This is a genomic window from Methanosarcina mangrovi (genome assembly GCF_052057765.1).
In the GTDB taxonomy this organism is placed as follows: Archaea; Halobacteriota; Methanosarcinia; order Methanosarcinales; family Methanosarcinaceae; genus Methanosarcina.
In genome coordinates this window covers 1,266,307-1,323,977 of sequence record NZ_CP195120.1, presented here as the reverse complement: position 1 = coordinate 1,323,977, position 57,671 = coordinate 1,266,307, and the positions used below count along the sequence as shown (strand labels likewise).

The window sequence follows — 57,671 nt, the reverse complement described above, 5'->3', positions numbered from 1 at the left end:
TATCCGCTGCTAACGTTGGTACTGAAGTTTGCAACAGGATACACAGGATCTGGCACATAGACAGCTACAAGCGGGAAACGGTCTCTAACGTTATCTGTGGTAAATTCTTTAATAACACCATTCTCATCCGTAATACCGTCCCCATCTGTGTCACCGTAGATTTGAGAGTGTCCACTTCCATCAGGCTTTCCCCAGAAGTTTCCTCCAAGGTTTGGCCCGCCGGCAATACTTCTGCCTGCAGTTTTGGTTATGTACCAGGTGTTTGAAGGGTTTCTTATCCTTGCATTGTTTTTGCTATTGAAGTAGTTGTCAAAAACCAGGTTACCATTACTGGCGGCACACATACCGATACTGAAGTTAATGCACGAGGTTATGGTATTGCTTGAGATATTGTTGCTATCAGAAGAGTTCAAATAAATTCCAAAGCTGTTGTTAGAAGCCCTATTTCTTGAAACGATGTTGCTGTTGGAAAGCGAGATTGCTATCCCCTCTCTGGCAGTGTCCGAGAGCGTATTGTTAGAAATAGTGGTCCCGCTTGAACTAAGGACGTTGATGCCTTTATCACATCTCGAAACTACATTATCGAGCAGGAAATTATTGCTGGAACTCACCAGGTAGAATCCATTCATATTGTTAGAATTTACAGTGTTGCCGGTGAGTATGTTGTTACTGCCGGCGTTTTCAAGCATAATCCCACTCCCAATGTTCGAATTCGCAATATTGCCTGAAAGTGTATTTCCACTGGCAGAAGACTGTAGATATATTCCTCTGCCGTTTTGAAACACATTGTTATCGGTCAGGTTATTGTTGTTGGAATTTGCAAGCCAGATGCCATTATCAGTGTTCAACCTGACAGTATTGTTGATAAGGTTGTTGCCGCTGCCAGCGTTACTCAGAATTATGCCGCTCATTAAATTCGAATTTACCTGGTTGTCTAAAAGCTTGTTTGAGCTGGATGTATATGTCAGGTAAATGCCTCTGTTATTTTCGGAAGCATCATTGTTTGTAAGGTTATTGTTGTTTGAATACCTCATGGCGATTCCATAATCACAGTTTGAAACTGTGTTGCTCTGCAGATTATTATTGTGAGAATTATTCAGGAAAATACTATGGGTGTTCGAAATCAGGGTATCATCGGAAACTGTATTGCCTGATATTGTGTTCCCTGAAGAAAATACCAGGTTGATTCCATTGGTATTGTTGAACAGCGTATTGCTTGCCAGCGTGATATTGTTTGAACTTGACAGATAGATACCGAAAAGCAGGTTTGAATTTACTGCATTATTCTCTAAAATGCTGTCTGTTGCGCCTTCCAGAACTATACCGTGGGTTCCTCCGGAAACACTCAGCCCTTGAATTGTTACACGATCTCCATTCTGTATTTTGATTACGTGTGAAGATGAGTCGTCCGCAACAATTCTCGTGTCTGCAGTTTTCCCGGGTTCGGACCTGATTACTAGGTCATCTTTGTTTATGAAGATGTTTTCTGTATAAGTTCCGGGTTCGACGATAATTACATCGCCAGAGTGTGCACTGTTCACCGCGTTCTGTATTGAATTCGTGGAATTGGCATGAATTTCAGCCGCTGCTCCTGCAAAGGAGCTTAGTGTGAGTATAAGAGTAGTTAGTATAAAAATTCTTAATATATTTATTCGAATTCCCCCTTACAAATAGAAGAAATTTGCGATGATACTTCCTCTAATTAATTAGGATTAACGACATGTACAATATAAATGTACTGGTTCTATATAATATTTTTCAACAGTAATAGATTTTAAAAAACAAGGACAAAAAATAGCAATATTTATTAAAAATAATTTTATATGATTTTCATCAAAATTAGCCTATTCCGGTTTAATATTATACTAATTAGATCAATAGTAGCCGATAATTCATTATTTTTTGTTTTGAATAGTCAAAATTATTTCATTTAAGACTAATAACTTTTCCAGGTATTCAGGTGGCATTTTTCAAACGGTATGATCAATTTATCCTGATAATATGATTATATTGGTTTCAAAGAGGAAGATTAATATATTCATACTGTTCACAGTGTAAAAATTGATATCTTCTATAAATTATTAGTTATACACAATAATTAGAATCCTAAAAATGAAAAAGTTAAGAAACAAAATTTGAGGAATAAAACCACTGGAGGAAAAAAATACTTGAAAGATAGAGGAACTGAGGAGGCAATACACATATTAAAATGGGAGAGAAATTAAAATGGGAAAAAAGCTCCATTCTCTCCTGATTCGCAGGAAATCTTTGATCCTGAAACGGATCGTAGCTGGCCAAACATCTCAATTCCCGATATTAAGCTGACTCTTTCTCTCAATAAGCGTTTTCTTGATTTTCAATACGAGATTTCATTTTTTGTCCTCATACTGTATTCTCTATATTCATCCGCTTTTTTATCCTGAAGGTACACGTATTCGTATTCCGGATCATTGAGCCTTTTCCTGTACTCTTCTTTGGCTTCAGCCTGGCAGCGATCACAGGCATAGATGGGGACCGAAACCCCGAATATTCTGGTATCGTTTATGCTCCTGTGGGCGTGGGAGTCTATGGTCGCATAGCCCTGACAGTCAGGACACATTCGAACCGTTTCCTCCTGGAATTCCTGTATCATATCGGTATCATAGAAGATCTGTTTTTTCCGGCGGTAAAAGTCTCCGTGTTTTGCCATCTCTGTCTCTACAAGCCTGTCCCGGTTCTTCCAGTTTTCGAGCTGAGTTGCAACAACTTCTTCCAGAACCCGCCTGTCCCTTGCCGCCTGGACAAACATTCCGGGCCTGAAGTCGGGTTCCTTTACGCAGGAATAGTCCAGTCCTGCCATGGCAAGGATTATTCCCGTATTCACATAGGGCAGCGCACTCTGGATAGCATAGCCTCCTTCAAGTACTGCCATGTCAGGGGCAAGTTTCTCGTTCAATTTTGCATAGCCCTGTGCGGAAAAGCGCATGTTTGCAAGCGGGTCGGTATAATGGTTGTCCTGCCCTGCAGAATTGAGGACAAGTTCGGGCTTGAAGTCCCTGAGAATTGGCAGCACCAGGGTATCGAGCACATAGTGGATACCCTCATCCGGTGTCCCGGGCGGCAGAGGAATATTGATTGTTCTGCCGAGAGCTTTAGGGCCTCCCAGTTCGTTCATGAAACCCGATCCCGGAAATAGCGTCCTCCCGTCCTGGTGGAAGGAGATAAAAAGCACGTCAGGGTCGTTGTAAAAGATCTCCTGTGTCCCGTCCCCATGATGGACATCGGTGTCCACGATTGCTATTCTGCGGATTCCATACTTCTTTCTCAGGTACTCGACAAGGATTGCTTCATTGTTGATATTGCAAAAGCCGCGGTTTCCGTGGGATACCGTCATTGCATGGTGGCCCGGAGGGCGGACAAGTGCAAAAGCATTTTTTACTTCTCCCCGCATGAGCGCGTCAGCAAGGACCAGGCAGCTGCCTGCTGCAATCAGGTGAGGGGTTGTAGCCTGGGCTTTTATGTCAGGAACACAGAAATGTACCCTTGCAATGTCCCTGAAATCTGCAAGGCGGGGCTTGTACTCCGTGATTTGCGGGAGATCCATCAGGCCTTCTTCAAAGATCTGGTCCCGTGTATAGAGGAGGCGCTCCTCTCTTTCCGGGTGGGTTGGAGAAATTGCCCAGTCAAAAGCCGGGAAGAAAATAAGGCCTGTCTTTTTTGCTCCCGAGCGGTCTGCCGGGACCATGGGTTCATTTTCCGGTTTATTTTTCAATTCATTTTCCGATTCATCTTCAGATTTCTGCTCTGAAGTTTTTGTTTTCATTGTAACGTCCTCTACTCTATCAGGCCTATCAGGCTCGAGTTCTTCTTTCTGTTCTTTTTTCTCTATCCCGGCATTTTTTTCGGCTCCGCCTTTGAGGGCATCCTTAATTTTCCCAAGTCCGAGTTTCATGCTTTTTCCCTCCTCTTCCATTCGGGGATCAGGCCTGCCGGGATCTGCATACTCACATCAAAAAGCCTTCCTGCCGTAAACCAGCCCTCAACCACATTAAAGACTTCACTGTTCGCAATCTCGGCTTCGTCTGCATACTCTGAAATCCCAAACCTTTTTGCCCGTTCCCGGAGGAGTTCTTTTGCAAGGGCTTCAGCTTCTTCCGAGCGCATTTTATTGAAATTTCCTATATCCGTTGAATTAAGGCTTACAATCTCTCCATCTTCTGCTACCGAATAGATCTTCTGCTGTGTATCGATACGCAGGTTAAGGGTAAGGGTTGGCCTTGCAACAGCTGCCCCTATGGCATTTCCCACTTCCGAATGTTCAGGGATAATCGGTTTTGCGTTCAGCTTTTCCGCGACTGCTGAAATCATGCCTCTTGCACCGCCCCCGATCCCCACCACATTTTCAGGCCTTTCTTTTTTCTTCTGCAGGACTTCCCATATCCTGTAAGCAGGTTCCTGTTCCCATTCAAGAAACATTTCCCTGACAGCTTTCTCTATCAGCCCTGCAGTTATGTCCACTATCAGGGAAGCAGTCTCTGTCTCGGATTTTCCCAGGCTGGAGGCAACAGATGCAATTGCCTCTTTTGCACGTTCGGAGTCACCAACCTCGACAAGCCCGAGCACTCTCAGGGCATCCGTCGGGGTCGGCTCTTTTCCTCCCATACAGTAAGCAGGACCTGCCCTTTCGGGACCTATGGTTACCAGCCTGGTCTCACTGTCTGTTTCCCTGACCCTTACAATGCTGTCTCCTCCTACCGCTATCGAGCGAACGGCAAAAGCCCGGACGTGGGTCAGAAAGTTTCCGAGTTTTGCGCCTTTGGACGCAACAAGCGGTTTTCCGGAAAGGATAAGGGCAAGGTCGGTCGTGGTCCCGCCTATGTCCACCACAACAGACGTATGCCCCTCAGGCGTGAGGGCAAGAGCGCCTATCGTACTTGCCGCAGGCCCCGAAAAAATAGTTTCCACAGGGAACTCTACGGATTTTTCAATTGGCAGGGTCCCTCCGTCAGCCTTAAGGATATATACAGGAGCCCTGATCTTCCTTTCCTCAAGGGCTTTTTTGATCTCCGCAACAAACTCCTGGTAGCGTTCCCCTGTTGCAGAAGCCAGCATGGAGGTTGCAATTCTTCTCGGGAAGTTCAGTTTCCCCGAAACCTTATGTCCGAGTTCTACTTTACAACCCGGGTGCATTTCCCTGAGGATTTCTTCTATCCTGAGTTCGTGGGAAGGGTTCCTCTGCCCGAACTTGCTCACCACGGCAGCTCTGGGAAATCCCTGTTCCAGGACTCTGTTCACCGTTTCCCGGGCCTCACCTTCGTCGAGGAGCTGGATTTCCCTTCCCCTGTAATCCATAGCTCCTTTAAGGTAAAAGCTGTCCGGAAAAATATAACTTTCAGGGTTAACGCCCGGACCCGGAATAAGCAGCAGAGCCACGCGGTCAGTTTTTCCTTCAGCAATAAGATTTGTGATTACGGTTGTGCTGAAAACCACCCTTTCAAGCTCTTCCGGGGAAACTCCTCTGCTGACCTCATCAAGAGCCCTGAGAAGAGACCTCAGAAGGTTCTCCGGCTCGGTTGAAACCTTGGCTGTACTGCATACTTCTCCGTTCCGGATAAGCACCGCATCCGTGGTGGTGCCCCCTACATCAATTCCTATAAGCATTCACAATTCGCCTATCCTCACATGGATGAATTCATCTTTCAATTTATTTCGTACTCTTTCGGTATTTGTAGCTGGACTTAATTTATGTCCAGTTTCAAATGATTTCGATATAGAAATAATTGTGTGCTCTGTTTCGACTAACGCGCCGGCACTCCGCACAGCACTCCGCCCCTAGCAATCCAGTATCCACTTTTGCGCCTGCAGGACAGAATCTTATTAACCAGATGGTAATCGTTTACCAGATGGTAAAGAAGAAAAGGACTCGAAAAAGAGTGATTCTCAATACTATTTAATTCTGTCCTCTTTGTATCCGTACAGGCTTTTTCTATTGCCTTTACGCTTTACTTTTTTCCCGTCACGTGTTATTTCCGGGTATTATTTTTGGTCTTTTCTTATCATAGGCAAGACCGCTCTCCTTCGTCTCTTTATTTTACCTTTGTTTTTAAGTTTGGTCCTCTTGAGCGAAGCGAAAAGGGCAGCTTACTGCAGAGCCGCAACTCTGCCGGGACAAGCAACTCTGCCGGGACAAGCAACTCTGCCGGGACAAGCAACTCTGCCGGGACAAGCAACTCTGCCGGGACAAGCAACTCTGCCGGGACAAAAACGACCCTGTATGGCTAATAAGGTTGTAAGGCTCAGATATATCTATACTATTTAGTCTGCTTGAGCGAGCGATAGCGAGTGAAACGGACGGCGGACTCCCGAGTCGCAATTCGGGCGAGGCGCAATTCGGGCGAGGCTCAAGTCGGTAAGGATAAAGAACTCTTGACTTTCAATTATGGGTGGCACCATCAGGGCGTCCTGCATGACTTTTTAACAGCTTTTTCAGCTCTTCCCCGGAAGGACCTTATCATCGAACCTGATAATAAATTTTGTTTCTCCCCCTTTCTCAAGCTCAATCGTCCCATCGAGTTGTTCAACAAGGGCATTTACAAGTTGCAGCCCAAGGGTTTCTGGGTTTTTAAAATCAATATTTTCGGGGAAACGTCCCCCATTATCCGAATAAACCAGCGTAAAGCTGGAATACACCCCTGAGCCTGTGTTCTGGCCTCTGCAGGACGTGCTGCAGGGTTCCGGAGTTTCAGGATTTCTACTAAGAGATATCCTTATTTCCCCCTCGGCACCTTTAGGGAACGCATATTTCAGGGAGTTTGAGAAAAGTTCGTTAATTATGATTCCAAGGGGAATTGCCGTGTCGATTCCGAGGAACACGTGGTCCACATCAAGGAAAAAACGGACTTTCTCGTTTCCGACCCTGTAAGAGTAAAGGAGCTCGGAAGTCAGTTTCCTGAGATAGGCTGCAAAATCTATGCTTATTGTGTCCTCGGACTTGTGAAGCTCCTCATGGATTATGGACATGGAGATAACGCGGTTTTCACTTTCTCGGAAAGCTTCTATAACATCTTCATCTTTGAACTTATCAGCCTGGAGGCTTAGCAGGGACGAAACTATTTGCAGGTTGTTCTTGATCCGGTGGTGAATTTCCCTCATACCGATAGCTTCGACTTTTGCAAGGGTTTCCTCGGCTTTTTTCTTCTGAGTAATATCATAAGCATAGCCCTGGATAAATTCGGCTTCTCCTGACGCGTCACAGGTGTTGTGGATTAACTCGTGAACCCACCTTACGGTCCCGTCTTTCCTCCTGAGCCGGTACTCATACTCTATAATCGAATTCGGAGAAGAGCTCATTTTTTCCCGGCTGATATCGAGTATTTGTTTGTCTTCCGGGTCAATGAGCCCACTCAAACTTATTCTGCGGGTGATAAAGTCTTCTTCCGTGTACCCGGTTATTTCCTCAACAGCTCCCTCCATGAAGAGAGGGGTAAACTCCCTGTTCATCTTAAATGAGATTCCTTTGAAGTTCTGTAAGAATGAACGGTAGAGCTCTTCGCTTTCCTTCAGTTTTTCCGAGGAAAGTTTGATTTCAGTAATGTCTTTCATCACCCCGAGGACTTTGCATACGCAGCCGTCTTCATTCCTTAGATAGACCCCTTTGTTTTCCACGAAAAAATAGCTTCCATCTTTCCGCCTGAACCTGAATTCTTCATCGAACTTTTCTCCCGTGTTCCAGCACTTTTTAAATTCCTGCTGCACTCTTCTGCGTTCTTCGGGATGAATGTGATCAAGCCAGTCATAGTAAGTAAAATCCTGCATCTCGTTGTAACTGTAGCCCGTGAGTTCCGTGACTGCCCCTGCCCATTCACCATGTCCGTCCTGCAGGTCAAATTCGTATATCAGCTGTCCTGTCTGTTCGGTAGCCAGCCTGTACCTTTCTTCGCTTTTTACCAGGTTTTCTTCGGTACGTTTGCGCCCGGTTATGTCAAGCATTACTCCTACAAGCCCTTCCACAGTCCCGTTAAGGTTCCTGTATACGGCTTTATTGAAAAGAAACTGCCGGACGATCCCGTCAGAACACATGACTTTTGACTCATAAACCTGGCTCCCCCCTCTCTGAAGGAGCTGCCGGTCCACCCTTCTGTAGGCGTTTCCAAGCTCCGGGGAAATCTCTTCGGAAAGTTCATCTGTAGAGCACCCGGTTACCTTTTCCTTTGAGCTCCCGAGAATCATCCTTGCAAAGAGTTCGTTACAGCCGCGGTAGACCCCTTCTTTGTCCTTATAGAATACGGGAGCAGGAATAGTATCAAGTAGAGTTTCAAGAAAATGTATCTCATCCCGGAGGGTACCTTCTACCCTATCTCGTTCAATGGTTAACGAAATCAGGAATGCAACGTCATTCAATAAATAAGCTTCTTCTTTTGTAAATTTCTCTTTTTTTGTGCTGTGAACTGCCAGCACTCCATAGGGCCTTTCAACACTTCCGATCAGGACACTTATTCCTGCCTTGATTTTCTTATACCCCTTGAGCCCCATTCCCTCAATGGAGTCCTTTCTGTTTAATTCTTCTATCAGGAGAGGTTTTTTTGAAAGCACTGTGTACCCGGCAATTGAAGCCGTATCTCTTTTAATAACCCTGCCTATATCTTCGATCTTCCATCCAATCCCCGTTTCGAACAAAAAGTTTCCATCAGGCAAAAGTTTCAAAATCTTGCAATATTCTACGTCAAGTGTAGCAGCAATCAGGGCTAAGGAGTTGTCCATCAGGGTCCGAAGGTCCGGGGTTTTGATGGCCAGTTCGGCAATCTGGGCAAGGGCTTCGTGATGCCTGTCTATAGAATTCAATTTTTTGTCAGCCTGTTTAGAAAAAGTGGCATCCAGCGCGTGGAGAGTTACACATTTCCCGTCAGTAGAAGGGATGAAAGTGGCTGAATATGTTTTTTCACCTGCATCAAGTTCCATGAATTCCGGCTTCTTCTTGAAGGTTGCTTTCCGAACGGTTTTCTGGATTTCTACGGGAACTTTTTCTCCTACCTCGCTTTTCCATGTTTCAAGCAACAATTTTCCTGCTTTATTAGTGTAGAGAATTACTCCCTCTTTTTCTATTCTCAGGACAGGGCTGGGGCTGTTTAAAAGTAATTCTTCCATCCAGTTTTCTTCGGCTTCGCATTTTCTCTCAATAATGTTTATGCTATAACCCCCGCCTTTAAGTGCCTGGGCTTAAGTGCCTGCTCTGCTCTTTCTTAGCCGTTCCCCAATGTTTAGAGTATCCATTCAGAGTTCCGGGTTTTTAAAATTCGTTTTTATGAAATCCCTTTCGGTAGTCACATGTATGATAAGGTTATTGACATATTAATATTTTGGAAATAACTCTAAAGAAAATTAAAAAAGTTGGAGTGAGGTATGACGCCATTCACAATTTTTTTCCGAACATGAATATATAAAAGGCCTGTCATTAGGAGTACGCAATACCGGTAGAAATCTACAACATATCTCCAGAACGCATATGAAAATGCAATGACTGCCACATGAAAAAATAAATATAACTTCGCTTTTTCTTTAAGAGGATGTCTTTATGGAGGATTTTGGCCCTATGGAGGACTTTAACCAGCTCAAAAGAAAACTTGATGCGATGAGTGTACCGGAACTTTACGAGTATGTAAGAGCAAAATATCCTGATAATGAGGACCTTGCACTCGGATCTAAAAAGATAATTATCAGGAAGGTCCTGAACTTTGAAAGAAACCGTCTGAATGATCTGGAAACGGCCGGTCAGTAAGGTTTATACGTTCATTTCCAGACTTCATTTAAAAGTCCTGCGTCTTTGAACGTCACACTTAAACGTCACACTTTTTCAAACATTTCTCTCGGAGCTCCGCACCGGGGGCATTTCCAGGATTTCGGAAGCTCTTCAAATTTGGTGTAAGGAGCTATGGACTGTGAAGAATCCCCTGGGCCCGGATTGTAAAGGTATCCGCAGTTGCCACATCTGTACGTTCGAATCACCTGCCTGTTTCGCTGCGTGTATTCGTTAATACCTGTATTCGTTGTTTTCCGAACTTTTCATTTTTCCTTTCTTTTGCCGCTTCAGGCCTATTTTTCCGGGTCTCAGATCCAGCCCCTGAGCTGCATGGCTTCGACAACCCTGCCAACAGCAAGCGTATAGGCAGCCTGCCGCATACCAACGTTGTTCTTTGCCGCAAAGTCGAACACTGAATGATATGCTTCTTTCATCTTTTTTTCCAGGCGAATTTCAATTTCCTCTTCTTCCCACTGTATGCTGGACTCATTCTGCACCATTTCAAAATAGGAAACAATGACTCCTCCCCCGTTGCAAAGGATATCGGGAATTATATGGGTCCCGTTTGCACGAAGTACTTCTTCTGCTTCTCGGGTCGTGGGCCCGTTAGCCATTTCGGCGAGAATTTTCGGTCTGACCTTTTCCGCATTCTCTATATTTATTACGTTTTCAAGGGCAGCCGGGATAAGGATATCTACGTCGAGTTCCAGCAGCTCTTTATTAGTGAGATTTTTCGCTTCCGGATAGTCCAGTACAGAACCTGTGGTATGTTTGTACCCGGAAACATCTTCAGGGTCAAGCCCGCTTTTGGAATAGATAGCCCCTTTGCTGTCGCTTACGGCCACAACCCTGCAGCCGAAGAGTTTCTTTGCAAGGTATGCCGCATGATATCCAACATTTCCGAATCCCTGAACCGCGACAGTTGCGCCTTTAAGCTCCACTCCCCGTACTATTGCAGCCTCCCTTATCGCATATAAGCCGCCCTTAGCCGTTGCATCAAACCTGCCTGCAGAACCTCCGAGACTTGTGGGTTTGCCTGTGATGGCGCCAAAAACGTTTTTTCCTGCAAGTTTCGAGTACTCGTCCATCATCCAGGCCATAATCTGCGGGTTTGTATACATGTCAGGAGCAGGTATGTCCCTGTCAGGGCCTATAATCTGGTAAACCCCGCGGATGTATGCTCTGCTCAGGCGCTCCAGCTCCCTGTGTGAGAGCTCTTTCGGGAAGCAGACGACGCCTCCTTTTGCCCCGCCCAGAGGCAGTTTATGGAGAGCGCATTTCCAGGTCATCAGGGCTGCAAGAGCCCGGATCGTCTCCATTGTCTCATCCGGATGAAAACGTATCCCCCCTTTGGTAGGTCCCAGGGCTTCGTTGTACTGAACCCTGAAGCCTTTGAAAACCTTTATGGAACCGTCATCCATATGGATAGGCAGGGAAACGTAAAGTTCTCTCATAGGCATTTTCAGGAAAGCTTCCATGTCAGGAGTAAGCCTGAGGCCTGCAGAACACTTGCAAAGGTGCTGTTTTACATCATCAAGAAGTTTAGAACCGGAACTCACAGGTACCCCCTTTACTATAAGGAATTTCCGAAATTTATAGCCCTCACAGTAAAAAAACCAGAATTTCAAACCAGGACTTTGAAGTAAGATTTTAAAGCAAGACTTTAAACTAGGACTTTAAAACCAGGACTTTAAACTAGGACTTTAAAACCAGGACTTCACAATTTGAGCAAGCTGCATTGTCAGATACAAGAATTTTTCCACTAATCTTAAATCTGAAAGCTAGCCACTGAAAGTGCAAAAATCAGAAATTTTTTGTTCCTATTATTCAGAGAATTTTATGTTTGTTTCTACCCGCCTTTTGGGAAGACCGCCCTCCTTCGTCGAGCTGGACAAAAACGACTCAATATAGCGAGTAAGGTTGTATAGATCGAAGACCTGTGATTTTAGTCCTCTTGAGCGAAGCGAAAAGGACAGCGCACTGCAGAGCCGCAACTCTGCTGGCGCAACTATGCCGGCGCAACTATGCCGGCGCAACTATGCCGGCGCAACTATGCCGGCGCAACTATGCCGGGACAAGAACGGTCCTGTACGGAGAATAAGGCTGCAGAGTCAGGGATCCTGTAATCCATTTTACCCTGGAGATACGCTATACCACAAACCTTTAAAAAAGCGTCTTTAAAAATGTCCCGAAGGCTTTCATGAGCCTCAGGGAGTTTCCTGAAAACATAAGTTTCTTCATAAGGATAGATGGATGGTCCATATCCCCGTACTCCGTGATTGTATTCAGGATGGAAGGAGTGTTTAAGGAGCCTATGAGTTCGTTTAACTGGTTATCTTCCAGCTTTCCCGTATAATCATGGATTTTCATGCCTATTTCGAGCTCTCTTGCCAGGCCCTTTCGCCAGAGCCGGTCATATTCGGAAAGCCGGCGAGCGGAGTTGTCTCCCTCAAGGGCAGCCTCAGCTGCAATTTTTCCTGCAATTTTTGCTGCAAAAGCTCCTGTATAAACTCCGCCTGCGGACGTGGGTTTAGCCTGCCCTGCAGCATCCCCTGCGAGCAGGATGCCGTCAGAAAAGGTTCTTCCCTGAGGGCCGACGGGAATTCCTCCAACCACGAAATCAAGCATACCGCCCGAATACCTTGCTTTTATGTGCGGATTTGAACAAAGGAGTTTTTCGAGATAGAAAAGCGGAGAGTTTTCTCCAGGCCCGCTTTTGCCGGCAAGCCCCGGATCAAGTGCAAGCCCGATTCTAGAGACTTTTTCGTTAAGAGGGACGGTCCAGGCAAAGAAACCGGGGGCTGAAGAGCCGGGAAACAGTTCTACAAAGTCGCTGTCATCCGAGGCATAGGGAGCTTCGATCTGAATGCCGGGGAGTATGCGCGCAGGTTTTCCGAGGCCTGCATAGCTGGCTATGCGGCTTTTTACCCCGTCTGCTCCGATAACTACGGACGTGGATATTGTTTCGGGCTTTCCGTTCCTGAGCACTTTGAGCTTTACAGGAGAGCCCTTTTCTTTTTCGTTTCCTTTTGTCCCGGTTCCGGCTTCAGAGTCCTCTTTTTCAAATCCTGTAGCCCTTGTTTTTAGGGAGAGCTCAACACCTTCTTCCACGGCCATTACCGCAAGGGCGCGGTCAAAATTTTTCCGGGAAACAACATATGCCTTGGTCTTCTTTCCATCAATCGGCAGGCACTGCCCGTCAGGGGCATGCACAAAAGCCCCGCGCACGGAGTTGAACACAAATTCGTCCGAGGGCCTGAGTTCGCACTCTTCGACGGCTCTTGTGCTCAGAAGCCCTGTACAGCCGACAGGAGACCCTATAGAGGAGTGTTCTTCAAGCAGAAGGACCTTTGCCCCGTTCATTGCTGCATAGCGGGCAGCAGTGGAGCCGGCAGGCCCGGCTCCTACCACAACAACATCATACTTCATACCTTATCACGTTCGAATAACAGACTTATCTTTGCGAGAGACTTTAATACTTTCTCAGGAAGTTTAATGTTTTGCAGGGAAACTTAAATAAAATTTTATGAAATTTAACTTTATGGGAGACTTTAATTCGACTTCAGGAAGCTTAATATATTCGTAATTCATATACTGGAGATAAATAACAGCTTAAATATAAGATATTAGTCATATTAATAATATTAAGGTCTCAATTATACCCAGGTTTCCAGTCGCATAATTGAGATTTAAATTACATTTTGGTGGTTTTTGAAAGTATTGGCAGTTTTTCCTTATTGGACCTTCCTTTTCTTTTGCAATTCCCTTCCTTTCAAAATATTGATATATCGATAAACGCATCCTTGCTGAAAACTGAACGATAAGGTACTTAACCATTTCTTCGAATCACCGGTCAGGGCTTCCATGCAGCAGAAAAAAGAAAAATACCAGACTTCCAATTCACAAAAACGAAAAAGAAACAGTTCGGACAGAAAGGGGCCGCAAACCCGGGAAAAAAGGACCGAAGACAGAGCCCGGGATTTTAAAGAAAAACGGAGTTTTAAAGAAAAAGCCTCTCCCGGAAAGATCGCCTCACCCAGAAAGAGCTCTGGCTCTGAAAAGTATTCGGACCTTGCTTTTTCAAAGAAAAAATCCTCTCCTCGTTTTGAGTATGAAGATGACTACATTTTCTGGTGCAGGAAGTGCAACCTGCCTCTCATAGGAGAAGAATGCGGGAGCTGTGGCGGGAAAGGCGAGATACTCCATCTTTCCCAGCCTGCAGATGTAAGGTTCTGTTCTCCGTACGAGCGTGAAGTCCTGACAGATCAACTGATTTCAGCTTTCGGCTGCGATCCTCTTGGAGACCGGCTCGTGCTCCTTAACAAAATCCCCGGAGAAGACAAAACCGACGAGGTTATAGTGGATGGTTCCATTTTTGGGGTTCTCCGCTTCGAACTTTCGGGGATGGACTACAGCTTTGAACCTTCCCTTCAGGGAGCAAAGATCCTGCTTAAGTCGGCTAAGGGCAGAAAAGTCGAGCTTAAAAAAACAAACCGGCACCTTAACGGGAAAAATGTTGAAGCCGGTCTTATAGAGTCTTTTGCCGTAAACATTAAAGCAGGGGATTTTGTCCTTGTGACTGCGGGCAACCTGAGCGGATACGGAGTTTCTTATATTGACGGCGTAGATTTTGCAGCCCTGAACCTGGAAAAAACAGAAGCCCAAACAGGACCCGAAGTTCACCCTGAAGTTCGAGTGAAACCTGAGCCCGAGTCCTCACTCGAGACCGGCACAAAAGTTCTCAGGGTCAGAAAGGTTGACGGCAGCGAGGCGTTCCTGCACCCTGAGACTCCGGATTTGAGGGCATGCGTAGAAGCTAACAAAAAACACCTGCAGGCCCTTGGGAAAAATGCCATCAATACAATCCGCGGGATTGTTTCCAGGAATGAGTACCGGGAGCTGCCTGTGTATGTGTCCTTCAGCGGCGGAAAAGATAGTCTCGTGGTGCTCGACCTTACAAGGGCTGCCCTCAAGCAGAGAGAGTTTAAGGCTTTTTTCCTGAACACGGGAATCGAATTCCCGGAAACTGTAGAATTTGCCCGGGATTTATGCCGCGAAATGAAAGTCCCGCTTGAAGAAATGAGTTCGGGCTCCGCTTTCTGGGAACAGGTGGAAAAGTTCGGGCCTCCTGCAAAGGACTTCCGCTGGTGCTGCAAGGTCTGCAAACTGGCTTCGGCAGGAGATCTGGAAACAGGAAAAAGTGCATGTACCCTTCCAGAAGAGGGGGACAGGCAGAAGCACGGGAGCTCAATTGCCTACCTGACAATAGATGGTAAGCGGAAGCATGAGTCATTTTCAAGGGCAAGGATTGCGGCAAGTGAGACAAACCCCTTTGTCCCGGCTCAGCTCAATATCTTCCCTATCCGGGACTGGAGGGCACTTGAAGTCTGGCTCTATATCCACTGGCGGGGGCTTTCCTATAATCCCCTTTACGACCAGGGCTTTGAGAGAGTCGGGTGCTGGCTCTGCCCGTCTGCCCTTGCTGCCGAATATTCGCGGGTAAAAGTACTGCACCCTGAGATGCATGCAAGGTGGAACGCCTTCCTGCTCGAGTGGGCAAAAAAGCGCGGGCTTTCGGAAAAGTTTGTGGAACACGGGTTCTGGCGCTGGAAGGAGCTGCCTCCGAAAATGTTGAAGCTGGCCGAGGGGCTTGGAATCTCGGTCCTTGCGGAAGAAAGAGCCGAAGCCTTTGAAATTGAGATTGTGGGAGGGATTTCCCCCTGCAAAGCAGGAGGCTTTTCTATTGAGGCAGGAGTTAAGGGCATCAGGGAAAAAGAAGCTGCGGATTTCGTCAACGTGCTTGGGAAGGCTGTTTATGCGGAAGAGCTGGGCATGCTGCTGGTCAAAACCGGAACCGGAACCGTGAAGTTTTTCTCGAACGGAAACCTGCTCGTAAGCTCGGAAACAAAAGACAAGGCCGTCGATCTTTTTAAAGAGGCTGCAAAACAGTTCGTAAGGCTTTCCCGCTGTACGGGCTGCGGTATCTGTGTGAAAGCCTGTCCGGTAGGTGCGATCACAATTAAGGAAGGAAAGCCTCATGTAAGTGAAACCTGTATTAGGTGTGGAAAATGCACGGAGTCCTGTGTGGTAACCAGATATTTTGAAAAACTTGTTCCACGGCTGGATGAAAAACTAAAGGTTTAAACAGTACTGGCCCGTCAGGCGCGGCTCAAGCCTCCGGTTTTAAGCCGATCGATAAACAACGTCATCCCGGCTGGAAAGACAGGACATTAAAAATAGACCGGCTATTTAGGACAAACGTCACTCAAGGTAATTTAAAAACATTGATGATCAAAATTGAATCACCACGTCTAAATTTCCGGTTCACTTCATAATTCTATGAAATTTTTAAATAGTTCCTAATTATATTTTCATATTGTAGCTGAAATCTTACCATGCCTTTTCAGGCTAACATCCTAGGAACTTCTCGACAATACCTGATTATCCTGTTATTCGCCTGATATGACTCTCAATATACTGACTAAACTTTACGATGATGAATTATATTGTGTTTGAATCGGATCGTGTTCAAATCAAACTTTGAGCTAAACGATGTTCACAACCGGACTAGTTTGATATATTTGTTTCCGGTTTAGGATTTGACTTCTGTACCTAAGCAATTGATTGAATTACTAAATTGAATTACTAAATTGAATTACTAAATTGAATTACTAAATTGAATTACTAAATTGAATTACTAAATTGAATTACTAAATTGAATTACTAAATTGAATTACTAAATTGAATTACTATCATCATTTATTATAATGGAACTGAAGAATGCGATTTAATTACCCACCTGACGGAGTAAGCCAGCTCATTGCAAGCCGCTGGAAAATCGGCGTAGCCCTTGCAGTAGCTGTGCTTCTGTTCTTTGCTTTCCTGATCCTGTTGCCCCTCGCAGACGGAATCGTGCTCGGGATAGTCTTTGCTTATATTGCAAGGCCCATCCAGGTGAAATTTGGAAAGTACAGGAAAATCGGGGCTCTGATAGCCAGTCTTTTTATTTTCATCCCCATAGTATTCATTGTAGGAGCCGGAATTGTTGAGATCCTGAACCAGATCTCCTGGATCCTTGAAAACCAGACTTCAGTAATGAGCGGAATTTTAGATTTTATACATGGACTGGAAATTCCTTCTACTTACGTTGAAAGAATAAATAATGCTATCTGGAACCTCTTTACCTCTCTGCTCCCTGCAGTTGGCAGTGTAGGTTTAATCTCATATGCTCGGAGCATCGGTCTTTTCGTTATTAATTTCGTAGTTTCGATTTTCTTCTGTTATTTCCTGCTTGCCGATGGGGACAGGCTTTACTGTGCCTTTCTTGGCATGATACCCTCGGATTACCAGAACGTTGTGAACCGTTATGCAGCTCATCTGGACCTTATCCTGAAGGGAGTTTTCATAGGTAACGCCTATTCTGCCCTCATAGTGAGCGTGACTTCGGTTTTCGTTTTTCACGCTTTCGGATTTTCCCATGTCCTTGCTCTTGCGACCCTTGTCTTCATAGCATCGGTAATCCCACTTTTTGCCGGGTATATGGTGCTTGTGCCCATGGCTTTGTTCCGTTATTTCGAACAGGGGTTTCAAAGCGCAGCACTATTTTTTGTAGTCTCATCCCTTGTAATTTACGGGCCTCCCGAACTGATCCTCAGGCCTTTCCTGACCAGCCTGAAGTCAAAGATCCACCCCATGCTCCTCATGCTTGCCTTCCTGGGAGGGGCTTTTGTGGGAGGAGTTGCAGGTTTTTTTGCAGCCCCCATTCTACTGGGAGCCCTCGTTGCAGCTTACAGGGTTTATCAGGAACAGATCCATCCCGAACTGGTAGCTCAGGCTGATATCTACCTCAAAGACCCGGCAAAAGCCTGCGGGACTGATGAGAAAAATAGCTTTCAATGAGGCGAAAGGGATTGCTTTATATCATTGCAGGATGTTAGGACTGTCATATATTCTTCCTTACATCCTTTAATCAAGATCTACTGACGGGTACAGGCCTCAAACAGTCCTTAAATCAGGTCAAGTATTAAATCACAATACCAGGTCATAGTTGTAATACCAGGCTATAGGTCATGGTCACAATACCAGGCCATAATACTGTTTGATTCTCTGTTTAATTAAGAACCGAAGCGAATTCGGAACCCATATCTGGCTTAGAAAACACAGGTGATAGAATGCAGTTATTGCTCATTCACTCTGATTATATTGAATACGAAACCAAAAAACAAACTCCAGTTGCTGAAAAAATAGAAGAGTCCTTAAAGTCAGGCAGGCTTGAGGAAGCCCTCACCGCTTTTACGGCTGTGGAAAGCGTGGATGAAGCCAATCCGGAAGAAGCCATCGAAAAAGCTGTTTCTGAAATCGAAAAAGTTGCAGCCCAGGTCAAAACAAACCGCATAATGCTTTATCCTTATGCCCACCTGAGTTCTGACCTTTCCTCTCCGAAAGTTGCAGTACAGGTCTTAAAAGGTATGGAAGCAGCTCTTTCTGACAAATACGAGGTCAAAAGAGCTCCGTTTGGCTGGTACAAAGCTTTTACCGTGAGCTGCAAGGGCCATCCCCTTTCCGAACTTTCCCGGAGCATCCGCCCCGAAGGTACGGCAAAAGCGGCAGTCAAACCTGAGGCAGCCGGAGAAAAAGAAGAAGTCGTTTCCGAAGCCCTGAAAGCCGAAGGTACTGCCAGGTCTTACTGGCGCATCCTGACTCCGGACGGAGACCTCCATGAAGTAGAAGCCTTTGACCTCACCCCCTACCCCAAACTTCAGCAGTTTGTAAATTATGAAATCTCCAAGAGCAGGGCGGTTGAACGGGCTCCTCCCCATGTTGAACTCATGCGGAGGCTTGAACTTGCAGACTACGAGCCCGGGTCCGACTCAGGGAACATGCGTTATTACCCCAAGGGAAGGCTTGTTAAGTCTCTCCTTGAAAACTACGTGCTTGATGTTGCAACCGAGTTCGGGGCAATGGAAGTCGAAACCCCCCTGATGTACGATATGAACCACCCGACCCTCAAGAAATACCTTGATAGGTTCCCTGCAAGGCAGTATTCTATCGAATCGGACAAACGGCAGATGTTCCTTCGCTTTGCAGCCTGTTTCGGGCAGTTCCTTATGAACCACGACATGACGATCTCCTACAAGAACCTGCCTCTCAGGATGATCGAAATGACCCGCTACAGTTTCAGAAAAGAACAGCGCGGGGAACTCGTGGGCTTAAGAAGGCTCAGGGCTTTTACCATGCCGGATATGCACACCCTTTGCGAGGACATGGACCAGGCTGTAAGCCAGTTCAAGGAACAATACGACCTTTGCATCGATGTGCTTGAAAACGTGGGAATCCATATTGACGATTATGAGGTTGCCATCCGCTTCACCAGGGACTTCTACGAGTCGAATAAAGAGCTTGTAGTCAGCATGGCAAAGACCGTAAACAAGCCGGTGCTTGTGGAAATGTGGGACACCCGCTTTTTCTACTTCGTACTCAAATTCGAGTTTAACTTCGTAGATGCCCTTGCCAAGGCAAGTGCCCTTTCCACAGTCCAGATCGATGTGGAAAATGCCGAGAGGTACGATATCTCCTATGTGAACGCTGATGGCAAACTGGAAAGGCCTACCGTTCTCCACTGCTCCCCTAGCGGGGCAATCGAACGCTGCATCTATGCCCTCCTTGAAAAGGCTGCAATGGAAACCGAAGAAGGAAAAGTCCCTATGCTGCCTGTCTGGCTTTCACCTACCCAGGTCCGGATTGTGCCGATTTCCGAAAAACACCTTGCTTTTGCCGAAGAGGTTTCAAAGAAACTGGACTGCAGGGTCGATATCGACGATCGCGACCTGTCCATAGGAAAGAAGGTAAGGGAAGCGGGAAGGGAATGGGTGCCCTATGTCGTGGTTATCGGAGATAAGGAAATAGAGGAAGGCACGATTAACGTAACCGTCCGGGCAGAATCGGAGCAGAATAAGCCTTCAAAAGTGCAGATAACTCCGGAAGAACTCAATACGCGCGTCAGAGGCGAAATAGCTGGCAAACCTTACAGGAAACTGCCCCTTGCAAAGTATCTTTCCGCAAGGCCAAAATTCTTCTGAGTTTTTATACCGGTTATCGGAGAGGGCTGAAGGGTATATAAACTTCTTATTTGCCCTTTCCCTTTGACTTTTTGGCATAACATATATATTGACGTAATTCTTATTATGAAAAGGGATTCCTTTTAAATAAAAGCAGTTCCAGGTTTATTCTTTTCCGCTATTTAGCTGAGAGATGCCGCTTGAAGTTTCCTGGAATGAAATTTTTTACAGGTTGTTTGTAAGTTACGGGGAGTTACTTCTTATAATGCTTACAGTTGCATGCAATAGCCTGTTGCATGGACTATGCCGCTTTCCCAAAAACCTCTTTGAAAGGTACTTTCTGGTTTTAAGATGGCATTAAAAAATTTATCTAGTTAAAAGTTTAAGGACCGCGTACTGATGACAATTTCAAATGAAGCCGCAGCCGATATGGAAACCGTCGAGCTCGAGCCCTTGAGGGAAGATAAGAAGAAAATCTTTGAGGATATACTTGAGTACTTCGAAACCAATCAGAGAGGCTACATCAAGGTTCCTACGGGCTGGGGCAAGACTTTTCTTTCGAAGCATATAATGAAAAAATATTATGATGACGGAAAACTCGTGCTTTTCCTGGTCTCAAAAAATAACCCTCTTCTTAGCCAGACTTATTATGACAGGAAGAAAAATCAGCCTCTTTTTCCCAATAGTGCTCTTCTCTCTTCCGAACACAAGGCGGATAGAAAAGAGCTTGCCGAAACTTTGAAAGCTCTCGGAAAGGGAAAGGGTGAAGGTTTTGTGCTTTTTGCCTCCCTGCAGACAGTACTCGGAAAGCAGGGGGCTGAGATCAAAGACCTGATTCTTAAATATACAGACCTTGCAATCGTGGACGAGATCCATAATTTCATCAACAACAGGGGAAATGACTTTCTCAATGAATTCGGGGAACGGACAAAAATCCTGGGCATGACTGCAACTCCTTTCCAGGGTGTGGTCGGAAATGTCAAATTCGTGGATGAAATCTCCGGGGATATGAGAGAAGTCTATGCAAAGACGCTGCCTGAGTGTATCCTGGACGAAGAACTCGCTCCCCTTAAGTACACAATTGCCGAAAGTTCGGAAGATATTTTTGAGATCTTTGACTTTGAAAAAGGACTGGACGAACTTGATAAACAGGACCTTTTCCTTGACTGCAGCACCGCAGACAAATTGAAAAAAGTTGTCCGCAGAACTCAGCTAGCAAAAGATGTCTACGATTCTCTGGTAAAGCAGAGAAATGCAAAGACCCTTGTCTTCTGCGCCCCTGTCCGGAAGCGTGTGTACGGAGCCGGGACGGAGAGAGAGGAAATCAACGCTTTCCATGCCAAACTCACAGCCTCGGTTTTCAATGGGGAAATCTCTGCTTCGAAGCTGGAAAAGGATTCAGACCCTGTTTTGCCTCTCGATTTTGAGAATTACACTCCGGAAGGGGGGTTCAGATATGCTGCTTTCATAACCTCGGAGCTGCCCAGGGAAGAACAGAGTGCTCTGCTTGCAGCTTTCAGGGACACAAAAAAGCCGCCCTACGTCCTGTGTACGGTCGGGATGCTGATCGAAGGTTTTGACTTTCCGGGCCTTGAAACCCTCATCCTGCTGCGCCCAACCCTGAGCATGCGGCTCTTTGAACAGCAGGTGGGGAGAGTTACAAGGCTTTCCCTGGTTTCCGGGAAGGGGAGGGGGAACATCTTTGAGATCTCGGACAGCATCGATTCCCTCTATCAGCGTTTCGGAGAAGGGGTTTTCAACGGGGAAAAGGTCGACCAGGTGCAGATGCTCCAGCCTGAAATCCGCCTTGAAGAGCTTTTCTCCGAGGGAGACGCAGCCCTTGCAATTGAGGAAGGAAAAATAGAAATCAGCAAGGTAAACCTCAGCAATTTAAAGAAAAGGAGAGGAAAGGGAAGGAAGGATGCACAGGCAGTAGAAGTTCCAGTCCGGCTTCCCCCGACTGCCCTCAGGGCAAAATATTTCTCTCGCCTTCTCGCAATCACCGAGGAAAAGGACATAGGCGCCTTTGAACGGGAAAAAAGGGAACTTATGCGGGGAGCCCTGAGGTTCAGAGTCCGGGAACTGAGAGACGCTGAAGAGCTCTCCATTCTCTGCGACCAGGTAAATAAACTCAAGAGGGAAGCCTACGAAGACCGCAGATTAGGGGACGTTTCAAGGCAGCACAAGCCCAAGGTCTTCGGAGAGATCGAATGGCTCCTCAAACTTCAGGCTCTAAATTCCCTGAAGTATGCCGGGGACCGCATCTCAATGCCCGAGAAAAATAAAATTCTTAAGACCCTGGGATTTGAGCCCGATTTGAGGAAAATAGACAGCCACAGGCTTAAATGCCTGAAAATAGGTTCTGCCCAGAAGACCATTCCCGACCTTGTCAAGGTTCTCGGCTTCGTAAGCCGCCTCTCATCCTCGGAAACCTACCAGTTCCTTGACAAAAAGAAGAAAGAGCAGTGGAAAAGAGAGTTTCTGCCTGCAGTCTATTGGGGCTTCTGCTTTATTGACGATTCCCAGGAACTGAAGGAACTGTTCGAGTCCACGGAATGGGATAGGCGGGTCAAGAACATAATCCGGCAGAAGTAAGACATTCCTTATCCTCTTGTCTCAAGACCTTCCTTATCCCCTTGTCTCACCAGGTGACGACTTTGTTTATTGTTTAAACTATTGTCTCGTCAACCAGAATACGTGAAGGTAAAGTGACGATCGATCGGAAAAAATCCTGGCCTATTTGTTAGACACCTGAGGATTGAAGTGACACTGATGCCGCGTCAATCCTCAAAGATTAAGCGATTATGAATAGTCGTATTCGATTTTATAAGACATTTCACTGTTGACGAAACACCGACTACTACCGAATTCTGCTAAACCGGAACGAGTTGATATCAATCAGGCTATCACAATACCTATCTCAAAAGACTCTATCTCTATCCCGTGAGAGTTAAGGTATCGGTAAATCCCTATCCAGGTTTACGATCTAGCCGGTACACGCTTTCTGCAGGCTTAGCTCCCTATCATCAAATATTGAGACCTTTCTCAGCATTCAAGATTTTTTACTCGACTTTATTCGTTACAAAAATGTTATTCGTTACAAAAATATTATTCGTTATAAAAATGCCAGGTTAACGGCTGGTTGGTGCCAATTAGCCCGATTCCATGAAGTACTATCACCTTTGGAAAATTGCCTGAATGCTAATCTGCTTAAAAAACCGAATCCGGAGCATTATATCTTCACTTTATCATGCCTTGTTTCTAATTTTATGTTCTCTAAGGATTTAATATTCATTTATTTATATAATTATGATAAAAGGTTTTTACCATATATATCAGTGTTAAAACAGTAAGTGGGAGTAAAGTATGGACTCGAAAGTCGTCAACCGGAATGAACTGGAATTAGAAGACGATCCCTCCTTTCTTTCGCCTCCGATTGTGGAAGAACCGTTGTATCAATGCGCCACCGCCGTCACAGTATATTCTTATGTTCCTGATGCTGAGATTGAGATAGAGGTTGATGGTTCCGTTTTGCCCGGTGTTCCCGGAAGCTTTCCTTTGCCGAATGGCGTAAGTATCCCTTTACCTGATTCCCTTATCGCAGACCAGATAGTACGAGCCAGACAAATAACAGCAGCAGCCACTAGCGACTGGTCTATTCCTGTAACCGTGCGTAACCATACTAAGGACTATCCTGCCGGGCCGCCTCGCCCGGAAATTAACCCTGCTCCAGTGTACCGGTGCGGGTCAAGGACAGGTGTGAATAATCTCCTGATCGGCGGTAATGTCTGGATTACGGCGGACAGTGGAGAAACAGGTAGGGTTAACGGCTGCGAAAAAATTACCGGGGTCGATGTCAACCCTGACTATGGTCCTAATCAACACGTAAGGGCCTGGTTTGAACTATGTAACGATCCCAGTCCGCCGTCAAAGGAATTCATCACCCAGATACCTCCAAAACCGCTGCCAACCCCTGGCTATGATCAGGTCTATGAGGGCAGCCGGCAAATCACTATCACTAATATAGTCAATGGAGCTCGTGTTACTCTTTCCCGTAACGGCATAAACCAGGGCACTTCGCGCTGCTGGGGAGGGAGGCTCCTTTGGAATCTCGACCCGCCACTTAGCACCGCCGATTCATTTGACTCGATCCAGGCGATGTGTCCTGAAGATCCCGGCAGTCAACCGGGAAAAACCGGTGTGCTGCCCTGTTCAAGCCTGCCAGCTCCACAGGCGGGCCCCGTACAGGCAGGAGACAATCGCGTTACACTGACCCGGTTCTTATCTGATGCCATCATAAAAGTATACCTTAATGGCGTAATGGTGGGAGCCGGCAGCGGGCCGGTTGTGATGTTAAGTAAAAGAGTCGAACGCGGGGATATATTGCATGTCGTGCAGGACCTTCAAGGCTGTAAAGGCCAGTATGCGTTAGAAATCAAGGTAGCCTGTGTTGATCCGCCCGTAGGCGCCAATCCCGCAGGTCTTAACCTGTTTCCTGTAGGATGGGCCGAATACGATGACGGAAGAGGCATTAAAGGAAGTGTGTACTACCCTGCTGAGGATGATGGCGAAGGCAAACATTTCAACACGAGACTGGCAAACCAGGGCACCGTACCCATCGTATTTATGGCTCATGGCAACCACAGCCCGGCAGATCCAAGTTTCCTGGGTTATGACTACTTCCAGCAGGACCTGGCCAAAATGGGCATTATTGCAGTCTCTGTTGACTGTAACGCTCTCAACGGGTGGGCATCAGGAGTTGGGAACATCGAGGATAGAGCTGATCTCATCATCAGCAATATCGCATACTTCCAGGAAATGGATGCTGACCCCGGTTCGATGTTTTTCAAGCATATCGATTTTAGCAGCCTGGGATTAATGGGACATTCGAGGGGTGGAGACGCAGTAGTTACGGTACCCACTGTCATTTCGCTGGCTGGAGTCGTAATCAAGGCTGTTTTGGCGCTGGCCCCCACTAACTTCCGTTTCTGGGCGGGCATGTCCACGATTCAGCCCGAGAATTACGCCTTCATGACTATTTTGCCAGCCGGTGACGGCGATGTGACGGATAATAATGGGGCGCAATTCTATGATAGTGCTGTTCCCGAACCCTTCAAGTCGCAACTGTATGTGCACTACGCCAACCACAATTTTTTCAACCGACAATGGCTGGGTGACGACAGTCTACAGTATTCACAACCACCTGTAATGACTCGTTTCGATCATGAACAAATATTGACTGTTTACGGGTGCGCCCTGTTCCGAGCTACTCTGCTGGGACATAGTACAACAGATTACCTGGCGGGCTACAGGCTGCCTGCTGGTCCGCAGGTTCAAAACGTGCATATGTCCTTCGAGCTGAACGAAGCTATCACGGCAGACAATTTCGAAGACGGAAACACCATCAATGTAAATTCTCTCGGGCATCCCAATACCCAACTTGCCGGTATGAATGCGGATGAATATCCGTTCGGTCAGGCATCAGGGGCTTTCAATAGCTCCTTCTACGGAGAAACCGCAGGAATGGTGGTCAGGGCAGGCCCTTCCGGACAAATGTTTCGCTGGTCACTGGAAGAACCACAGGACCTCTCCGGGATGGAAATCTGGATAAGAGCCGCAGAAGTAACTGATGGTACTGGTGTTCCCGCAGGGGCTACCGGCTTCAAGCTGGGCCTGGAAGACCGGAGAGGTTTTCGGGTTTGGGTGGATTCGGATGAAGTGGGAGGACTCCCAAGGCCGTACGCCAGAAACCCCAATATGATCAAAACCATGCTTAATACGATGCGCTTTAATGGGATGTGTTTCGCAATTGACAGAGAGCTCGACATAACGAATATACAGGCTGTCCTGATCAATTGCGATCGCAGAGATGAACGAGCCTTTGCTTATGATGATCTTCAGATAGTAAAAACCATGAGAGGTTAAGCTATGTCTCCAGATATTTCCAAACCTGTTAGGGGTGGTACTCGCCCAAGTTGGGACCTGCCCGAAATCCGGGACATACAAATTCGACGCGTGTCATTCAGGCCACCTGAACGTCGAAATTTCGAATCTTCCCTTGCCAGGTATAAAGAGGCAGTAGAATTTTTGGTAAGTACTGACGGCCCCGTTCCAGCACGGGCGCTTGGACCCGCGCTTTTTGTGGGAGACGTAAAGGTAATAGAAAGTCAGAAAGTTGGCGAGAATCTGTACCGCTTTCTGGTTTTCGACTCAAGCCGCCTCAGAAGTGGGGCACCTATTAGCTGGGGCTGGATAAGTGATCAGAAGGGAGAGAGACGGGTAACCAGGTTCCGTTACGAGCTAAATCAATAATTAATGTTATAAGAGGAGAGAGATTTTTCGTTTATGGTACTTACAAAAGATTGAAAATATTCAGTAAGGGAAAACAATATCAATAGACACCTCAGTTAAGATAGATAGGCAAACTTTAGTGAGATAGATAGGCAAACTTCAGTGAGTTTACTTTTTCTTTAACTGTAGCTATTGATCGCCTTTTTCTTTTTACCGGTTAATATTCAGGTTGGGCTGTTATACCCAAATAAGCTGAATACGGCAATTTGTATCCTTACAGAACATCCGCCTGCTTGTCTTTTGCGGGTCCTTTAACGTACTCAAAACTCCACAGAGGGATTCCTTTTACTTCTCCCTTCTCAAGGTGTTCCAGCTCATGCGCTGCGCTATACGCCGGAGTGCCTTTTAGTAATATGCTTTTTTTCTTCAGCTCCCTGATTCTGATCTCTCTCAGACCCGGGTTTACCTCTGCAAGTATTATCCTGTTGGCCCGGAGGGTTATTCGATAGGGTCTCTCGACCAGTTCTCTTTCTTCCCTTTCCCCGCATTTTTCCAGCCTGAAAACTACTCCTTCCTCTTTTATGATTTCGGGATCGATAAAGAGGTATATCTTTTCCAGGGTATAACCGGCCCTGTTTTCTTCATCATAATAGGTGATCACGTCCTTTACTGCAATGCTTTTTGACTCTTCAGTGGCGTAACTCCACGAACCTCCCGATTTCAGTGAAAGCAGAAAAGGAAGAAACAGATCTCCCTGGATTCCAAAACTTGAAATCATATTTTTTTCAAGGGCTGAAAACCTGAAGATTGCCCGAATTTCATCAGCATCCATATTTGCATCCCCTCCGTTATCCATATCCACCTTTCCTCCTAAGAGTTTGAACCTCGAAACCTATTTAATGTTTCTTTCTTGCTGAAAAATGTCGAAGTTTTCTATTGAAGCTCCGCATTTTGACAGAATACAAATGTTTATATCTTATTCTAACTATAAGCCATAATTGTAACTATTAGTTAGTAAAATAACTAATAGTTAATTTTTCTCGGTGATAGAAGTGTCTATGAAAGAAATAAGGGAGCAGGAAAAAGAGCAGAGACGCAATTATATTCTTGACGCGGCGGAAAAGTTGTTTTTCTCCAGAGGTTACGATGGCGTTTCAATGGACGACATCGCAAACGAGGTAGAATTCAACAAAGCGACGCTTTATCTTTATTTTAAGAATAAAGAGTCTCTTTTTTTTGCCGTTGTCCTGCGCGGGGCAAGAATCCTGAATGATATGTTTGAAGCAGGAATAAAAAATTGCAAAACAAATATCGAGGTGCTGGATACTCTCGGAAAAGAGTACTTTTAGTTCGTAGCTAAGTATCCAGATTATAATCGGATGTACCTCTATTTCCGATCTGGAAGGTTCAATCTGGAAGATTATGAAGATATGGATGAAGCTGCAAAGAAGATTCTCAAGTTAAACCATGATAAATTCTTAATAACGTGCGACGCGATTAAGTCAGGAATCGATGAAGGCTCAATCCGGAGCAATGTGGATCCAGTTGAAATGACCATTTTCTTGAATCTTGTTGTAAAAGGGCTTACAGAACTGCATCCTGACTTTAAAAAAGTACTGGAGAAACGGGGAATTACTCAACATCAATTTTTCGTAGATGCTGCGGACTTCATACACCACATGCTCATGAAGCCGGACAAGCTGGATACAAAATGAAAGCGATGTGTCTGATTGAACTTATTTTTAATGGAAATTTTCACAGAGCGGACCATAAATGCAAGAACCAACAAACTTTACAACTTCAGATGAAGCAACCATGAAAAGAAAAGGACCCAGCAATATGGCTGAGAGAATCGCGCTTATCAGGGCCGGCGAATCAAGAAGACCCAAGGATGAACGCATCTGTTATGACCCCTATGCCATCCGCTTCATCAGCCCGGAAATACTGGAATTTGCGGCTCGTAATCCGGAAAAATACAAAGCAGAAATTGAACGGCTGGAGCAGCTCTTTCCCGGATTGGCAAACTCGGCAGTTGCCAGGGTCAGATATTTCGACGATGTCGTAAAAGCGTCTGTTGATGATGGTCTCGAGCAGCTGGTTATCCTGGGTGCAGGTTACGACACCCGTGCCTATCGGATTGAGGGGCTGAAAAACATCAAAGTTTTCGAAGTGGACCACCCTGACACCCAGCGTGTGAAAATTGAGAAGGTCAGGGAGGTCTTCGGTTCTCTCCCCGGTCACGTCACATACGTTCCTCTCGACCTGGAATTTGATAAACTCGGCCAGCAGCTAACAGAGTGCGGATATGACAGGTCCGAAAAGACCCTTTTTGTCATGGAAGGGCTGGTAATGTACCTCCGGCCCGAGACTATGGATGAGATACTGTCTTTTATCGCGCATAATTCTGGTAAAGGAAGTGCCGTTATTTTCGACTACGGAGTTTTCAGATCTTCAGATGCCGGAGAGACTGCACCGGAAGCGGGCAAAAACATCCGAAATTTCACTAAAAAACGGGGGGAACCCCTTAAATTCCTAATCAGAGACGGAGAAGTCGAAACATTCCTTTCCGAAAGGGGATTTTCCAGAATCCAGAACATGACCAGCGAGGACTATAAAAAGGCATATTTTTACGGAAAAAACGAGGGCCGAGTAGTTAGCAGCTTGATCTCGTTTGCCTATGCGCGGGTCAGGTAAATCAAAAGCAACCGAATCAAAAACAACCGAATCAAAAACAACCGGATCAAAAACAGCCTTAAATCTTTCTGAAATTTATGTGAGAAGAGGTGAGCATGCAGTGCAAGAACCGGTAATTTCCACGACTTCAAATGAAACGCACACAAAGAGAAAAGGACCCAGTAAAATGGCTGAGGGAATTACCCTCCACCGAGTCGATGAATCAAGTAAGTCCGAAGAAGAACGGATATTTTATGATCCGTATGCCGTTCATTTTGTTAACCCTGCGATCCTGGAATATGCAGCAAAATATCCCGAACAGGCAAAAGCAGCAGTGGAGCAGATGGAGCGTCTTTTCCCGGGTCTCGGCAATTCTATTCGGGCCAGAGCCAGATACTTTGACGATTTTGTCAGGGCAGAAGTCGATGAAGAGCTTCGTCAACTGGTCATCCTTGGCGCGGGATATGACACCAGGGCGTACAGGATTGAAGGGCTGAAAGGGAAAGTCAGGGTTTTCGAAGTGGACCACCCGGATACCCAGAGTGTAAAAATCGAAAAGGTCAAAGAAATCTTTGGTCCCCCGTCGGATCACGTTATCTATGTGCCGGTTGATTTCGAAACAGACAACTTTGGCGAAAAGCTTGCTGCACAGGGATACGACAGATCGCTGAAAACTCTTTTCCTTCTGGAAGGGCTCATTATGTATATTCCTCCCGAGGCCGTTGATGAGACATTATCCTTTATCGCAAAAAATTCGGGAAAAGGCAGTACTATCCTGTTTGATTACTACCCTGAATCCGTTGTTGACGAGACATGTGAATCGGAAGTGGGGAAAAACATCCGGAATTATACGAAACAACAGGGGGAACCCCTTCAATTCGGTATCAAGGAGGAAACGGTCGAGACTTTTCTTATTGAAAGGGGATTTTCCGGAGTTCAAAATGTGACTGCTGAGGAGTATAAAAAAATGTATTTCCAGGGGATAAATAAAGATAGGGAAGTATGTGATCTTTTATTCTTTGCTCACGCGATAATCGAATAAGTTGAGCTTTTTCAAGCATTTAGCATCGTCGATGGCGGTATTTCCTGTGCCCATAACGATAATAGCAATGATCATACTGGCGTGAGCGACCTTAATGTCAATGTTAAAGAGCATTTAAAATCATTTTCGTGATCATGAGCTATTTTCGAGATCGCGGACCATTTTCGAGATTATAAGCATTTTTAAGATCAGAACTCATTTTCGAGATCATGATTATGGTGTGAAATAGCATGCCTGTGGCCGAATTCAAAGAGCCCCGCGTTTCATGCGGCTATGAGGCAGGAAGACACGATTGAGAGGATAAGTTCAGGCGGATAGTCCCTGATTATGCCCTCCTTAATCCAGAGGGCTATCTGATCGATGAGGGACAGAAAATTCTAAACACCTACCTGATGTGCAGCTTTCGAAATGAATGGAGAATTATCGATATAACTAATTCCTCTCTAGATCGGATGGCGGAGAAGAACGGTAGCCTTCTCATTATCAATAGCGCTATCTTTTTTCAGGAGCCCATGAACCGATGAAAATCAAACCTTTGACTATCTAAAACAAAAACTTAACCAATTTACCAATAACTGATTTTGCATCCGGGATGCGTGTAGCCTATATATCGGAACAGAGATCAGGAATAAGTATAACAATAAAAATATTAATTTACATATATGCTCATTGAAGAGAGGCTATTGCTGTAAGAGAAGAGGAACCAAGAGAATAAATGAAAACAAAAATGGAGCAATTTCCGGCAGATAATCCGAATCCTGTGCTTTGTGTGGGAAATAATAGGACCATTCTTTACTCAAATGAGGCGAGTGAACCCTTATTGAGTGAGTGGGGTGTGGGAGTCGGAGGAAAACTGCCTCCCTCCATCGGAGAGTTTGTGCGGAGGGTAATTTCCCGAAATAATCCGGAAAAAATGGAAGTTAAGGCGGGAAAAAGAGTATACCTGGTCTCGTTTCACCCCTTGCCCGAAAAAGAATGCGTAAATGTCTACGGATTTGACATCAGTGACCAGAAAGGGCTTGAAGAAAAACTCCGTGAAAGTGAGGAGAAGTACCGCAATATAGCAGAGACAGCAAATGAAGGTATATGCATAATTGACGCTGAAGCCATAGTCACCTACGCTAATAAGAAATTAGCGGATATGCTCGGATACAGTCTGGAAGAAGGAATCGGAAGACCGATATGGGACTTCACCAGTGAAGAATCTAAGGCTGTCTTCAAACAGAATATGGAAAAGAGGCGGCAGGGCATCAATGAGACCTATGAGATTAAATTAATTTGTAAGGACGGATCAGCTTTATGGGTGCTCATCAGCGCCAGATCCCTTTTTGATAAGGATGGAAGGTTTATTGGCTCAATAAGTATGCTTACTGATATCACCAAACGAAAAGAAGCCGAAGAAGCTCTGGCAAACATTGAGACTGCCCGTAAAAAAGAAATTCACCACAGGATCAAGAACAACCTGCAAGTGATCTCCTCACTGCTGGATTTGCAGGCTGAAAAGTTCAAAGATAGAGAGGATATTAAGGATTTGGAAGTTCTGAAAGCCTTCAGGGAAAGCCAGGACCGTGTAATTTCAATGGCTCTGATCCATGAAGAACTGTACAAAGGTGAAGGGTTCGATACACTGGACTTTTCGTCCTACATTGAGGAACTGACTGAAAATCTTTTCCTAACATACAGAATCGGGAATGTCGATATCAGATTGAGTATGGATCTGGAAGAAAACATTTTCTTTAACATGGATACTGCAGTTCCTTTGGGCATTATCATCAACGAACTCGTTTCAAACTCTCTAAAATACGCATTTACCGACAGAGATAACGGGATAATTCAAATAAAACTCTTTAGAGAAGAATCCCGGAAAAGTAAAGACAATAGAGCAGGAGACAATAGTGAGGGCTCAAAGGACACCATTTTTGTTTTGAAAGTTTCGGATAATGGAATGGGTGTCCCTGAAAGTTTCGATCTAGAAAATCCTGGCAGTCTTGGCATGCAACTGGTAACCATCCTCGTAGATCAGCTGGATGGTGACCTTGAACTGAAAAGAGACAGGGGGACAGAATTCACTATAAGGTTTAAAGTGTCAGCAATAAATAAAGAGACAAATAAATAAGTGTCAATCGTACACAAGGAGAGTGGTCAACTATGTCAGAAGTTAATTTTAATTCCCGGGCTTTTACGTATGTCGATAGCGCATTGGTTCAAAAGTCAGCTTCCGAAGTTCTTCTGAACTTATTATCAATTAAACCAGGGGAAGATGTCCTTGATATAGGCTGCGGGCCAGGTCACATCACAAAAAAAATCGCACATATTACGGAAGGAACCGTGATGGGCATCGATATTTCTCAAGGTATGATAGAGCAAGCAGTAAGTTCCAATCAGGAGTTTACGAATTTAACATATTCCGTAATGGATGCTGAAAATTTTGAGCTTCCTGTCAACTTTGACGTTATCGTCTGTAATTCGGCTTTCCAGTGGTTTCAAAAACCTGAACAGTCGCTAACTTGTTGTTTTAATACTCTCAAACAGGGGGGTAGAATAGGGGTACAGGCTCCTGCTACCAGCTTGTATTGTCCGAACTTTGTTGCAGCTATAGAGAAAATCAGTCTGCACCCGTCTACGCGAGAGATTTTTAAATATTTTAAAAGCCCATGGCTTTTCTTCGAAAGCAAAGAGGAATACGAACAGCTATTCAGGAGTTGCGGATTTGATATTATGTATAGTGAACTTCGAGATGAATCAAATCTCTTCTCTGTTGAACAGGCGTATAAGATTTATCAATCCGGAGCCGAAAACGGTTATTTGAACCAATCTTTTTACACAGTAACTCTGACAGATGATTATATAAACTCCTTTCGTGAGCTAGTCAAAGAAGCTCTTAAAGAACAATCAGATGATTCAGGCATGATTGATTTAAAATTCAAAAGAATCTATATAATAGCTAAAAAGCAAGGAGTGTTAAAAAGCAGGGAATGCTGAAAAGCAAGGAATGCTGAAATGCAGGGAATGCTGAAAAACAAGGAATGCTAAAAAGCAAGGAATGCTAAAAAGCAAGGAATGCTAAAGGCAATGAAAGTTTCAGCAAATTTTTAACATCGTATTTCCACCCTGCTGGAACTCGTATGCCACCTTTACTTCCTTCACATCCCGCTTTTTCTCTCTTAAGAAATCAATAACAGTATCAACATATGTCGATCGCCCGGCATTTACATCCAGCAGCGGGAAAATTCTGACCTCATTCGAAACCCTGCACAACTCTTCAAGCGAGCCCAGGTGAAATTCCAGCGACAGGTTATCAGTATAGAGGAACAGAAAATGCGAGCACAGGGCCAGATCGAATTCTTTGTTACCAAAAGGCAGTGAGGGCAGTTCACCCGGCACGTATCTCTTCTGCCTCATGCCTTCCGGGAAATCCTCCAGAAATTTCGCCATTGCTGACATCCTGACCTTTCCGAGCTCCTCAACCGAGCCGATTTCTTGCCAGACAAACTGATCCCGGTTTTTCCTTGTCTGGTCAATTATATCGTCATAGGTTTCACTGATTTTCTGCCTGATCCGGTCAGCGCTGAAATAATAGATCGGATCGACAGATATGATATTTCCGCCTCGTTCTGTAAGCTCTGCGTTGAAGCTTGCCGGGCCGTCCCCACAGCCCAGAATATTTCGCTTGAGATCGGCAGGGGTCAGGCTGAACATCCTGACATACTCGTCGAAAGACCTGCCCCAGGGTTTGATTTCATGATATTTGATTGCCATGATATGGACCTTATTGCACATAAATGTGCAACAAATATATAAACCATTTTATCCGACGTCCATATAAAAATTAATTATCAGGGCGTGCCGAAGCCCGTATAAACCGTACGACAGGGCTATTTGGTGGCTGTGCCTTTAAAGAAAGTGTAACAAAACGTGCCTTCCTGTCCAGCTGCCCGGTAAAGGTCGCTAATACCTTTCACCCACGTTTTTTCGTCGATCATCTTTAATTCCAGTGCCTGCTCCCTGACACCTTCGACCATTGCATTAAAAGTGTTTTTCGTGAATCCTTCCACCAGATCGGGCTTGCTCGAGTCGACATACACCATTCTTGGGGATATGCTCACGTTTTTAAAACCGGCTCGATTCAATAGCGGATAGATTTCCCGACCTATGAGGGAGTTACCCCCCAAAAGTTCTTGAATGTCGATCAGGCACTTTATTGTTTGCATGGCTTCATCGCTCCTGGGGTAAAAATAGCTTGAACCGTGATCTCCCTCTATGACAGTTATGGTACCCCCTTTTTTGAGTACTTTTTTCACCGACAATAAAGCATCGAGAGGGTTTTTAAGGTGTTCAAGTACAAAGCATATGAAAACATGGTCAAAAGTTTCGTCTTCAAAGGGTAAATCGAAGATATCTGCCACCTGAAAACCGACATTCTCCAATCCCTCTTTTTCAGCCAGCAGTCTGGCTTTTTCGATCGATTCTCCGGAAATATCTATGGATGTGATGCTGGCTGCCGGGCTGTTCCTTGCCAGTATGACCGTCTGTGCGCCCACACCGCAACCGGCTTCGAGCACTCTGCTTCCAGAAGGATATATAGTGTCGTGATGTAACAGCGCAGTTAGAGTATTTGCCTGATCACAGAGCCGAGAATTTTCCCTATCCGAATACCCATGTACGTAATCCATTTTGTCCACCAATTACCTTTGGATCACTGCTTTAATGGTCCTAACATGTTCCCTAATGTACCTTTGCGTACAAAAGCTTAGTGCTAAATATAGCTGTAAAAAATGAACATGTTTGTAACATGGTATGGCAACTAAAAATAAGGGCTCTGTAGAAATTCTCTAAGTCGAATATTTACAGCATCGAAATTGTTCAGTCTTCGAGACTGAAGCTTATTCCTGCAAATATTCCAAACACGTTCACAGTTGTCAGTATCTGAATCAGAATTGATACCGGACATTACGGACCTGAGTAACTTTACAACATATATTACCGACTTTTTGAACAGACTCATTACCGACTTTTTGAACAGACTCTTATTCGATTAATTATTGTTGAGCTGGAACTGATGCTTGATTATTCATTTCTATTACTGTGAACCTTATAGTGAACTCTGTCCCGTTATTCCTTTCCAGCTCCAGTTCTCCGTTCAACTGTTCAACAAGAGAAGTTACAAGCTGAAGCCCCAGACTATCAAGATTTCCAATGTCAAGTTCTTTGGGAACGCCAACGCCGTTATCTGAGACAGACAGAACATAAGCGGCACTATTACGGTCTTCTGTTCCGCATTCTCTGTCCTCTTCCCTATGCAGTTTAACACTAATTTCCCCACGCTCTCTTCCCTGGAATGCGTATTTTAGAGAGTTTGAAACGAGTTCGTTGATGATAATGCCCAAAGGAACTGCAGTATCCATGTTAAAGAAAATGTTTTCTTCTATATCCTTACTAAATCTGGTGCCGTCATTTCCAAGCCTGTAGGTGAGGAAGAGATTATCAGCAAGTTCCTTAATATACTGTGAAAAATTAAGTTTATCAAGCCCTTCATTTCTATGCAGCTCTTCATGGATCAGAGCCATTGAAATTACACGGTCCTGACTTTCCCTGAAGGCTTCCAGAACTTCCGAATCCTTAATATCCTCTCTGTCTTTGAACTTTTCTGCCTGGAGATCCAGCAGGGAGGAGATAATTTGCAGATTATTCTTAATGCGGTGGTGAATTTCCTTTTTACGGGCAATCTCGATGTTTGCCAGAGCTTCTTCAGCTTCTTTTCGCTTGGTGATATCAGTGTACATGCACAGTGAGCCTGAGAAATCACCGTTCCTATTAAAGAATGGTTTGGCACTTATAAGTGCCCAAAAGAGGGAGCCGTCCTTACACTTTAACTTCAATTCGTAGCTCTCACTGATACCACTGCGCCTCCTTTCCAAACTCTTTTTGGCGATAGGCTTGCTTTCTTCACAAACAAAGTCCATTACCGGTCTACCGATAGTTTCTTCATGAGTGTGCCCCATTAGCTCCATAGTTCTCTTATTAGCGTAAGTAATTTTGAATTCGGAATTCATCAAGAATATACCTTCGTTTGCTGTTTCAACGATGTTGCGGTATTTTTCCTCACTTTCACGGAGTTTTTCTTCTGCTCTTTTACGCTCGGTAATATCCTGAACTGTTCCTCTCATTCGAATAGGTATATTATTCTCATCGAAAATAACTTCACCTTCTCCATGGACTACACGTTCAGATCCATCAGCCAGGATGATTCGATAATCGATGTCAAGGGGCTCTCCCTTTAAAGCTGTCTTAAAGGCAGTATCTACGTAGTTCCGGTCATCCGAGTGCACATAAGTTAAAAACAAGCTATGAGTTACTTCAAATTCTTTAGGCTTAAGCCCAAAAATACGATATAGCTCGTCAGACCAGAACAACTTATCAGTTACGATGTCCCGATTCCAGTTTCCAATATGAGCCATTTGTTGAGCTTCAGCCAGACCTCTTTCACTTTCTCTCAACGAATTGAAAGCTATTTCAAGCTCTTCAGTGCGTACTTTAACTAAATTTTCCAGATTGTCAAGAGTTTCCTTAAGCTTTGCCTCAGTTTCTTTACGTTTGGTGATATCGGTGAACATGCACAACGAGCCTGTGAAAATACCGTTCTTATCGAATAAGGGCTTAGCACTTATATATGCCCAAAAGAGGGAGCCATCCTTACACTTTAACTTCAATTCATAGCTCTCACTAATACCACTGCGCCTCTTATCCAGACTCCTTATGGCGATAGGTTTGCTTTCGTCACAAATAAAGTCCATTACCGGTCTATCAATAATTTCTTCCTGAACGTACCTCATTAGCTCCGCAGTTCTCTTATTAGAGTAAGTGACATTGAATTCGGCATCCATCAAGAATATGCCTTCATTTGCTGTCTCAACGATGTTGCGGTATTTTTCCTCACTTTCGCGCAACGCCTTCTCCATCTGTTTGATGTCGGTAATATCCTGAACCGTTCCTCTCATCCGGATAGGTGTATTATTCTCATCGAAAATAACTTCAGTTTTTGCATGGACTGCACGCTCAGACCCGTCAGCCAGAATGATCCTATAATTAATGTCAAAGGGTTCTCCATTTAAAGCTGTTTTAATGGCTCTGTCTGCATAATCTCGATCATCCGGGTGTACATAAGTTAAAAATAAGTTAGGGGTCACTTCAAACTCTTTAGGCCTAAGCCCAAAAATGCGATATAGTTCATCAGACCAGAGCAACTTATTAGTTGCAATGTCCCAGTTCCAGTTTCCAACATGAGCCATTTTTTGAGCTTCAGCAAAACTTTCTTCTTTTTCTTTCAAAGAACTGTAAGCCTTCTCAAGCTCTTTCGTTCGTTCTACAATTTTTTCTTCCAAATAATAGTGTACCTTTCTAACTTTTTCCCTTGTCTGCTTACTTTTAGCAACATCTTTGAAAATCAATGCAAGCTTTCCATTTTCAGGGTTAAACGCATAAACATCAAAATACCTGTTGCCAACCTCTACACGCTTGACTTCGTAATGAGTCGGTACACCGGAAAGTGCTACTTTTTCATATTCTTTCAGCCCTATGGGACTGGCATCCGGAAACACTTCAAGTACCGTCTTACCCAATAGCCGTTCCTTCTCTAAGCCCGTATAACGCTCATAAGCAGGATTAACCTCAAGGAAACGATAGTCACAGGGCGTACCATCCTTATCGTAAATAACTTCCGCAAGGAAGGAAGCATCGGTCATATTTGTGAAAAGCATCCGGTAACGCTCTTCACTTTTCCGCATCGCCTCTGCAACCAGCTTGCTCTCTGTGACATCCCTGATAATCATGACCGTTTTCACCTGACCATTCTTATCGGAGAAAAACGCAGTTGATAACTCTCCTGGGAAGATAGTACCATCTTTCCTCCTAAAATTGAGCTCCCCTTTGAACTTACCGGTTCCGGTTCCTTCAAAGGCAAGCTTGAGTCCCGGGTCGGATGTGTCTACAACCCCGGATCTCCCAGCCCGTATGATTTCCTCCTCGGTCATTCCGAAAATCCGGCAGGCTTCGGGATTAGCCGTATAAACGGTTCCGCCAGGTGAAGTGAGAAGAACGGCGTCATTGCTGTTCTCGAAGAGCGCCCTGTACAGTTCTTCGCCATCCCGAAGTTTTTCTTTATCTTTCTGGTCACTTACATCGAATCCAGAGACAGACACACGTTTTATCCTCCTTCAGGTAAACACAGATAATTATACTTTTTCCCCCATTTTAACTTCTATTTAGTATAATAATATCCAGCAAATTATCTTTATACATAATCCCTGCTGGAAGGAACACTTCTACAATACCGCGATTCATTCATACGGAAAAATATTACCAGCTTTCATCAATAAGGAATAATCCACTTTATCTATCGAAAGCATAAGATTTGGATTTGTTGCCGAAGATTGATCTACTTCGATTTGCATTTTTCGGTTTAGACTCCTTGCATTGATGAAAATATATTACTTTCAATTATCTGAGCAGACTAATATTGATTCTACTACGCTCTTATTTTGTAATAATTTATTTGTAAAAATGACGTAAATAACTTCTTATTCAGGACTTGTACCATTAATCACTTTTCGAAAAATTAGAGACTACCCCTAAATCTCCCTTTTCTTGCTTCCTGTTAGAGCGCCGATGGATTCAGGATATCAGATTTCAGGAAATCAGATTTCAAGACTATTTTTCCCGTCTTTTTGCCTGAATAAGTGATGCCAGCCCTAGTGGGTCTTGCTTATAGTTCATCACTATCACTGACAAAGCGAGTAACCGACATTTGGATTTTAAGTAACTTATTAAACTTCAGAATTCTTGCCAGACAACTCAGAACATGATCTTTTACTATTTCTTAAGCCTCAAACCTCATAGTTTTAAGATTTAACTTAACATAGAGAGATTTTTTATAAGTAAAGCTGTAATATTATTTGAAAAGTACTCTCTATTTGGGAAGCTATTAAAATTTAAGAAAATAGCTTACCGAATATGAGTTGATCACATAGGAGAGAGTCATTTGAACCTAAAATACTTGAAAATAATGATTTTACTGCTTCTTGTACTCTGCACCGTAAGTATGGCAGGCGCGGAGCCGAACAGCAAAAACTCAAAAAATGCAGCAGTTCCGGACTACACTGAAGGAGGACACAACGATACAGATTTCAATGCTAACTTTATGTCGGAATGGTGGTACCAGAACGGAGATATGAAGCTTGTTGCAAAGGATGGAGAAAAGAAGGAACTTGCTTTCTTTGTCGTAATGGCTCATCAGGAGTCTCCAGGACTCATAGATTCCAATTCAGGAACCCAATTGTCATACCTGTCTACATTCTACGGACTTTATCCCTCCGGAGAAAACGCTACTCACAATTTTACCCGGACACTTGTGCCAAGGTCCAGTATTGAAAATTACATTGAGTTTCATGTGCCTTACCTTAACTTCACTTATCCTGATGGTTTAAAGAGATTTTATGGTTCAGGTTCCAGAGGATACATGCTAAATTACTCCTTTGATAATATGCAGCTAAATTTGTTTTTCAAACCTCGTATCAAAAAAACAGTTGACAGTGCCATAGAGCCTGTGAATTTCACCACATACGAAAGAGCTTATGGAAAGCTTGGGGGCAGTGTGGTGCTTGACGGCAAAGAATACACGGTTATGCAGACTGACGGGTACTTCGACCACATGATCCCCTATACTCCTGACCAAGCTACATGGGAAATGGAAATGCATGGATGGAGCTGGTCAGAAGTTACAACGGATAAATATCAGACAATTTTCTACGGTGTAAGAAGCATCGATGATGGCTATGATGGGTATACGTATAAGCATCTGACCCTTATAAACAAGCATACGGGTAAGATAATCGCAGAATACTCCGGGGACCAGGTTAACGTCGATGAAAAAGACTGGGAGTACATTGAAGTAAAGGACCGTACTGTGAAAAGGCCTTCAAAACTTGAAATCTCGACTCCCGACCTTAATATTTCCATGAATGCTCAGAGTGTGGTTCAACTTGATGAGACGTCCCTACCAGGCGGGCAGCCCGTAGGGTTTGTCGATTTCATGGCTTTCCAGCCCGATGAAGCAACAATCAAGTACAGGAAAAATCTTGAAATGGGAAGCGCATTCTACGAGTATATGGTAACTGACCCGGGTATATCTGCCTCTCCTCTGGAGTGAGTCCTGAGAGGGCAGTGAATAAGATTTCTGGAGTTCCTGTTTGAAGGGGCTCCCTTTTTTCCTTTATTTTCTTTATTTCATGCATGATTACCATGGGCACCGCAGCAAGCACGCAGACTTTTGATACTCCTCATCAATCCAGAACCTCAACTGAAGTTTTTATTTCATCCCTCTCGAAGCTTCAATTATTTCGTATTTTATGATATTCCTGAATTTTTTCAGAATAATTTTCTGCAACCTCGTTTTCTACGCCGCTCCTGCTTCTCCCTTTTTTGCTCTTAGATTGCTCTTAGAGGATAGATTGCTCTTAGAGGATTGCTCTTAGAGAATTAGAGGATATGTATTTAGAAGTCACTAGAAGTCCGCAGATTTAGTTTGCAGCTTTTCAAGAAAAGAACTGCTCAGTCCTTAATATTAAAATCTTATTTATATATCCAAAAATCGAAACATTTATCATCAATAAATAAATAGTCATTTAGTAACTAAATAGTTATTTAACTATCTTAGCCATTCCATGAACGAATAATCTGAAATGAGCGAAGTGATATCAAAATGACACTGGCAGAAAGAAGGCAGCGGGAAAAAGCTCAAAGGCACGAAGATATCCTCAACGCTGCTGAAAAACTTTTCTTTTCGCGAGGTTACGAGAACGTCTCAATGGATGAGATTGCAAGTGAAGTAGAGTTGAATAAGGCTACATTGTATCTTTACTTCAAAGATAAAGAATCACTCTATTTTGCCGTCGTAAATCGTGGAATCAAAATCCTTCGCGCTATGGTTGCGGAGGAAGTAAAAAATGCGCAGGCTAGCGGTCTCAAAGCCGGTGGAATAAGCATGGCATGCGGGAAATTCATTCAAGAATACCCAGACTATCTCAGAGCATGCGATTACATCCTGTCAGGAAAATTCGATTTTTCGAATGAAAAAGATATGAATTCCGATGCAAGAGAGATAATTGAATTCACTGAAGAACTCTACGAGAAATCACTTTCGGCAATAAGAAACTACATCGAGGATGGGACTTATAGACCTGATCTGAATCCAGTTGTGGTGATGATGTTGAATTCTATTATTGCCGACGGTCTCCTGAACATAGGTCCTTTTCAAAGAAAGTTCATGGAAGCTCATGGGGTTACTATGCAACAACTCTACCTGGAAATCAGTGAGCTTGTGATCTACATGGCTACGAATACCGGGGAGAGAAGTGAGGACATCCATGCTAGAACGTTAAAATGGATAGGTGATAGATATGCAACAGACCAGGACAAAGGTTGACTTTAGCAGAGTACTGGGAACTCCCCTAGTGCCATTATGTGCTCGAGCGAAGATCAGTAAAGAATATGGCTCTTTGTTCAATGATGCCAAAGCGATTGAACTCGTTGAACGAATTGATTACGATTTTTCAATGCTTGAGAAGTCATCTGCTGACTATTTATTGTTTGCCACTGCGGCACGAGCAATACAATTAGACAACAAGGTAAAGGCCTACATCAAAGAGCAACCTCACACATCGGTAGTCAATCTTGGTGCCGGCTTTGATACCGGGTTTTACCGTGTTGATAACGGCACTATCCATTGGTATGATCTAGACCTTCCCGAGGTCATTAAAGTCAGAAAACGGTTGCTACCGGAAACGGATAGTTCAACGTGCATTTCAAAATCGTTCCTTGATCCGAGCTGGTGTCAGGATATAAAAAATGAAAATGGCATCTTTATGATCGCAGGTGGACTCTTGCGTTACTTTGGTGAAGCTCAGGTACGCCAATTCTTCTCGTTAATAGCAGATCGCTTACCAGGTTCCGAAATCGTGTTTGAAGCAGAATCAAAATCGAGCAATGATGTAGATGGAAGCTGTGGAGCCTATGGCGCAGGATGGAGTGATGATGAGCCTGAGAAACGGGATGCAATGCAAGCGGAGGGCGTAAGAGCGCTTAAGAACGGCTGGACGATACTTCCAAAGAGTCTGAAGTATCAGATGATCGGTGCCTTAACAACGCCGACCAAGCTGCATAGCATAGAGTGGAATGATGTAGAAACGTGGTGGAACCAGCTCAATGCACAGGAAAAAGGCAAAGCAATGAGCGACTTCTTCTTTGGCTTCACCTGCGGGTGCCCCCTTGAAGATGCAAGCGAAATGACAGCATGGGATGACCGTATTATTGTTGTTGACCAATTTCCCCTGTTCAGAAACATCCCCCGAGATCCTTCCCTGAGTATGTCGGTTAGACAATTCATGAATTACACTGACGAGAAAGGAAGAATAAAAATCATTCACGTTCGAGTGTGATACTGCAGGTAACTTCTTCTATCTACTCTTTCTGTGCGCAAATTTACAGCGTGTAATGGTCATTCTATTAGCGGGTTAACAGAATAACCTGTAAGCAGGCATTATTTCCACATTTTGGCAGGGAGTCGGATAGAGGTGATACAAAATGAAACTTAGGGGTGATATATTTGCAACAAACCAAAATAAAGGTTAACTTACGCGGCATACCGCAAACTTCCTTATTGACCCTGTATGGTCGAGCAAAGACAAGTAAAGAACAAAGCTCGATGTTTAACGATGCAAAGGCGGTTGAACTCGTTGAACGGATGGATTATGATTTTTCTACTGAGGAGACGATTGCTGACTATTTATTGTTCGCCTCTGCGGCAAGAGCAATGCAATTCGACGACAGGATAAAAGCATATATCGCAGAGCACCCTTGCGCATCGGTGGTTAATCTTGGTGCCGGGTTTGAGACGGAATTTTATCGCGTCGATAACGGTACAATTCATTGGTACGATCTTGATCTTCCTGAAGTCATCGAAGTTCGGAAGCAGTTGCTTCCAGAAACGGATAGAGCAATGTGCATTTCAAAGTCGTTCCTTGATCCGAGCTGGTGTCAGGAAATTAACACTGAAAATGGAGTATTTGTTATTGCCTGTGGACTCTTGCGTTATTTTGAAGAAGCAAAGGTACGCCAGTTATTCCTGTTACTGGCAGATAATTTCCCAGGTTGCGAAATTGTGTTTGACATAGAATCTAAATCTAGTGGTGATGCTGATGGAGGAGGGTACGGAGCAGGATGGAGTGACAGCGAGCCTGAGAAACGAGATGTGATGCTAGCAGAGCGTATCGAGTCATTAAAGAATGCATGGAAGATAATTCCGCAAAACCTGAAAGATAAAATGCTCAGTGCCCTATCAACTCCGACCAAACCGCATGGCACGGAATGGAATGACATCGAAGCGTGGTGGAACCAGCTCGGCGCCCGGGAAAAAAGCATGGCAATGCGTGAATTCGGAATATCCCTCGGAATCGCCAGTAGATGGGCACTGGATGATGCGAAAGAAATGACGAAATGGGATAATCGCATTACAGTTATCGATCAATTTCTATTTTTTAAAAATATCCCACGAAGCCCCTCACTTAGCATGTCTGTCATACAATTCATGGACTATACCGATGAAAAAGGAAGGATGAAGATTGTTCATGTGAAGGTATAATATTGTAAACCGGTCCTTCTATTGTTCCTTTTAGAGCGCTAATTTGCCTCTACAATATTTTTGGTGATGTGACAAATGAAATCCATGCTCAAATATTTGTTTTTCCAATACTGTTAGGGAGTTGGAATATACTCCTATGCAAAGTATAAACGTTGGGAAAATATTGACCTGGTACATCGATTCCAAAATATGTCAATAATGCATTCTTCGCATGTAAGCATAATTACAAAACAATATGAGCTTCAATTGATATGCAGTTTTTCAGGGGTAGAGAAGTAAAAGTAATATTTGACAGATATTCTAATACTTATAAGTTTTATACTCGAGATAGTAAAATTTGTTTCATCCTTTCAGGATAAATAACTTGCTTCTTCCTTCAACCGTCCGGAAAGAATTGAAGTTAAAGTGGGAGAAAGAATATACCTTCTCGCATTCCATTCTCTACCCGTTGCAGATTACGTAAACATTTACGGATTCGATATAAGTGACCAGAAAGAGCTTGAAGGAAAATTTAGGGAAAACGAGGAAAAGTACCGTAAGCTCTTCGAGTACATGCAAGAACTCTTCTTTACAGCTGATAAGGTTGTCCCCAATGAAGCAGGCAAGCCAGTAAACTGCCGTTTTGACGAGGCAAATCAGGCTCTTGAACACTGGATTAGAGTTTCGCCGGAAGAAATTACTGGCAATGGGAATTTAGAATTCACTTGGGACTGGATACATTCTGGATTCGGGGAACTATGATCGAGTAGCCCTTACTAGCAAGCATGCACCGTCTGACCATCATGCTGACGGACAAGAGCAACGTTATCTGGTGCCAATATACAGGATCAAGCCAGGTAGATCTGCTACAATCTTTCGAGACATCACAGATAGTAAGCAGGTTGATTCGGCACTACGTGAGGGTGAAGAGCCGTTGCCCTTTGCGCTCGAACCCAGCCACATCGGTGTGTGGGACCTCGATCTGGTGGATCATGCCGCTCATCCATCGCTTGAGCATGACCGAATTTTCGGCTACAAGCAGGCTGTGAAGGCACAAGGGGAAAGCGAAATGATGTACCGAATGCTCGTGGATGCTATTATCCTGGCCGATCCCAGAGATGATGGAAAAATCCTATCGGCTAACCCAGCCGCCTGTAGCATGCTGGGATGATCTGAAGAAGAGCTTATCAGTGAGGGACACGATGTGATGTTTGACCCCTGTGCAGTTTATTCCACCAACCAGGAAATGACTAGAGCTGTGAAATACTGCTTTTCTGTAGCGTCCGCACTCCTGAGACCGGCTAAAATTAAGCCTGTCCGGGTTTTTTCAGCTTTAGCATGACTGATTGGGATAAAACAGAAACCTTATATTGTTTGACTCTCATTCTTATGATGACCGATAGTCATATTATGGTTATTAGTCATAATGGTGAAGATAATGGCAACTGCTGACAGAAAAGAAAGAGAAAAGGAACAGAGAAAGAATGCTATCATCGATGCCGCTGAGAAGCTGTTCTTCTCCAGGGGTTTCGACAGCGTCTCCATGGAAGAGATAGCAAAAGAAGTGGAACTTGGCAAAGGTACGCTTTATCTTTACTTTAAAAACAAAGACGCTCTGTTTTTTGCCATCACTCTACGCAAGATGCATAAAATGCATGAAATTTTGGTAGAGTGTATAGAGCTGAAAATATCCGGCCGGGAAAAATCGAGGCTGATAGGAAAAAAATACTTCGAATTCGTCCGGGAAAATCAGGAATACTATCGGATGATCTGTGCCATTGGACCGAAGCTGTTCAGGAAGAAAGAAAACGAAGATATGAAGGCGGTCACGGAGCAGATAAAAGAAGACCTTTTACTGAACCGCGATGTGCTCAAGGAAGGAATGGAAGACGGGACAATAAGAAACGATATTGATCCGTTTGAAATGGCTTTTATCATGAACCTTATGTGCAACAGCGTAATCTGTCTGGACCCTAATTGGAAAAAAATTCTGGAAATCGGAGGGATCAGCTACGATCAGTTTGTAAAGGATTTCCTCCTCTTTATCGGAAACGCTCTCGATAAACGTCCAGATGCGGATGAAAGAAGTTTAGATGGCAGTGCCATAGATAAACCCTGATTCTATTCCTTCCCGGGAATAAAAAAAGAGAGAAAGACTGGGCTTGTATTGGAACAGCGGATGCTATCGAATACCATCAAAAAATGATCGATAACGGAAGAGCGAACGATGACGAAAGAGTGATTGAGGCGAGAAGACATGCCAACTGAAAAAGTAAAAGATATCAATATGTACTACGAGATCCACGGCGAAGGTGAATCGATGATTGTTCCTTGCGATCAGATAGTAAGGAGGGCTGGATATGCAGCAAACAAACAATAGAAAAGAGACAATCGAAAACGGCAGCAAAGGCAGGGGCCCGAGCAAAACTGCGGAGACCCTTGCCATCATCAGGGCGATGGAATCCCGGAAACCCGAGGAGGAGCGCATCTATTACGATCCTTACGCCTTCTACTTCATCAGTCGGGAAACCATGGAGTACTATAGCAGCCATACAGCCGAGGCGCGGGCGATGTTGGAGCAGTCCGAGCGCCTGGTCCCGGGTGTCGGTGTCTCCTGCCTGGTCCGGGCGAGGTACTTCGACGACGTCGTGAAAGCATCGATCACCGATGGCCTGGAGCAGCTCGTGGTACTGGGCGCCGGGTACGATTCCCGCGCTTACCGGATCGAAGGGCTAGAGCACGTCCGTGTCTTCGAGGCCGATGACCCGGCCACCCAAAAGCTGAAGACAGACAAGGTCCGGGAGATCTTCGGCATGCTGCCGGGCCACGTCACCTACGTCCCGGCAGACCTCGCCGTAGACGATCTGGGCCAGAAACTCGCTGAGAGCGGATACGACACTTCCCGGAAGACGCTGTTCCTCCTGGAAGGGCTCGTCTATTACCTCCCTCCAATAGCAGTAGACAAGGTGCTTGCCTTCATCGCGCATGGCTCAGGCAGGGGTAGCAGCGCAATGGTCTTCGATTACATCCCTGCATCGGTGGTGGACGGCACCTGCGAGCAGGAAGCCGACCGAAACTGGCAAAAAGGCGTGACGGACGCGGGCGAGCCTTTCCTGTTCGGCGTTGATGAGATGGCGCTCGAAGCGTTCCTCAGTGAGAGAGGCTTCACCTTGCGGCAAAAGATGACCGGCGAGGATTACCGGACAGCTTACCTGCGCGGAAAAAACGAGGGCAGGCCGGTTAACAGCCTGCTTTCCTTTGCATATGCAGCCGTCAGGTAATGGAAAAATCGGACTCAGAAGGATGAGCATGGAGCGTGGTATGTCGGAGAACAGCGAAAAGTTAGGGGACTCAATAGCGTACCAGTACGACGAGACAATGGATAACCTGATGTGTAGTAAAACCCTGCGACAGCCAGCCCATGACAGACTCAGCCAGGAGCGAAGCCTGGGAAGGGACGTCGAGCCAGATTCCAGGCTGGTCTTCGTTGAAGAAGACCACTTATTTATAAGGACAAAGCCGGACCTGCTAGTTCTGCCTGTTATCGAATTTTTGGAGGAAGTTGATTTGGCGGAGGCCGACGCAAAAAAAGAGGAGAAAGCTTTACGCCCTGTCACCTGATGAAAAATCTTTTCCTGCGAGATAGGATAAAGAAAATACCGGAAAAAGTGTGGTTCGGCACCAAGGAGAAAAATGAACAGGCCTTTTCTTGTTGAGAGAGCATTTTCCAGAATTTGGAATGGAACCATTAAAGAGTATGAAAAATTACTTCCACAGAATAAATGAAGACAGGAAAATATGCAACCTTTATTTCTTTGCCCATCAGGTAATTGAATGAAGAATAGAGCTTCACAGGTAGAGAAATAAAGACAAGTAACTAAATACTGCCGATTACATATCTGTATTAGAAGGGGTTGATTACGTATCTGCCCTTAACAGGTTTTGATACTTATGACTCTCATTATTGTTAATCAGGATCTTTGCACACGGTGTGGTATTTGTGCAAAGGTGTGCCCGTCAGGTATTGTCGATCTGGCTGACGAGGCTAATCTCCCTCAAGTACAGGAAACAAATGCTTTACGCTGTCTCTACTGCGGGCACTGCGAGGCTTTCTGCCCGTCTCAGGCTCTCGTACTGAACCTCCGCCCTGATGAGAAAATCCCCCTACCTGCCGGTGCAGGCAATATCTCTCCGGAGGACATAGCGTTTTATCTCAAGAAACGCAGGTCTGTTCGGCATTTTACCAGGGAGCCCGTACCAAAGGAGAAAATCCTTGAAGTTCTCGATATTGCCCGCTACGCCGCATCCGGGACCAACGGTCAGCCTGTACAGTGGCTGGTTGTCCATGACCCTGAAAAAGTCAGGAAAATTGCCGAGCTCACCATTGAATGGATGAAAAGCTTGCTAAACACCGACCACCCGATGAGCGGCTACGTACCTGCATTTGTTTCGGCGTGGGAAAATGGACACGATGTCATCTGCCGGGACGCCCCGCATTTGCTCTTCGCCCATATCCCGGAAGGAAACCCGATTGCACCTGTCGATGCTATCATTGCCCTCACCCATTTTGATCTCGCTGCACCGGCGTTCGGAATCGGCACCTGCTGGGCGGGCTTTGTTGCGGCGGCTTCCATGTTCCACGAACCTCTCCAGAAGGAACTCGGCCTGCCCTCGGGAAGGAAATTTGCCTATGCGATGATGTTCGGCAACCCGCAGTACAAAGTATACGGAATCCCCCGCAGGAAGCCCCTTGAGGTTACGTGGCAGTAATGTTTTAATATTTTTTGAAATGTTTTAAAAGGTTTTTGAAAGATTTTGAAAGATTTTGAGGGATATTCAGTCCCTTTTCTTCAAATATTCAGGAGCCTGCGGAATTTTGTGCATCACGCCATATGACCTGTTCGATGGGTAATACTCGGCCCCGAGCTGAATTTTGCCCGCCGTTTTTTCGTCAGTCATGTATTCAACAAATGCGAGCGCCATATCAATGCCAGCAGAAATGCCTGCCGAGGTCCAGATATCTCCATCCCTTACGATTCTTTCCTCCACTACTTCCACATCACCCAATTCCCGCAGCTTCTGGAGAGAAGCCCAGTGGGTAGTCGCTCGTTTGTTTTTAAGCAGGCCGGCACGGTGAAGGGTGAATGTGCCGGTACAGACCGACACTACAGCTTTGCAATGTTTGGCTTGCTCGGCAACGAATTGGATCAGGGACAGGTTATCAACTTCTCGTTGTGTACCTTCGCCGCCCGGCACAAGGAGAAAATCAAGTGGAGGGCAATCTGCAAAGGTGACGTGAGGGTTTATGGACATCCCTTTGCTACAGACCACAGGGGCGGGATTTTCGGCAACCATGAGACATTTCTCAGGACCCTCGGCAAATTTGCTCCAAAGTGAGATTATTTCCCAGGGGCCGACAAGGTCAAGTTCTTCGAGACCTGGAAAGATTAAAAATCCGAAATTCATGTTAGAAAGGTTGGGGATGTTTTGTAAATAATTTTCGATGGAAGAATCCTACAGTTCTATGCTTTTTTGTTCACTGTGTTTTAGGATCACAATAAGTAAGATTTGATCACTTGAACTGAAGAGTGGACTTATTTTTGTCGGTCTAAAGTTATTTTGATGTAGAGTGTTTTGAAAATGATGAATAAGAGATTATTTTAGGCCCAAACTGTAACGTGGACTCCAACAGTCCAAAGTATTTTTTGGAACAAAACCTAGCTCCTAACTCAAGTGAAATAGAAATAAAAAAATCCATGTCGAGTTACAGGTCGTAGAATTTTTGACTACCGTTTAAAATAATGTAGTTTGACTGTACCTTTTTTTCTTAGTTCAAGTGCTCTTCCTTCAGGGAGTAATTTATAACATCCATGAGTCTATCAAGAAAGCCTACCTGTCCTATTCGTATTTTTTCTTAGCAAGCTCAATATCGAACCAGCGTGCTTGATTGGCTTGAATTCTAACTATAAAAGAGGTCGGTTCCATAGTTGATAATTGGTTAAATTTAAAAGTGTTTCAGAAGCATAAAGAAATATTATTTTATAGGTTTGATCTCGGCTGAGTAAACACTCTAAAACTTTAAAGATCTTTTTGAAGCAAAAATTTATAGGAAACGGAAGACATAGTAAAACGCATCGAACTATCAAAAAGAAGGTTTTCATATTTTTTGAAAGAGTTTGATAATTTTCCAACAAGAATTATAGTTCCAAAATAGATTGGTTTGAGGTCTACTTAGCTAAATACAGGAAAATTTTGTCCTATTCGAGATTATTTAATTAAGCTTATTAAAGTTGTTAAGTCATTGGGGGTGAAAAAAATGACAAAAAAACAATTCGCAATCGCTGGTACCTTCTTACTTATAATAGCCCATATATTCAGGCGATGGAAACAGATGAAAAAATCTCTTATCTGGAAGGGATTCTTAAGCGAATCCATGCGGGTAGAGAGTTATGGAGATCTATCGCGTTTCAAGAAATTGGTTTTTTGGGCGAGTTATCCTTTCTCTTATGCCAGATATTTGTATGATGTTGTATGGTATCGTATTGATAGATTGTATTTTATATATTCGAAAGCAAGAGCAACTAAATAAGGATTGAATTCCAAAAAATCTGAACTTTTCAAAGTATAATGTATTTGGGGGGTGAAAATCCCCTCAGTTTTTGACGTGGTTGACATGAGTAAAATCGATAAGAGATGTTTACGGTAATTATGGTCTTATAAGTTTTTTCTTCGGATCATCAAACTTTGTCATCGTTTAAAATAATGTAGTTTGACTGTACCTTTTTTCCCTGTCAAGGTGTTCTTCTTTCTGAGAGTAATTTATAACATCCATAAGTTTATCAATAAAACCGATCTGTCCTTTTCGAATTTTTTTCTTAGCCAGCTCGATATCGAACCAGCCTGCTTTGTCTACCTCGGGATATTCCTGTATTTTCCCGGAGTTTTTTGGCCACTCAAATGGAAATGTATTACTTACAACGTCTGTTACATCCAGGTCTTTTTCAAGAGCCCATACGTGAACTATTTTTCTATTAGGTTGATTTAACTCCCCCAGATCAATAAATTCGCCTTCAGCCTCAAAACCCGTCTCTTCTCTAAATTCTCTTTTTGCCGTGTCCAGAGGAGATTCATGCTCTTCGGGCAGCCCTTTGGGTATTGACCACACTCCATAGTCCTTTTTTGCCCAGATAGGCCCACCCGGATGAACCAGCATTACTTCGAGTCTCTCATTCCTGAACCTGAATAAAAGAATGCCATTGCTATATGTACTCATTTTTCTCCCCCTCTCCAAAATGCTTTGGTTTTTCGGCTTTATAATAAACTCATAGTGCTACCTTCTTAATGAAGATAGTAGCCGTAATAAGATCATGAATAGCCTTTAGCCTTATTTTTGCCTGTGTCTTATACTGCGTCTTACAATCAGAACTGCTCCAAGCACTGCTCCAAACATCCAGAAGGAATTAATGAAAGGAATTCTTTTTGACTGAATAGTAGAACCGGCCCCTGCTTGCTTACCTGCTGTTACTTGATTATCTGATGCTTTGAGATCGCCGGTGTTATTACTGGTTTGATTTATTGTACTCAATAATTCTTTCAGAGTAATCGTTTCATCAGGGGTTATGGCTCTCCCATCCTCGGTTAATGAATATTTACCGCGGTAAAAATCCGTAACTATAAAGTGTTCAGGACCAATATCCTTTGTATTCGGATTAGTATCTTTTCTCAGATAGAGCAAAACCTTTTCGCCAGCATTGAAGCTTGGATCGGCATCTGTAGTCATGCTAAAATCCCCAATCGTCCCACCGGTGACTCTTACAACAAGCTCTCCGGATGATAACGGGTTTTTCAGGTATTCATCGACACTTATCACGATGTCAGTGTAAATGATGTCGTCAGGATATTCAATTTTATAAAGTAATTTATGAGGTTGTTTTCCGTCTGCCGTATTCCATCTGGGCGGAAGTATTTCTTTAACTGTACCAATTACAATAGTATCGGAGTGGTCTCTTAGCTCCTCATGGGTATACCAAATGAAGTCTATACATATGTTAGTACCAAATGGTTCATTGCTATTGTTTTCGAGTTTAGTACTATCGTTTGAAGGATCGGACAATGCTAAAGCATTTAATGTCAACAAAGAAAGAGCCACAACCAAAAAAATTCCATATTTTATAATCTCTCTCACGGTTTTGCCTCCGATTTATGGAGTTAAAATCAGGTTTGATTTAACACATTTCACATAAATTAGCAACTTCCGGATAAATAATTATAGGTTTTTCCAGCCAAATTCTCAGATTGGCTTTTTTAGTTTCCTTTCAAATTCATAATTATTCACGTATATTTGATTGTTAGAGACTCTGGCCAGAAAACTTATAAGGAGTTAACAAAAAGGAATTTATGGAGTTCAAATGTACTTTTCAGGTTCATCCGAACTCCAGATGTCCTGATATGCATGATTGTGTTAGCTTTACAAATGTTTAAAGCTTAATTTACCCGGTCCTGCTTCCCGGGAAATAAGCCGGGGTAAGACAAATGGACATAAAGAAAACTGGAATAAGAACACTCCTTTTTGCGGTATTGCTGGCCGGTATGGTGCAGGTGCCTACTGCCAGTGCAGAGACTGAAACTAATTATTCCGTAACTGTGAAGGAAGCCTTTGAGCTTGCAAATGCACACACGGCGTCTTTTATAGAATCCGACTTTCCCAAATTTAACGAATGGAAAGGGGCGTCTATTGACCCAGAACCGCTGGAACTTTATGACCCTAATGGTCAAAAATTGTATTACCAATTTTCTGTATATAAAGATAATAAACTAATAGGTATAATCGATATTGGTGCAGATAAAAGGTTAGGACAGGCTGTCCAACTTGTCGAATTTGACCCATATCCGTTTAGTGCGACTAAAACTATGGAAAAATCAATCGACGTTGCTAAAAAAGAGTATCCGGAGGGGGAAATCCAATCAACGAGGATGGTTGTATACAGCTATCCTCAAATAGGGGCAATAACCGTGGTAAAGGACAATACCACAGGAGACAAACACCGGATAATTGTAGATGTCTACACTCTTGATGTAGTGGAAGACAAACCTGCAACCGAAACACAACCAGGAGTCTGGTCAATTTATGAACGAAGATTGAAGAATGGGATAGACGAAAACTTAAAAAACTGGCATGAAAGTGAACAACTTGTTAAATCTATGAAACAGGAAGCAGCCAGGAACGGGAATAATGTCAGTGTGCCGGTTATTGAGGAAAATACGGAAGAAATGAGTAATGATTCAACGACAACGTCAACAACTGCAGAGGCTTCCAATGCTCCTTCACGTGGACAGGAAAATAACTCTCTCTATGGCGCAGCAGGTGCCCAGATGATTGCGCTTGCTAAATACTGTATCGCAAACCCAAACATACATCTGTAAAATAATGAGAGGGAACGGAAGGTCCGCTATTGGTTCAGGCTAATTATGTCTCATTGAGTGCTGAATTAGCGTTGTATATTTTTGGGTGATAAAATGGCTAAGAATGCTGAATCCAGAGTGTTCCGGATTTTTCTTATTTTGATTCTGTTTTCACAGGTTTCAAATATAGCTTCTGCAGAAGCACCTGCAGAACAATGGAACAGGTCTTTTGGCGGAAATGATAAAGATAATTCCAGATGTGTCGAACAGACTTTAGATGGTGGTTATGTAGTTGCAGGCACAACGGATTCATATGGTAAAGGTTCAGATGGACAATCTGATGCCTGGTTAATTAAGTTGGATAAAAATGGGAATATTGAATGGAATAAAACTTATGGAGAAACTTATGCTGAGTGGGGTTTTCTAGCAAGGCAAACTTCGGATGGTGGCTATGTGTTATCAGGTTATTCTTTTCCTCATGGCTATAATCAGTCTTATCTTGTAAAGACCGACAGGAATGGGAATGAAATTTGGAGTAAGATTTCTGAAGAAATAAGCCATGAAGATTATCTTCAGTATGTGGCTGAACGCACCAGTGATGTTGGTTATATAATCGGAGATATGGTTGAATATGAGATTCCCGATTATGATAAATATGAGCTTTTCATCGATACCGACATCAGACTAACTAAATATAATATAAGTGGCAGTCAGCAGTGGAATAATACTTTTGGTAATAAAAACAATTCTGAAATGGTAGAGTCATGGTCGTGTCCCGTCAGGCAAACTCCCGATTGTGGGTATATTATTGCTGGAACAATTGATAGTAATAAGACAAATTTTTTTGAGACAAATAGTTTTGATTATGATATCTGGCTTATCAAGACCGATGAATATGGTCAGGAGCAGTGGAATAAGACCTTCGGCGGATCAAATACTGATGCTGCTTTTTCTATCTCGCTAACTTCTGATGAGGGTTATGTCCTGACAGGAATATATGACAATCCAAATTCCTTTGGATATGAAGACGGCGCTTTCATACTTAAAACGGACAGCAAAGGCAATCAGGAGTGGATAAAAGTATTTCCAAATTGCACGCTCTATTCCGGCCAGCAGACTTCAGACGGCGGGTACATAGCCGCAGGCGTTAAAAATGGGAATGCTTGGTTGGTTAAACTGGAAGGTGATAGAGAAGGCATTGACTGTGGGAATGGAAAAGGTGTTGATTATAAAGATATATCAGACAGCAGCTTCAGCCCTATAAAAAATCACGTCTATGATATTTTCCCATGGGTTTTTCCCATGAAACCATTTAAGTAAATAGGTTTTTTCTTCTCTTTTTACTTCTTACTTCTTTCTTTCACTTTTTTCTCACTTTTTTCACATTCTCTTCACACACTTGAAACATGTATAAATAAACGTCCTTTTCTCCATCGTTGCCATTCAGCCGCTCGTTTTTCCTGTCAAGCGTTCGACTCCATTATTTTCACCTGGATAGCATAGCAAGCAGAGAGAACCTCTTAAGTTTGAATTCCGGAGGGCATGATCGTAACTTTTCTTGCTGAATATTATATTTACGCTTCCGGTGCAGTATTGCAATCCTCAAACCATTTACAATCTCTCGGGCACTCTGCCTGCTCTCCCTTTTCCGTCATTCCGAATAAATTCCGGAGTATCTCGATCCAGCGAGAACGGACTTCTTCCCAATCAACGCCCAGAAGAATAAGAACCCGCATCCCGTTGAACAGCGACACAATAGCGACTGCAAGGGTACGCGGATCTGCCCCGGACGGAATAAGGCCTTTCTGCTGCTGTTCTGCAATTTCAAGGGCTGGCTGATCAAGCCCACGCTTCATGCCTTCGACCGACCTTTTCTGGACTTCAGGTTTGCGTACTGTCATCCCGAGAATTTCAAAGTATAATGCATGTATTTTAATATCATCTGACATGATTTGATCGAAGATTTCTATCCACGAATCAACCGGGCATAAATCCGAGTTCCGGGTTGTCTTTATATCACGATACTGTGTCTGGAGGTAATTTGCACTTTCCATAACCAGCTCATCCTTATTTTTAAAATAACGATAGAGAGCGGGTTTGCTGACATCGAGAAGGCGGGCAATATCTTCCATTGTAGTGTTACAGTATCCTTTCTCATACATTACCTCCAGCCCTGCTTCAACAATTCTTTTTTTCGCTTCTTCCCTGTACTCAGGAAGCATTTTTGACAACACAATCACCTCCTCAAACTTTAGTGTTAACTCATATATAACTTACCAATGAAATACTAAAGTTACTTATGAGTAACTTTAACTACTATCAAGTATTATTGATACTAAAGCCGGCTAACTATGATGAAAAAAGTTAGAAAAAATTAGGATATCATGATCAAGAAAACAGAATCAAGTTCAGAGAGGATGAAATTTTATGGAAAAACCGGAAAACACGGAAAACACGGAAAACACGGAAAACAAAACTTTTGAAACTGGCGAGAAGAAAAAAGGACCAAGTGTTACAGCCGAGAACGTAGCTTTCGTTAGAGCTCTCGAATCTTGCAAACCAGAAGGCGAACGTATCTGTTATGACCCGTATGCCTCCCGCTTTCTTAGCCAGCAATATTTGATGTTTATGAAAATGGCAGCTCGTGACCCTTCCAGGACCCCGTTTCCCGGAGTACACAATTCGCTTTCGGCAAGAGTCAGATATTTCGATGATTTTGTAAAAAGGTCTATTGACGAAGGGCTTGAGCAGCTGGTAATCCTGGGCGCAGGATACGATACCCGGGCATACAGAATCGAAGGACTGAAGGGTAAGGTCAGGGTTTTTGAGATAGACCACCCTGAAACTCAAAGTGTGAAAATTGGAAAGATAAAAGATATTTTCGGCTCGCTCCCGGATCATGTCGAGTATGTTTCAGTTGATTTCGAGACAGAAGACTTCGGTCAGCGGCTGCTGGAACACGGATACGAAAGGTCGCAGAAGACTGTCTATATCATGGAAGGGCTCATCTACTACCTCCCGCCGAAAGCCGTTGATGAGATGCTGGCCTTTATGGCAAAAAATTCGGGCATTGGGAGCGCTATCATCTTTGATTATGTCCACGAATCCAGTATTGACAGAACGGACGGAATATGCGGCGTGCGATGTACGGCATGCGATCAGCAGGCAATAAAGAATGCCACAAGCGACATGGCACAGCAGGGAGAGCCTTATAAGTTCGGCGTTAAAGAAGGAATGATTGAGGAATTCATAACCAAGCGCGGATTTTCCCGGGTTTGCAATGTGACCAGTGAGGATTACAAAAAAGCCTATTTCCGGGGAATCAATGAAAACCGGCCAGTATGCTGTTTATCGTATTTTGCCCATGCGATGGTTGAGTAAGATCCTATCAACTGTTGTCAGAGACCAGTAAACAATAAAAAATGAGACATTCAGGAGATTAATTATGGAAAACACTGTTGATGCAAAAAACGATTCAATTATTGCATTCATGGGTGGCCGGATACTCACTATGGACTCTGAGCGAAAATACGCAGAGGCCGTAGTCATTAGAGGGGACCGTATTGCCGCAGTTGGTGGCACGGATATCCTGAAATCTTTTCCCGATGCAGAAATTCGCGACCTCAAAAGCCGTTATTTACTTCCTGCGTTCATTGATTCCCATAACCATCTTTCCTCATTCGGTTGCTTTTTCCCTACCTGGGCGAACCTGATAGGCTTGACGGAAAAAGAAGCCATACTGGAAGCCATTCGAAGGCAAGTCCGAAAAGAACCGGGAAAAGGATGGGTTGTCGGCTTCGGCTGGTTCGATGCCAGAATGGGTGGGGCCGACCTGACAAAAAAAGATCTGGACGAGGTCAGCTCCGACAGGCCGGTTCTTCTCATCCAGACTACATTCCATCAAAGTGTAGTAAATACCCGGGCACTGGGGCTTCTGGGCATCAATCAATCGACTCCTGACCCACGCTGCGGGATTATTTTCCGGGAAAATGACGGGACACCGACAGGAGTGCTCGTAGAGTATGCTCAGGCTCCTGTGTTCAAACTGGTTATGGAAGCTGACGCGGAAACACTTGCGGACCTCATCGAGGCACGTGCTAAAGAGCTTCTCCAATTTGGCATCACTGCTATCCATGACCCTGGCGTCACCCCGGCTGCGGAGGCGGCATACAGGAAGCTCCACGCCGAAGGACGGCTTCCGGTCTCGGTGTTGATGATGCCTCATGGAGAGACCCTTCTTGATAATCGGCTGAGAGATCGGCTTCAGAAACAGGTCACCGGGACAGGAGACGAAAAGCTGCGTGTGGGCCCTGTCAAATTATTCGCTGACGGGGCAACAGCGGAAACAGTAGCCTTTTCTCTAAAAATCGGAGGGCAGACCATAAACAGTGGGTGCTACAGGGATGATTTTGAGGAGATGCTCTTTGCAGCGACAGAAAAGGGATTCCGGGTATGCGTCCACTCATTTGGGAACGCAACAACCGATGCAGTGCTTACGGCATTTGAGAATGCCGCTCTTCGAGCTCCAGCCGGATTTGAAATGCGACCCCGCCTGGAACATGTGACCCTCATAAGCGCGCTGCAGATCAGACGCCTTGCTTCCATGGGCGGATGTGCATGCATCCAGCCTCAGTTTCTGTCCCGGGCGCAAAATACAAAGCAGGTTGTGTTAGAAGAAGGAAAGTGGTACGCCTACGGTGACCTTGTAAAGGGTGGAGTAATCGTAGCTTCCAGCAGTGACGATCCAGGGGGATTTAT

The 57,671-nt window shown here is 44.3% G+C and carries 44 protein-coding genes and 1 pseudogene (2 of these 45 only partly in view); 29 read left to right on the top strand and 16 right to left on the bottom strand.

The features are described 5' to 3' along the window. The 3 genes from ACSAZL_RS06045 to ACSAZL_RS06035 all read right to left on the bottom strand — a co-directional run. On the bottom strand, positions 1 to 1,541 hold the 5' portion of the coding sequence (locus tag ACSAZL_RS06045; RefSeq protein WP_440947810.1) for a NosD domain-containing protein. The gene continues 1,210 nt to the left of window position 1, outside the view; the window shows 1,541 of its 2,751 coding nt (coding positions 1-1,541); it begins with the start codon at positions 1,539 to 1,541; the stop codon falls past the left edge of the window. A gap of 815 nt (positions 1,542 to 2,356) precedes the next feature. Then, the gene (locus tag ACSAZL_RS06040; RefSeq protein WP_440947809.1) at positions 2,357 to 3,931 is read right to left on the bottom strand and encodes a histone deacetylase family protein; all 1,575 of its coding nucleotides are present in this window, start codon (positions 3,929 to 3,931) and stop codon (positions 2,357 to 2,359) included. Next, positions 3,928 to 5,640 carry a hydantoinase/oxoprolinase family protein gene (locus ACSAZL_RS06035; RefSeq protein ID WP_440947808.1) on the bottom strand — a complete coding sequence of 571 codons (1,713 nt, stop codon included), beginning with the start codon at positions 5,638 to 5,640 and terminating at the stop codon, positions 3,928 to 3,930. The genes ACSAZL_RS06040 and ACSAZL_RS06035 overlap by 4 nt, the downstream gene beginning before the upstream one ends. Before the next feature lie 381 nt (positions 5,641 to 6,021). On the opposite strand from ACSAZL_RS06035, the gene ACSAZL_RS06030 reads away from it, so the two are divergent. Further along, a complete protein-coding gene (locus tag ACSAZL_RS06030; protein ID WP_440947807.1) occupies positions 6,022 to 6,261 on the top strand; it encodes a hypothetical protein in 240 nt (79 codons plus the stop codon). Positions 6,262 to 6,465: 204 nt separating this feature from the next. Here the strand turns inward: ACSAZL_RS06030 and ACSAZL_RS06025 are convergent, their stop codons facing one another. Beyond that, the gene (locus ACSAZL_RS06025) at positions 6,466 to 9,123 is read right to left on the bottom strand and encodes a PAS domain S-box protein (protein ID WP_440947806.1); all 2,658 of its coding nucleotides are present in this window, start codon (positions 9,121 to 9,123) and stop codon (positions 6,466 to 6,468) included. 427 nt (positions 9,124 to 9,550) lie between these two features. Between ACSAZL_RS06025 and ACSAZL_RS06020 the strand changes: the two genes are divergently transcribed. After that, on the top strand, positions 9,551 to 9,754 hold the full coding sequence (locus tag ACSAZL_RS06020) for a hypothetical protein (protein ID WP_440947805.1): 204 nt from the start codon (positions 9,551 to 9,553) through the stop codon (positions 9,752 to 9,754). A gap of 65 nt (positions 9,755 to 9,819) precedes the next feature. Here the strand turns inward: ACSAZL_RS06020 and ACSAZL_RS06015 are convergent, their stop codons facing one another. After that, a complete protein-coding gene (locus ACSAZL_RS06015; RefSeq protein WP_440947804.1) occupies positions 9,820 to 9,981 on the bottom strand; it encodes a rubredoxin in 162 nt (53 codons plus the stop codon). Between the two features lie 102 nt (positions 9,982 to 10,083). After that, complete coding sequence (locus ACSAZL_RS06010; protein ID WP_440947803.1) at positions 10,084 to 11,334, bottom strand: Glu/Leu/Phe/Val family dehydrogenase; 1,251 nt, start codon at positions 11,332 to 11,334, stop codon at positions 10,084 to 10,086. Positions 11,335 to 11,729: 395 nt separating this feature from the next. Between ACSAZL_RS06010 and ACSAZL_RS06005 the strand changes: the two genes are divergently transcribed. Next, positions 11,730 to 11,876 carry a hypothetical protein gene (locus tag ACSAZL_RS06005; RefSeq protein WP_440947802.1) on the top strand — a complete coding sequence of 49 codons (147 nt, stop codon included), beginning with the start codon at positions 11,730 to 11,732 and terminating at the stop codon, positions 11,874 to 11,876. Between the two features lie 62 nt (positions 11,877 to 11,938). Here ACSAZL_RS06005 and ACSAZL_RS06000 read toward each other — a convergent pair whose 3' ends face one another. Next, positions 11,939 to 13,204: a geranylgeranyl reductase family protein gene (locus ACSAZL_RS06000; protein WP_440947801.1), complete on the bottom strand. Its 1,266-nt coding sequence runs from the start codon at positions 13,202 to 13,204 to the stop codon at positions 11,939 to 11,941. Between the two features lie 201 nt (positions 13,205 to 13,405). After that, entirely contained in the window at positions 13,406 to 13,612 is a 207-nt protein-coding gene (locus ACSAZL_RS05995) for a hypothetical protein (protein ID WP_440947800.1), read from the bottom strand. Between the two features lie 27 nt (positions 13,613 to 13,639). Between ACSAZL_RS05995 and ACSAZL_RS05990 the strand changes: the two genes are divergently transcribed. From ACSAZL_RS05990 to ACSAZL_RS05965, 6 genes are all read left to right on the top strand, one after another. After that, the gene (locus ACSAZL_RS05990) at positions 13,640 to 15,919 is read left to right on the top strand and encodes a phosphoadenosine phosphosulfate reductase domain-containing protein (RefSeq protein ID WP_440947799.1); all 2,280 of its coding nucleotides are present in this window, start codon (positions 13,640 to 13,642) and stop codon (positions 15,917 to 15,919) included. A gap of 636 nt (positions 15,920 to 16,555) precedes the next feature. After that, positions 16,556 to 17,674, top strand: a complete 1,119-nt coding sequence (locus ACSAZL_RS05985; RefSeq protein ID WP_440947798.1) for an AI-2E family transporter — start codon at positions 16,556 to 16,558, stop codon at positions 17,672 to 17,674. A 272-nt stretch (positions 17,675 to 17,946) separates the two neighbouring features. Then, positions 17,947 to 19,854 carry a threonine--tRNA ligase gene (locus tag ACSAZL_RS05980; RefSeq protein WP_440947797.1) on the top strand — a complete coding sequence of 636 codons (1,908 nt, stop codon included), beginning with the start codon at positions 17,947 to 17,949 and terminating at the stop codon, positions 19,852 to 19,854. Positions 19,855 to 20,232: 378 nt separating this feature from the next. Then, positions 20,233 to 22,428, top strand: a complete 2,196-nt coding sequence (locus tag ACSAZL_RS05975) for a DEAD/DEAH box helicase (protein WP_440947796.1) — start codon at positions 20,233 to 20,235, stop codon at positions 22,426 to 22,428. 771 nt (positions 22,429 to 23,199) lie between these two features. Then, positions 23,200 to 25,758: a hypothetical protein gene (locus tag ACSAZL_RS05970; RefSeq protein WP_440947795.1), complete on the top strand. Its 2,559-nt coding sequence runs from the start codon at positions 23,200 to 23,202 to the stop codon at positions 25,756 to 25,758. 3 nt (positions 25,759 to 25,761) lie between these two features. Beyond that, entirely contained in the window at positions 25,762 to 26,145 is a 384-nt protein-coding gene (locus ACSAZL_RS05965; protein ID WP_440947794.1) for a hypothetical protein, read from the top strand. A 253-nt stretch (positions 26,146 to 26,398) separates the two neighbouring features. Here the strand turns inward: ACSAZL_RS05965 and ACSAZL_RS05960 are convergent, their stop codons facing one another. Continuing rightward, the gene (locus ACSAZL_RS05960) at positions 26,399 to 26,980 is read right to left on the bottom strand and encodes a putative ATP-dependent zinc protease (RefSeq protein ID WP_440947793.1); all 582 of its coding nucleotides are present in this window, start codon (positions 26,978 to 26,980) and stop codon (positions 26,399 to 26,401) included. A 202-nt stretch (positions 26,981 to 27,182) separates the two neighbouring features. Here ACSAZL_RS05960 and ACSAZL_RS05955 point away from each other — a divergent pair, with 202 nt between their 5' ends. The 6 genes and pseudogenes from ACSAZL_RS05955 to ACSAZL_RS05930 all read left to right on the top strand — a co-directional run bounded on the left by ACSAZL_RS05955 (position 27,183) and on the right by ACSAZL_RS05930 (position 32,821). After that, the gene (locus tag ACSAZL_RS05955; RefSeq protein ID WP_440947792.1) at positions 27,183 to 27,473 is read left to right on the top strand and encodes a TetR/AcrR family transcriptional regulator; all 291 of its coding nucleotides are present in this window, start codon (positions 27,183 to 27,185) and stop codon (positions 27,471 to 27,473) included. Positions 27,474 to 27,554: 81 nt separating this feature from the next. Beyond that, entirely contained in the window at positions 27,555 to 27,839 is a 285-nt protein-coding gene (locus ACSAZL_RS05950; RefSeq protein WP_440947791.1) for a hypothetical protein, read from the top strand. 58 nt (positions 27,840 to 27,897) lie between these two features. Continuing rightward, a complete protein-coding gene (locus tag ACSAZL_RS05945) occupies positions 27,898 to 28,818 on the top strand; it encodes a class I SAM-dependent methyltransferase (protein ID WP_440947790.1) in 921 nt (306 codons plus the stop codon). Between the two features lie 100 nt (positions 28,819 to 28,918). Next, a complete protein-coding gene (locus ACSAZL_RS05940; RefSeq protein ID WP_440947789.1) occupies positions 28,919 to 29,839 on the top strand; it encodes a class I SAM-dependent methyltransferase in 921 nt (306 codons plus the stop codon). Between the two features lie 997 nt (positions 29,840 to 30,836). Continuing rightward, positions 30,837 to 31,955 (top strand): annotated as a pseudogene (locus ACSAZL_RS05935) (sensor histidine kinase); the annotation flags it as partial. A 32-nt stretch (positions 31,956 to 31,987) separates the two neighbouring features. Beyond that, positions 31,988 to 32,821 carry a class I SAM-dependent methyltransferase gene (locus ACSAZL_RS05930; RefSeq protein ID WP_440947788.1) on the top strand — a complete coding sequence of 278 codons (834 nt, stop codon included), beginning with the start codon at positions 31,988 to 31,990 and terminating at the stop codon, positions 32,819 to 32,821. A 99-nt stretch (positions 32,822 to 32,920) separates the two neighbouring features. Here the strand turns inward: ACSAZL_RS05930 and ACSAZL_RS05925 are convergent, their stop codons facing one another. From ACSAZL_RS05925 to ACSAZL_RS05915, 3 genes are all read right to left on the bottom strand, one after another. Continuing rightward, on the bottom strand, positions 32,921 to 33,598 hold the full coding sequence (locus tag ACSAZL_RS05925) for an SAM-dependent methyltransferase (protein ID WP_440947787.1): 678 nt from the start codon (positions 33,596 to 33,598) through the stop codon (positions 32,921 to 32,923). 116 nt (positions 33,599 to 33,714) lie between these two features. Then, positions 33,715 to 34,512 (bottom strand): class I SAM-dependent methyltransferase, encoded by a 798-nt coding sequence (locus tag ACSAZL_RS05920; RefSeq protein ID WP_440947786.1) that lies wholly within the window; start codon positions 34,510 to 34,512, stop codon positions 33,715 to 33,717. A 366-nt stretch (positions 34,513 to 34,878) separates the two neighbouring features. Then, the gene (locus tag ACSAZL_RS05915; protein WP_440947785.1) at positions 34,879 to 38,037 is read right to left on the bottom strand and encodes a PAS domain-containing sensor histidine kinase; all 3,159 of its coding nucleotides are present in this window, start codon (positions 38,035 to 38,037) and stop codon (positions 34,879 to 34,881) included. A gap of 839 nt (positions 38,038 to 38,876) precedes the next feature. Between ACSAZL_RS05915 and ACSAZL_RS05910 the strand changes: the two genes are divergently transcribed. The 10 genes from ACSAZL_RS05910 to ACSAZL_RS05865 all read left to right on the top strand — a co-directional run bounded on the left by ACSAZL_RS05910 (position 38,877) and on the right by ACSAZL_RS05865 (position 48,281). Beyond that, positions 38,877 to 40,043 (top strand): hypothetical protein, encoded by a 1,167-nt coding sequence (locus ACSAZL_RS05910; RefSeq protein WP_440947784.1) that lies wholly within the window; start codon positions 38,877 to 38,879, stop codon positions 40,041 to 40,043. 552 nt (positions 40,044 to 40,595) lie between these two features. Then, a complete protein-coding gene (locus tag ACSAZL_RS05905) occupies positions 40,596 to 41,318 on the top strand; it encodes a TetR/AcrR family transcriptional regulator (protein ID WP_440947783.1) in 723 nt (240 codons plus the stop codon). Then, a complete protein-coding gene (locus ACSAZL_RS05900) occupies positions 41,293 to 42,330 on the top strand; it encodes a class I SAM-dependent methyltransferase (RefSeq protein WP_440947782.1) in 1,038 nt (345 codons plus the stop codon). Before ACSAZL_RS05905 ends, ACSAZL_RS05900 begins: the two co-directional genes overlap by 26 nt. Before the next feature lie 158 nt (positions 42,331 to 42,488). After that, the gene (locus tag ACSAZL_RS05895; protein ID WP_440947781.1) at positions 42,489 to 43,532 is read left to right on the top strand and encodes a class I SAM-dependent methyltransferase; all 1,044 of its coding nucleotides are present in this window, start codon (positions 42,489 to 42,491) and stop codon (positions 43,530 to 43,532) included. 405 nt (positions 43,533 to 43,937) lie between these two features. Then, on the top strand, positions 43,938 to 44,273 hold the full coding sequence (locus ACSAZL_RS05890; RefSeq protein ID WP_440947780.1) for a hypothetical protein: 336 nt from the start codon (positions 43,938 to 43,940) through the stop codon (positions 44,271 to 44,273). Between the two features lie 307 nt (positions 44,274 to 44,580). Further along, positions 44,581 to 44,682: a PAS domain-containing protein gene (locus ACSAZL_RS05885; protein WP_440947779.1), complete on the top strand. Its 102-nt coding sequence runs from the start codon at positions 44,581 to 44,583 to the stop codon at positions 44,680 to 44,682. Between the two features lie 267 nt (positions 44,683 to 44,949). Then, the gene (locus ACSAZL_RS05880) at positions 44,950 to 45,630 is read left to right on the top strand and encodes a TetR/AcrR family transcriptional regulator (RefSeq protein ID WP_440947778.1); all 681 of its coding nucleotides are present in this window, start codon (positions 44,950 to 44,952) and stop codon (positions 45,628 to 45,630) included. 241 nt (positions 45,631 to 45,871) lie between these two features. Then, positions 45,872 to 46,792, top strand: a complete 921-nt coding sequence (locus tag ACSAZL_RS05875; protein ID WP_440947777.1) for an SAM-dependent methyltransferase — start codon at positions 45,872 to 45,874, stop codon at positions 46,790 to 46,792. 28 nt (positions 46,793 to 46,820) lie between these two features. Beyond that, positions 46,821 to 47,132 carry a hypothetical protein gene (locus ACSAZL_RS05870; RefSeq protein ID WP_440947776.1) on the top strand — a complete coding sequence of 104 codons (312 nt, stop codon included), beginning with the start codon at positions 46,821 to 46,823 and terminating at the stop codon, positions 47,130 to 47,132. Positions 47,133 to 47,462: 330 nt separating this feature from the next. Then, positions 47,463 to 48,281: a nitroreductase family protein gene (locus ACSAZL_RS05865; protein ID WP_440947775.1), complete on the top strand. Its 819-nt coding sequence runs from the start codon at positions 47,463 to 47,465 to the stop codon at positions 48,279 to 48,281. Positions 48,282 to 48,347: 66 nt separating this feature from the next. Here the strand turns inward: ACSAZL_RS05865 and ACSAZL_RS05860 are convergent, their stop codons facing one another. The 3 genes from ACSAZL_RS05860 to ACSAZL_RS05850 all read right to left on the bottom strand — a co-directional run bounded on the left by ACSAZL_RS05860 (position 48,348) and on the right by ACSAZL_RS05850 (position 51,696). After that, positions 48,348 to 48,977 (bottom strand): DJ-1/PfpI family protein, encoded by a 630-nt coding sequence (locus tag ACSAZL_RS05860; RefSeq protein WP_440947774.1) that lies wholly within the window; start codon positions 48,975 to 48,977, stop codon positions 48,348 to 48,350. Between the two features lie 1,288 nt (positions 48,978 to 50,265). Then, positions 50,266 to 50,784, bottom strand: coding sequence for an NUDIX domain-containing protein (locus ACSAZL_RS05855; protein ID WP_440947773.1), 519 nt, complete (start codon positions 50,782 to 50,784; stop codon positions 50,266 to 50,268). Positions 50,785 to 50,895: 111 nt separating this feature from the next. Next, positions 50,896 to 51,696, bottom strand: coding sequence for a hypothetical protein (locus tag ACSAZL_RS05850; protein WP_440947772.1), 801 nt, complete (start codon positions 51,694 to 51,696; stop codon positions 50,896 to 50,898). A 347-nt stretch (positions 51,697 to 52,043) separates the two neighbouring features. Here ACSAZL_RS05850 and ACSAZL_RS05845 point away from each other — a divergent pair, with 347 nt between their 5' ends. Both ACSAZL_RS05845 and ACSAZL_RS05840 read left to right on the top strand, forming a co-directional pair. Further along, the gene (locus ACSAZL_RS05845) at positions 52,044 to 52,934 is read left to right on the top strand and encodes a C39 family peptidase (protein WP_440947771.1); all 891 of its coding nucleotides are present in this window, start codon (positions 52,044 to 52,046) and stop codon (positions 52,932 to 52,934) included. Between the two features lie 93 nt (positions 52,935 to 53,027). Next, entirely contained in the window at positions 53,028 to 54,233 is a 1,206-nt protein-coding gene (locus ACSAZL_RS05840; RefSeq protein WP_440947770.1) for a hypothetical protein, read from the top strand. A gap of 254 nt (positions 54,234 to 54,487) precedes the next feature. Here ACSAZL_RS05840 and ACSAZL_RS05835 read toward each other — a convergent pair whose 3' ends face one another. After that, the gene (locus ACSAZL_RS05835; protein ID WP_440948791.1) at positions 54,488 to 55,135 is read right to left on the bottom strand and encodes a TetR/AcrR family transcriptional regulator; all 648 of its coding nucleotides are present in this window, start codon (positions 55,133 to 55,135) and stop codon (positions 54,488 to 54,490) included. A gap of 205 nt (positions 55,136 to 55,340) precedes the next feature. Here ACSAZL_RS05835 and ACSAZL_RS05830 point away from each other — a divergent pair, with 205 nt between their 5' ends. Continuing rightward, positions 55,341 to 56,294, top strand: a complete 954-nt coding sequence (locus tag ACSAZL_RS05830; RefSeq protein ID WP_440947769.1) for an SAM-dependent methyltransferase — start codon at positions 55,341 to 55,343, stop codon at positions 56,292 to 56,294. A gap of 64 nt (positions 56,295 to 56,358) precedes the next feature. Further along, positions 56,359 to 57,671, top strand: the 5' portion of a protein-coding gene (locus tag ACSAZL_RS05825) for an amidohydrolase (protein WP_440947768.1). 280 nt of this gene lie beyond the right edge of the window; only the first 1,313 of its 1,593 coding nucleotides appear in the window; it begins with the start codon at positions 56,359 to 56,361; the stop codon falls past the right edge of the window.

Coding starts and splice junctions, on each gene's coding strand:
- ACSAZL_RS05955 (WP_440947792.1), top strand. CDS start 27,183: ATGAAAGAAATAAGGGAGCAGGAAAAAGAGCAGAGACGCAATTATATT.
- ACSAZL_RS05830 (WP_440947769.1), top strand. CDS start 55,341: ATGGAAAAACCGGAAAACACGGAAAACACGGAAAACACGGAAAACAAA.
- ACSAZL_RS05905 (WP_440947783.1), top strand. CDS start 40,596: ATGACACTGGCAGAAAGAAGGCAGCGGGAAAAAGCTCAAAGGCACGAA.
- ACSAZL_RS05870 (WP_440947776.1), top strand. CDS start 46,821: ATGGAGCGTGGTATGTCGGAGAACAGCGAAAAGTTAGGGGACTCAATA.
- ACSAZL_RS05865 (WP_440947775.1), top strand. CDS start 47,463: ATGACTCTCATTATTGTTAATCAGGATCTTTGCACACGGTGTGGTATT.
- ACSAZL_RS05875 (WP_440947777.1), top strand. CDS start 45,872: ATGCAGCAAACAAACAATAGAAAAGAGACAATCGAAAACGGCAGCAAA.
- ACSAZL_RS05950 (WP_440947791.1), top strand. CDS start 27,555: ATGGATGAAGCTGCAAAGAAGATTCTCAAGTTAAACCATGATAAATTC.
- ACSAZL_RS05990 (WP_440947799.1), top strand. CDS start 13,640: ATGCAGCAGAAAAAAGAAAAATACCAGACTTCCAATTCACAAAAACGA.
- ACSAZL_RS05965 (WP_440947794.1), top strand. CDS start 25,762: ATGTCTCCAGATATTTCCAAACCTGTTAGGGGTGGTACTCGCCCAAGT.
- ACSAZL_RS05920 (WP_440947786.1), bottom strand. CDS start 34,512: ATGGATTACGTACATGGGTATTCGGATAGGGAAAATTCTCGGCTCTGT.
- ACSAZL_RS05945 (WP_440947790.1), top strand. CDS start 27,898: ATGCAAGAACCAACAAACTTTACAACTTCAGATGAAGCAACCATGAAA.
- ACSAZL_RS05835 (WP_440948791.1), bottom strand. CDS start 55,135: ATGCTTCCTGAGTACAGGGAAGAAGCGAAAAAAAGAATTGTTGAAGCA.
- ACSAZL_RS06020 (WP_440947805.1), top strand. CDS start 9,551: ATGGAGGATTTTGGCCCTATGGAGGACTTTAACCAGCTCAAAAGAAAA.
- ACSAZL_RS06035 (WP_440947808.1), bottom strand. CDS start 5,640: ATGCTTATAGGAATTGATGTAGGGGGCACCACCACGGATGCGGTGCTT.
- ACSAZL_RS06025 (WP_440947806.1), bottom strand. CDS start 9,123: ATGGAAGAATTACTTTTAAACAGCCCCAGCCCTGTCCTGAGAATAGAA.
- ACSAZL_RS05860 (WP_440947774.1), bottom strand. CDS start 48,977: ATGAATTTCGGATTTTTAATCTTTCCAGGTCTCGAAGAACTTGACCTT.
- ACSAZL_RS05975 (WP_440947796.1), top strand. CDS start 20,233: ATGACAATTTCAAATGAAGCCGCAGCCGATATGGAAACCGTCGAGCTC.
- ACSAZL_RS06000 (WP_440947801.1), bottom strand. CDS start 13,204: ATGAAGTATGATGTTGTTGTGGTAGGAGCCGGGCCTGCCGGCTCCACT.
- ACSAZL_RS05855 (WP_440947773.1), bottom strand. CDS start 50,784: ATGAGTACATATAGCAATGGCATTCTTTTATTCAGGTTCAGGAATGAG.
- ACSAZL_RS05960 (WP_440947793.1), bottom strand. CDS start 26,980: ATGGATAACGGAGGGGATGCAAATATGGATGCTGATGAAATTCGGGCA.
- ACSAZL_RS05995 (WP_440947800.1), bottom strand. CDS start 13,612: ATGGTTAAGTACCTTATCGTTCAGTTTTCAGCAAGGATGCGTTTATCG.
- ACSAZL_RS05970 (WP_440947795.1), top strand. CDS start 23,200: ATGGACTCGAAAGTCGTCAACCGGAATGAACTGGAATTAGAAGACGAT.
- ACSAZL_RS05880 (WP_440947778.1), top strand. CDS start 44,950: ATGGCAACTGCTGACAGAAAAGAAAGAGAAAAGGAACAGAGAAAGAAT.
- ACSAZL_RS05840 (WP_440947770.1), top strand. CDS start 53,028: ATGGCTAAGAATGCTGAATCCAGAGTGTTCCGGATTTTTCTTATTTTG.
- ACSAZL_RS05900 (WP_440947782.1), top strand. CDS start 41,293: ATGCAACAGACCAGGACAAAGGTTGACTTTAGCAGAGTACTGGGAACT.
- ACSAZL_RS05925 (WP_440947787.1), bottom strand. CDS start 33,598: ATGGCAATCAAATATCATGAAATCAAACCCTGGGGCAGGTCTTTCGAC.
- ACSAZL_RS05930 (WP_440947788.1), top strand. CDS start 31,988: ATGTCAGAAGTTAATTTTAATTCCCGGGCTTTTACGTATGTCGATAGC.
- ACSAZL_RS05985 (WP_440947798.1), top strand. CDS start 16,556: ATGCGATTTAATTACCCACCTGACGGAGTAAGCCAGCTCATTGCAAGC.
- ACSAZL_RS05885 (WP_440947779.1), top strand. CDS start 44,581: ATGATGTACCGAATGCTCGTGGATGCTATTATCCTGGCCGATCCCAGA.
- ACSAZL_RS05845 (WP_440947771.1), top strand. CDS start 52,044: ATGGACATAAAGAAAACTGGAATAAGAACACTCCTTTTTGCGGTATTG.
- ACSAZL_RS06040 (WP_440947809.1), bottom strand. CDS start 3,931: ATGAAACTCGGACTTGGGAAAATTAAGGATGCCCTCAAAGGCGGAGCC.
- ACSAZL_RS05980 (WP_440947797.1), top strand. CDS start 17,947: ATGCAGTTATTGCTCATTCACTCTGATTATATTGAATACGAAACCAAA.